Source organism: Parasphingorhabdus sp., from assembly GCF_039982395.1.
GTDB lineage: Bacteria > Pseudomonadota > Alphaproteobacteria > Sphingomonadales > Sphingomonadaceae > Parasphingorhabdus.
Map to the genome: position 1 here is coordinate 570,962 of NZ_JBDWYO010000001.1, position 54,668 is coordinate 625,629.

At 54.1% G+C, this 54,668-nt stretch carries 61 protein-coding genes (2 of these 61 running past the window's edge); 23 read left to right on the plus strand and 38 right to left on the minus strand.

Annotated features, from left to right (window positions below; all coding sequences use genetic code 11):
* From ABJV08_RS02790 to ABJV08_RS02830, 9 genes are all read right to left on the minus strand, one after another.
* Positions 1-1,063, minus strand: partial view of a carboxypeptidase-like regulatory domain-containing protein gene (locus ABJV08_RS02790; protein WP_348038761.1) — the beginning only. Its footprint begins 1,673 nt before the window's first position; 1,063 of the gene's 2,736 nt are visible here — the first part of the coding sequence; it begins with the start codon at positions 1,061-1,063; the stop codon falls past the left edge of the window.
* Between the two features lie 59 nt (positions 1,064-1,122).
* Entirely contained in the window at positions 1,123-1,959 is an 837-nt protein-coding gene (locus tag ABJV08_RS02795) for a molecular chaperone (RefSeq protein WP_348038759.1), read from the minus strand.
* Between the two features lie 237 nt (positions 1,960-2,196).
* Entirely contained in the window at positions 2,197-2,688 is a 492-nt protein-coding gene (locus ABJV08_RS02800) for a DUF4402 domain-containing protein (RefSeq protein WP_348038757.1), read from the minus strand.
* Between the two features lie 267 nt (positions 2,689-2,955).
* The gene (locus ABJV08_RS02805; protein ID WP_348039302.1) at positions 2,956-3,921 is read right to left on the minus strand and encodes a ParB/RepB/Spo0J family partition protein; all 966 of its coding nucleotides are present in this window, start codon (positions 3,919-3,921) and stop codon (positions 2,956-2,958) included.
* Positions 3,921-4,703: an AAA family ATPase gene (locus ABJV08_RS02810; protein ID WP_348038755.1), complete on the minus strand. Its 783-nt coding sequence runs from the start codon at positions 4,701-4,703 to the stop codon at positions 3,921-3,923. The genes ABJV08_RS02805 and ABJV08_RS02810 overlap by 1 nt, the downstream gene beginning before the upstream one ends.
* A 28-nt stretch (positions 4,704-4,731) precedes the next feature.
* Positions 4,732-5,349: a 16S rRNA (guanine(527)-N(7))-methyltransferase RsmG gene (gene rsmG, locus ABJV08_RS02815; protein WP_348038753.1), complete on the minus strand. Its 618-nt coding sequence runs from the start codon at positions 5,347-5,349 to the stop codon at positions 4,732-4,734.
* The gene (gene mnmG / locus ABJV08_RS02820) at positions 5,346-7,211 is read right to left on the minus strand and encodes a tRNA uridine-5-carboxymethylaminomethyl(34) synthesis enzyme MnmG (RefSeq protein ID WP_348038751.1); all 1,866 of its coding nucleotides are present in this window, start codon (positions 7,209-7,211) and stop codon (positions 5,346-5,348) included. Before mnmG ends, rsmG begins: the two co-directional genes overlap by 4 nt.
* A gap of 74 nt (positions 7,212-7,285) precedes the next feature.
* On the minus strand, positions 7,286-8,584 hold the full coding sequence (gene mnmE, locus ABJV08_RS02825; protein WP_348038749.1) for a tRNA uridine-5-carboxymethylaminomethyl(34) synthesis GTPase MnmE: 1,299 nt from the start codon (positions 8,582-8,584) through the stop codon (positions 7,286-7,288).
* A 15-nt stretch (positions 8,585-8,599) separates the two neighbouring features.
* Positions 8,600-8,872: a DUF6489 family protein gene (locus ABJV08_RS02830; protein WP_348038747.1), complete on the minus strand. Its 273-nt coding sequence runs from the start codon at positions 8,870-8,872 to the stop codon at positions 8,600-8,602.
* A gap of 130 nt (positions 8,873-9,002) precedes the next feature.
* On the opposite strand from ABJV08_RS02830, the gene ABJV08_RS02835 reads away from it, so the two are divergent.
* Together ABJV08_RS02835 and ABJV08_RS02840 are read left to right on the plus strand one after the other, a co-directional pair.
* On the plus strand, positions 9,003-9,701 hold the full coding sequence (locus ABJV08_RS02835) for a dienelactone hydrolase family protein (RefSeq protein WP_348038745.1): 699 nt from the start codon (positions 9,003-9,005) through the stop codon (positions 9,699-9,701).
* The gene (locus ABJV08_RS02840) at positions 9,698-10,099 is read left to right on the plus strand and encodes a nuclear transport factor 2 family protein (protein ID WP_348038743.1); all 402 of its coding nucleotides are present in this window, start codon (positions 9,698-9,700) and stop codon (positions 10,097-10,099) included. Before ABJV08_RS02835 ends, ABJV08_RS02840 begins: the two co-directional genes overlap by 4 nt.
* On the opposite strand, the gene ABJV08_RS02845 is transcribed toward ABJV08_RS02840, so the two are convergent.
* The 6 genes from ABJV08_RS02845 to hemE all read right to left on the minus strand — a co-directional run bounded on the left by ABJV08_RS02845 (position 10,096) and on the right by hemE (position 14,485).
* Complete coding sequence (locus tag ABJV08_RS02845; RefSeq protein ID WP_348038741.1) at positions 10,096-10,530, minus strand: hypothetical protein; 435 nt, start codon at positions 10,528-10,530, stop codon at positions 10,096-10,098. The genes ABJV08_RS02840 and ABJV08_RS02845 overlap by 4 nt on opposite strands.
* A 41-nt stretch (positions 10,531-10,571) precedes the next feature.
* On the minus strand, positions 10,572-11,297 hold the full coding sequence (locus ABJV08_RS02850) for a YjbE family putative metal transport protein (protein ID WP_348038739.1): 726 nt from the start codon (positions 11,295-11,297) through the stop codon (positions 10,572-10,574).
* On the minus strand, positions 11,290-11,589 hold the full coding sequence (locus tag ABJV08_RS02855) for an antibiotic biosynthesis monooxygenase (RefSeq protein ID WP_348038737.1): 300 nt from the start codon (positions 11,587-11,589) through the stop codon (positions 11,290-11,292). Before ABJV08_RS02855 ends, ABJV08_RS02850 begins: the two co-directional genes overlap by 8 nt.
* An 18-nt stretch (positions 11,590-11,607) precedes the next feature.
* The gene (gene rho / locus ABJV08_RS02860; RefSeq protein WP_348038735.1) at positions 11,608-12,864 is read right to left on the minus strand and encodes a transcription termination factor Rho; all 1,257 of its coding nucleotides are present in this window, start codon (positions 12,862-12,864) and stop codon (positions 11,608-11,610) included.
* Positions 12,865-13,010: 146 nt separating this feature from the next.
* On the minus strand, positions 13,011-13,454 hold the full coding sequence (locus ABJV08_RS02865; RefSeq protein ID WP_348038733.1) for a CopD family protein: 444 nt from the start codon (positions 13,452-13,454) through the stop codon (positions 13,011-13,013).
* Complete coding sequence (gene hemE, locus ABJV08_RS02870) at positions 13,451-14,485, minus strand: uroporphyrinogen decarboxylase (RefSeq protein ID WP_348038731.1); 1,035 nt, start codon at positions 14,483-14,485, stop codon at positions 13,451-13,453. The genes ABJV08_RS02865 and hemE overlap by 4 nt, the downstream gene beginning before the upstream one ends.
* A 301-nt stretch (positions 14,486-14,786) precedes the next feature.
* On the opposite strand from hemE, the gene ABJV08_RS02875 reads away from it, so the two are divergent.
* From ABJV08_RS02875 to ABJV08_RS02920, 10 genes are all read left to right on the plus strand, one after another.
* Entirely contained in the window at positions 14,787-15,632 is an 846-nt protein-coding gene (locus ABJV08_RS02875) for a pyruvate, water dikinase regulatory protein (protein ID WP_348038729.1), read from the plus strand.
* Positions 15,601-16,230: a nucleoside triphosphate pyrophosphatase gene (locus tag ABJV08_RS02880; protein WP_348038727.1), complete on the plus strand. Its 630-nt coding sequence runs from the start codon at positions 15,601-15,603 to the stop codon at positions 16,228-16,230. Before ABJV08_RS02875 ends, ABJV08_RS02880 begins: the two co-directional genes overlap by 32 nt.
* Positions 16,227-17,045 carry a shikimate dehydrogenase gene (gene aroE, locus ABJV08_RS02885; RefSeq protein WP_348038725.1) on the plus strand — a complete coding sequence of 273 codons (819 nt, stop codon included), beginning with the start codon at positions 16,227-16,229 and terminating at the stop codon, positions 17,043-17,045. The genes ABJV08_RS02880 and aroE overlap by 4 nt, the downstream gene beginning before the upstream one ends.
* Positions 17,042-17,650 (plus strand): dephospho-CoA kinase, encoded by a 609-nt coding sequence (gene coaE, locus ABJV08_RS02890; protein WP_348038723.1) that lies wholly within the window; start codon positions 17,042-17,044, stop codon positions 17,648-17,650. The genes aroE and coaE overlap by 4 nt, the downstream gene beginning before the upstream one ends.
* 27 nt (positions 17,651-17,677) lie before the next feature.
* A complete protein-coding gene (gene dnaQ, locus ABJV08_RS02895) occupies positions 17,678-18,376 on the plus strand; it encodes a DNA polymerase III subunit epsilon (RefSeq protein ID WP_348038721.1) in 699 nt (232 codons plus the stop codon).
* A 44-nt stretch (positions 18,377-18,420) separates the two neighbouring features.
* Positions 18,421-18,993: a ribosome-associated translation inhibitor RaiA gene (raiA, locus tag ABJV08_RS02900; RefSeq protein WP_348038719.1), complete on the plus strand. Its 573-nt coding sequence runs from the start codon at positions 18,421-18,423 to the stop codon at positions 18,991-18,993.
* A gap of 128 nt (positions 18,994-19,121) precedes the next feature.
* Positions 19,122-19,589 (plus strand): PTS sugar transporter subunit IIA, encoded by a 468-nt coding sequence (locus tag ABJV08_RS02905; protein ID WP_348038717.1) that lies wholly within the window; start codon positions 19,122-19,124, stop codon positions 19,587-19,589.
* Between the two features lie 9 nt (positions 19,590-19,598).
* Positions 19,599-20,078, plus strand: a complete 480-nt coding sequence (locus ABJV08_RS02910) for a PaaI family thioesterase (RefSeq protein ID WP_348038715.1) — start codon at positions 19,599-19,601, stop codon at positions 20,076-20,078.
* 532 nt (positions 20,079-20,610) lie between these two features.
* Positions 20,611-21,318 carry a cell wall hydrolase gene (locus tag ABJV08_RS02915; RefSeq protein WP_348038713.1) on the plus strand — a complete coding sequence of 236 codons (708 nt, stop codon included), beginning with the start codon at positions 20,611-20,613 and terminating at the stop codon, positions 21,316-21,318.
* Positions 21,319-21,398: 80 nt separating this feature from the next.
* On the plus strand, positions 21,399-21,914 hold the full coding sequence (locus tag ABJV08_RS02920) for an MmcB family DNA repair protein (protein WP_348038712.1): 516 nt from the start codon (positions 21,399-21,401) through the stop codon (positions 21,912-21,914).
* Here ABJV08_RS02920 and ABJV08_RS02925 read toward each other — a convergent pair.
* On the minus strand, positions 21,911-22,579 hold the full coding sequence (locus ABJV08_RS02925) for an ankyrin repeat domain-containing protein (RefSeq protein WP_348038711.1): 669 nt from the start codon (positions 22,577-22,579) through the stop codon (positions 21,911-21,913). The two genes, ABJV08_RS02920 and ABJV08_RS02925, sit on opposite strands and share 4 nt — an antisense overlap.
* 111 nt (positions 22,580-22,690) lie before the next feature.
* On the opposite strand from ABJV08_RS02925, the gene ABJV08_RS02930 reads away from it, so the two are divergent.
* Genes ABJV08_RS02930 through ABJV08_RS02940 form a run of 3 tightly spaced genes read left to right on the plus strand, consistent with a single transcriptional unit; the run spans position 22,691 to position 24,484 of the window.
* Entirely contained in the window at positions 22,691-23,308 is a 618-nt protein-coding gene (locus ABJV08_RS02930) for an SCO family protein (protein WP_348038709.1), read from the plus strand.
* Positions 23,296-23,742: a YcgN family cysteine cluster protein gene (locus ABJV08_RS02935; RefSeq protein WP_348038707.1), complete on the plus strand. Its 447-nt coding sequence runs from the start codon at positions 23,296-23,298 to the stop codon at positions 23,740-23,742. The genes ABJV08_RS02930 and ABJV08_RS02935 overlap by 13 nt, the downstream gene beginning before the upstream one ends.
* The gene (locus ABJV08_RS02940) at positions 23,729-24,484 is read left to right on the plus strand and encodes a SprT family zinc-dependent metalloprotease (RefSeq protein WP_348038705.1); all 756 of its coding nucleotides are present in this window, start codon (positions 23,729-23,731) and stop codon (positions 24,482-24,484) included. The genes ABJV08_RS02935 and ABJV08_RS02940 overlap by 14 nt, the downstream gene beginning before the upstream one ends.
* A 7-nt stretch (positions 24,485-24,491) precedes the next feature.
* On the opposite strand, the gene ABJV08_RS02945 is transcribed toward ABJV08_RS02940, so the two are convergent.
* Both ABJV08_RS02945 and msrB read right to left on the minus strand, forming a co-directional pair.
* Entirely contained in the window at positions 24,492-26,606 is a 2,115-nt protein-coding gene (locus tag ABJV08_RS02945) for a PBP1A family penicillin-binding protein (protein ID WP_348038703.1), read from the minus strand.
* 86 nt (positions 26,607-26,692) lie between these two features.
* Positions 26,693-27,091 carry a peptide-methionine (R)-S-oxide reductase MsrB gene (msrB, locus tag ABJV08_RS02950; protein ID WP_348038701.1) on the minus strand — a complete coding sequence of 133 codons (399 nt, stop codon included), beginning with the start codon at positions 27,089-27,091 and terminating at the stop codon, positions 26,693-26,695.
* A gap of 115 nt (positions 27,092-27,206) precedes the next feature.
* On the opposite strand from msrB, the gene ABJV08_RS02955 reads away from it, so the two are divergent.
* Positions 27,207-27,752, plus strand: a complete 546-nt coding sequence (locus tag ABJV08_RS02955; RefSeq protein WP_348038699.1) for a DUF4402 domain-containing protein — start codon at positions 27,207-27,209, stop codon at positions 27,750-27,752.
* A 1-nt stretch (position 27,753) separates the two neighbouring features.
* Here ABJV08_RS02955 and holA read toward each other — a convergent pair whose 3' ends face one another.
* Genes holA through ABJV08_RS02975 form a run of 4 tightly spaced genes read right to left on the minus strand, consistent with a single transcriptional unit; the run spans position 27,754 to position 32,307 of the window.
* Complete coding sequence (holA, locus tag ABJV08_RS02960; protein ID WP_348038697.1) at positions 27,754-28,782, minus strand: DNA polymerase III subunit delta; 1,029 nt, start codon at positions 28,780-28,782, stop codon at positions 27,754-27,756.
* Positions 28,779-29,300 (minus strand): LPS assembly lipoprotein LptE, encoded by a 522-nt coding sequence (gene lptE, locus ABJV08_RS02965; protein ID WP_348038695.1) that lies wholly within the window; start codon positions 29,298-29,300, stop codon positions 28,779-28,781. The genes holA and lptE overlap by 4 nt, the downstream gene beginning before the upstream one ends.
* On the minus strand, positions 29,297-31,831 hold the full coding sequence (gene leuS / locus ABJV08_RS02970; protein WP_348038693.1) for a leucine--tRNA ligase: 2,535 nt from the start codon (positions 31,829-31,831) through the stop codon (positions 29,297-29,299). Before leuS ends, lptE begins: the two co-directional genes overlap by 4 nt.
* A 26-nt stretch (positions 31,832-31,857) precedes the next feature.
* On the minus strand, positions 31,858-32,307 hold the full coding sequence (locus ABJV08_RS02975) for a DUF3576 domain-containing protein (RefSeq protein WP_348038691.1): 450 nt from the start codon (positions 32,305-32,307) through the stop codon (positions 31,858-31,860).
* Positions 32,308-32,655: 348 nt separating this feature from the next.
* Between ABJV08_RS02975 and ABJV08_RS02980 the strand changes: the two genes are divergently transcribed.
* Positions 32,656-33,399 (plus strand): hypothetical protein, encoded by a 744-nt coding sequence (locus ABJV08_RS02980; RefSeq protein ID WP_348038689.1) that lies wholly within the window; start codon positions 32,656-32,658, stop codon positions 33,397-33,399.
* On the opposite strand, the gene ABJV08_RS02985 is transcribed toward ABJV08_RS02980, so the two are convergent.
* On the minus strand, positions 33,396-33,983 hold the full coding sequence (locus ABJV08_RS02985) for a thiamine phosphate synthase (protein WP_348038687.1): 588 nt from the start codon (positions 33,981-33,983) through the stop codon (positions 33,396-33,398). The genes ABJV08_RS02980 and ABJV08_RS02985 overlap by 4 nt on opposite strands.
* A 35-nt stretch (positions 33,984-34,018) precedes the next feature.
* Between ABJV08_RS02985 and ABJV08_RS02990 the strand changes: the two genes are divergently transcribed.
* Positions 34,019-34,708 (plus strand): YggS family pyridoxal phosphate-dependent enzyme, encoded by a 690-nt coding sequence (locus ABJV08_RS02990; protein ID WP_348038685.1) that lies wholly within the window; start codon positions 34,019-34,021, stop codon positions 34,706-34,708.
* Here the strand turns inward: ABJV08_RS02990 and ABJV08_RS02995 are convergent, their stop codons facing one another.
* Together ABJV08_RS02995 and pdeM are read right to left on the minus strand one after the other, a co-directional pair.
* Positions 34,709-36,547 carry a sodium:proton antiporter gene (locus ABJV08_RS02995; RefSeq protein ID WP_348038683.1) on the minus strand — a complete coding sequence of 613 codons (1,839 nt, stop codon included), beginning with the start codon at positions 36,545-36,547 and terminating at the stop codon, positions 34,709-34,711.
* A gap of 45 nt (positions 36,548-36,592) precedes the next feature.
* Positions 36,593-37,321: a ligase-associated DNA damage response endonuclease PdeM gene (gene pdeM, locus ABJV08_RS03000; protein WP_348038681.1), complete on the minus strand. Its 729-nt coding sequence runs from the start codon at positions 37,319-37,321 to the stop codon at positions 36,593-36,595.
* Positions 37,322-37,402: 81 nt separating this feature from the next.
* On the opposite strand from pdeM, the gene ABJV08_RS03005 reads away from it, so the two are divergent.
* Both ABJV08_RS03005 and ABJV08_RS03010 read left to right on the plus strand, forming a co-directional pair.
* On the plus strand, positions 37,403-38,341 hold the full coding sequence (locus ABJV08_RS03005) for a rhodanese-related sulfurtransferase (protein ID WP_348038679.1): 939 nt from the start codon (positions 37,403-37,405) through the stop codon (positions 38,339-38,341).
* A complete protein-coding gene (locus tag ABJV08_RS03010) occupies positions 38,338-38,988 on the plus strand; it encodes a glutathione S-transferase (RefSeq protein ID WP_348038678.1) in 651 nt (216 codons plus the stop codon). Before ABJV08_RS03005 ends, ABJV08_RS03010 begins: the two co-directional genes overlap by 4 nt.
* Positions 38,989-39,000: 12 nt before the next feature.
* Here the strand turns inward: ABJV08_RS03010 and ABJV08_RS03015 are convergent, their stop codons facing one another.
* The 3 genes from ABJV08_RS03015 to ABJV08_RS03025 form a co-directional block, all read right to left on the minus strand.
* The gene (locus tag ABJV08_RS03015; protein WP_348038676.1) at positions 39,001-39,975 is read right to left on the minus strand and encodes a retroviral-like aspartic protease family protein; all 975 of its coding nucleotides are present in this window, start codon (positions 39,973-39,975) and stop codon (positions 39,001-39,003) included.
* A 104-nt stretch (positions 39,976-40,079) separates the two neighbouring features.
* Positions 40,080-40,988 carry an aspartyl protease family protein gene (locus ABJV08_RS03020; protein WP_348038674.1) on the minus strand — a complete coding sequence of 303 codons (909 nt, stop codon included), beginning with the start codon at positions 40,986-40,988 and terminating at the stop codon, positions 40,080-40,082.
* Positions 40,989-41,090: 102 nt separating this feature from the next.
* The gene (locus tag ABJV08_RS03025) at positions 41,091-43,526 is read right to left on the minus strand and encodes a ligase-associated DNA damage response DEXH box helicase (protein WP_348038672.1); all 2,436 of its coding nucleotides are present in this window, start codon (positions 43,524-43,526) and stop codon (positions 41,091-41,093) included.
* Between the two features lie 267 nt (positions 43,527-43,793).
* Here ABJV08_RS03025 and ABJV08_RS03030 point away from each other — a divergent pair, with 267 nt between their 5' ends.
* Positions 43,794-44,840 carry an AI-2E family transporter gene (locus ABJV08_RS03030; RefSeq protein WP_348038670.1) on the plus strand — a complete coding sequence of 349 codons (1,047 nt, stop codon included), beginning with the start codon at positions 43,794-43,796 and terminating at the stop codon, positions 44,838-44,840.
* 33 nt (positions 44,841-44,873) lie between these two features.
* Here the strand turns inward: ABJV08_RS03030 and ABJV08_RS03035 are convergent, their stop codons facing one another.
* The 6 genes from ABJV08_RS03035 to ABJV08_RS03060 all read right to left on the minus strand — a co-directional run bounded on the left by ABJV08_RS03035 (position 44,874) and on the right by ABJV08_RS03060 (position 50,271).
* Positions 44,874-45,287: a hypothetical protein gene (locus ABJV08_RS03035; protein ID WP_348038668.1), complete on the minus strand. Its 414-nt coding sequence runs from the start codon at positions 45,285-45,287 to the stop codon at positions 44,874-44,876.
* Positions 45,284-46,987, minus strand: a complete 1,704-nt coding sequence (locus ABJV08_RS03040) for an amidohydrolase family protein (protein ID WP_348038666.1) — start codon at positions 46,985-46,987, stop codon at positions 45,284-45,286. Before ABJV08_RS03040 ends, ABJV08_RS03035 begins: the two co-directional genes overlap by 4 nt.
* Positions 46,988-47,000: 13 nt before the next feature.
* Positions 47,001-47,399 (minus strand): MAPEG family protein, encoded by a 399-nt coding sequence (locus ABJV08_RS03045; protein WP_348038664.1) that lies wholly within the window; start codon positions 47,397-47,399, stop codon positions 47,001-47,003.
* 111 nt (positions 47,400-47,510) lie between these two features.
* On the minus strand, positions 47,511-48,920 hold the full coding sequence (locus ABJV08_RS03050) for a phosphomannomutase/phosphoglucomutase (RefSeq protein WP_348038662.1): 1,410 nt from the start codon (positions 48,918-48,920) through the stop codon (positions 47,511-47,513).
* Positions 48,921-49,008: 88 nt separating this feature from the next.
* A complete protein-coding gene (locus ABJV08_RS03055) occupies positions 49,009-49,443 on the minus strand; it encodes a J domain-containing protein (RefSeq protein ID WP_348038660.1) in 435 nt (144 codons plus the stop codon).
* 3 nt (positions 49,444-49,446) lie between these two features.
* On the minus strand, positions 49,447-50,271 hold the full coding sequence (locus tag ABJV08_RS03060; protein WP_348038658.1) for a division plane positioning ATPase MipZ: 825 nt from the start codon (positions 50,269-50,271) through the stop codon (positions 49,447-49,449).
* Between the two features lie 101 nt (positions 50,272-50,372).
* Between ABJV08_RS03060 and panC the strand changes: the two genes are divergently transcribed.
* Together panC and ABJV08_RS03070 are read left to right on the plus strand one after the other, a co-directional pair.
* Complete coding sequence (gene panC / locus ABJV08_RS03065; RefSeq protein ID WP_348038656.1) at positions 50,373-51,212, plus strand: pantoate--beta-alanine ligase; 840 nt, start codon at positions 50,373-50,375, stop codon at positions 51,210-51,212.
* A 174-nt stretch (positions 51,213-51,386) separates the two neighbouring features.
* Complete coding sequence (locus tag ABJV08_RS03070) at positions 51,387-51,683, plus strand: SEL1-like repeat protein (protein ID WP_348038654.1); 297 nt, start codon at positions 51,387-51,389, stop codon at positions 51,681-51,683.
* On the opposite strand, the gene ABJV08_RS03075 is transcribed toward ABJV08_RS03070, so the two are convergent.
* The 4 genes in view from ABJV08_RS03075 to ABJV08_RS03090 are tightly spaced (at most 14 nt apart) and all read right to left on the minus strand, a layout consistent with a single transcriptional unit that may run on beyond the window.
* Positions 51,680-52,840 carry a GNAT family N-acetyltransferase gene (locus tag ABJV08_RS03075; protein WP_348038652.1) on the minus strand — a complete coding sequence of 387 codons (1,161 nt, stop codon included), beginning with the start codon at positions 52,838-52,840 and terminating at the stop codon, positions 51,680-51,682. The genes ABJV08_RS03070 and ABJV08_RS03075 overlap by 4 nt on opposite strands.
* 14 nt (positions 52,841-52,854) lie before the next feature.
* Positions 52,855-53,613, minus strand: coding sequence for a glycerophosphodiester phosphodiesterase family protein (locus tag ABJV08_RS03080; protein ID WP_348038650.1), 759 nt, complete (start codon positions 53,611-53,613; stop codon positions 52,855-52,857).
* The gene (locus ABJV08_RS03085; protein WP_348038648.1) at positions 53,610-54,077 is read right to left on the minus strand and encodes a RidA family protein; all 468 of its coding nucleotides are present in this window, start codon (positions 54,075-54,077) and stop codon (positions 53,610-53,612) included. The genes ABJV08_RS03080 and ABJV08_RS03085 overlap by 4 nt, the downstream gene beginning before the upstream one ends.
* A 12-nt stretch (positions 54,078-54,089) precedes the next feature.
* Positions 54,090-54,668, minus strand: partial view of an HAD family hydrolase gene (locus ABJV08_RS03090; RefSeq protein ID WP_348038646.1) — the 3' portion only. 99 nt of this gene lie beyond the right edge of the window; only the last 579 of its 678 coding nucleotides appear in the window; its start codon lies off the right edge, out of view — the gene reads right to left on this strand; its stop codon occupies positions 54,090-54,092.

Sequence of the window (54,668 nt, forward strand, 5' to 3'; positions counted from 1 at the left end):
ATTCATAACGACCGTCGGTGCGGTTTTCAGCAAAGGCAAGCAACTGGCCGTTGCGATAGAGCTCTGCATCCCAACCAATGGGCAATTCACCCCTGAAGCTGGTACGATCAAAGCTATCAGGCCGTTCGACGGGACGGTTGGTCACCAAGGCGCCCCGTCCCGCAACGGATTGCGAAACCAAAGGAGTCGAGAAGGTCGATACGTCGCCCAGTGCAAAATGGGTTGCCTTTAGCGGCCCGAGAAGGCCCCCCTTCGGATCGGTCCTGTAAGCACGCAATCTGAGGCTTTCGGGTATGCCATTGTCGTCAGAGGATAGACGGGCATCAAAACTGGCTTTGCCAACCTCACCGGAAGCATAAAGCTCATAGCGAAGGTCATATTTCTGACCCGATTGTTTATCCCTTAGGCCGCCGGCTGAAACAACGGCGTCCACAGAGGGCGTGCGCCAGAATTTATAGGGTTCGGAAGATTGAGGAAGGCCAGATAGATCGAATTGCTTCTGTGGACGGATCTTGGCCGCCTGCTCTTTTCGTTCAAGTGCCCGTTCAAACGGCAGCCTGCTATCCGATTCAATGGTCAAGAGCGCGTTTGACAGATCCGGTATAAATTGAACATCAAACCAGTCAGAGAGGCTCTTAACGTTGACGCACCAGCCTTCTGGCACATCATGAATCTGGCCATATTGCAATTTCTTACGACTGTTCACCTTTTGTACCATATCACTGTCACGATCGATGGTCAGCGTCTGGTTCTCGGAGAAGATCCAACCAGTTGCGCGGCGCGACTTTTTGTCCAGCCGAAGCGGAATATCGAGAGCCATGATCATATCAGCAAGATCAACGCATACACCTGCGTCCGTTTGATAGCCGCGAACCCCGTCGCCCAGGCGATATTTTCCGGAACGCAGATCAAACAGCAGCGCATCGTCATCCGTCGCCGTCCATTTGCCCTCGGCTTGTGCGGGGGCCGCAAGAAACAGCGAAGCCGCCGAGATCGAGATGATCCCCGCGGCTTTGACCAGGGCATTAAGCCCCTGGCCGATCATATGTATTGGCTGTTTCATCGTACAAATCATGACTTATTGGTGGCGTGCAACCACATTAAGTCATTGATAAATATTCTTTATCTAAGAACCATATCGGTCTTGGCGATCAAGCCTCCGCCGGCATTGATGGGCTCGTAATATTCAACCGAGACCTTACCTTTGAGCTGCGCTGCAACCTCAGCCGGAATCGGCAATATAACTTTTCGTTGGTTGATTTCAGGGTAGACGGCAATGCCGCGTGCGACCATCACCGGCTCGCTCAGACCCGCTTTTGTCACCCGGATCTCACCATAGGTGGATCGTTCACCAGCGCGGCTGAGATCGAACGTAAAGGCCTGGCCGTTTTCATCCTGCTCCAAGCGGCCGTTTGCAATAGCGGCCGTTGCCTGCAAGTTGCCTTGCCGGATAATAACGGGAATGGTCACGCCATAAATTGGTGTCAGGGCGATAGAAAACCCTTCAGCCGGTGACTGTTGATCGGTCACCGATCGCGCCTTTGGAATCGCGCGAAAAAGCAAATGCGCGCGATATTCGCCGTCCGCAAGACCTTCAGGCGCGCGCACGCCCAAACGAATCGCCTGTGGCTGATTTGGTGGCAAGGTCACCCGCCGCGGCGCATAGCGGATCATATTTTTGGCCGCCTGCTCAATCTCATTGGCCTCTTCGACGCTGACATCTTTCAAGCGGCCTTCGCTTGTCATGCGACGCAATTCCAAGGAAATCCGGTAGGTTGCGGTCTCCGCTCCAATATTGTTCAATATAACTTCTGTTCCACGCTGGCCATCCAGAACAACCCGGGTGGGCGCCACCAAGAGATCCCCTGCAGCCTGCACAGGTGTCGCCAGTGTTGCGGATGCCAAAGCACCCAGAGCAACACAATATTTGCTCAAATTCTTAAAACCCAGGATTGTCATTTGTTTCTCCGGTCATGGCTGGTCATTCGGACAGGCTGGTTTTGTCAGCCTTTCCCCACAACATCCTTATAGAGGAAGAGGGTTACCAAAGGGCTAACCATGGGTGCTTTTTGAACGCATGTTGGACCTGGGCCCCGCTCGAACGACGGCCATAGAAAAACCCGCTCGCGACGGCGGTCGCAAGCGGGCTCTCGTTCAGTTTTGATCGATGGTGCTAGAGCACCATCGGTTCAATAATCACTGATAGTTGACGGTCACACCGAAGGTGCCAACATAGGCGCCATCGGCCTGGTTAGCGCCAACAGACAGCGTTCCACCAACAGTGAAGCCATCGGTGCCATCAAGAGTGATGGTCGACGCGCTTGGAGTCAAAGAAGCGGTCATCGTGTCGCTTGGGCCGGTCAAAGTAACCGAAGCGTCAGAAGACACGGTTACGATTTCACCGGTGGTGCCGGTAACGTCAAAGCCAGCAGCCGAGGTGGTGCCGGAGCAAACCAGACCAGTACCGCAAGTCAGAGCACCAGCAGAGCTGATAACAACAGAAGAAGCAGTCGCACCGGTTACGATGGTGCCGAAGTCAAGATCGCTGCCGTCAGAAGTCACGGTAACCTGCTGAAGGATGTTTGCACGTGCGTCTGCAGATGCGGTTGCGGCCTGAGCAGCATTTGCACCCATGACAGAGGCTGCAAGTACGGAAGAAGCCAAAGCGGCTTTGATAAATTTTGACATTAAATCTGGTCCCTATTGTTTATTACATTACTGAAAGGACACATGCGGTGTAGTCAGGCCAAACCCACTGGCCAACCATCGCCTGTATCAACATTCAGCTGCTCTTATCCACGGGAAAGGATAAGGCTTTGCTGTCAGTGATGGTTAATTTTGTTTTAATGTAATAAGCACTTGATAAATATAGATTTAATTGCTGATTTATCTAGATTGCACCTTGGGAATCAAAGCAGAAGGCCGATGGTAACAACCGTTTACGGGGGTGAATCCCTAGATATGCTCTCCGGTGAGGCGTTGGCAAATGAGGTCAAGTTGATCAAGATTGGCATATTCGATCGACATCGCGCCGCCCTGCCCGTCAGACTGGATTTTCACCTTTAGCCCGAGCAAATCTCCCAAATGGGTTTCCAGCGCCTGAATATCTGCATCGGTCTCTGATATAGAAGCCCGCTTTTCCGGTGGGGTGGGATTCTTATCTGCCAGGGATTTGCGCACTAGCCGTTCGACATCGCGAACGGACAGACCTTGTTTCGCAACTTGCGGCGCCAACTCTTCGGCATTGGGTGCATTGATCAAGGCACGGGCATGGCCCATGGACAGCTTCTCATCGACAACAAGCGTTTTCACGCTGTCAGGCAGTTCGAGCAATCGCATTAAATTGGCAACATGGCTGCGCGACTTTCCGACAATCTCCGCAAGCTTAGACTGGCTATGCCCGAAATCGATGCTCAGCTTGGCATAAGCTTCGGCTTCTTCAATGACATTCAGATCCCGACGTTGGACATTTTCGACAATCGCAATCTCCAGCGTCTCCGCGTCATTGAGATTGCGCACCACCGCTGGTATCTGATGCAAGCGCGCGCGCTGTGCGGCCCGCCAACGCCGTTCACCGGCGACAATTTGAAAATTCTTACCATGCGGGCGCACGACAATTGGCTGAATCACACCGCGTTGCCGCATACTATCAGCCAACTCGTCCAACGCGTCCGTGTTGAACGTCTGTCGCGGCTGATCAGGATTTGGCCGGATATCGGAAATGGCGATAGAACGCAGGCCATCAATGGCCGCAACAGAAGCCACTTCGCCCCCTGCACTATCCGTTTCGCCCGATGTAGCAGCTACAATGGGCTCTTCCCGCTGAATTTCACCAAACAGACTGTTTAATCCCCGGCCCAGACCGGTCGCACGTTTTTGCGGCTTCTTGTTCTTTTCATCCACAGTCTTTTCATCTGCCATCATGCGGCTACCTTTCTGTCGGGCAAGCGGCCAATCAACTCCCGGGCGAGATCGATATAGGCCACCGAACCGGTGCAGCGATGGTCGTAGATCAAGGCTGGTAACCCGTGACTTGGTGCCTCAGACAATCGAACATTGCGCGGAATGACTGTGTCAAACACAACATCACCCAAACAGGCACGAACATCGTCTGATACCTGCTCGGTTAGCTTGTTACGGCGATCATACATGGTCAGAACCACGCCCATGACCGAGAGTTGCCGGTTAAAGCGCTCGCGAATACGCTCCACGGTTTGCAGCAACTGACTCAATCCCTCGAGCGCAAAAAACTCGCACTGCAGCGGAACCAGCAGAGATTCTACCGCGACCATAGCATTGAGAGTGAGCAAGCCCAAAGACGGGGGGCAATCGATCAAACAAATATCCCAGGCGCCATTGTCAGCGGAATCGAGGGCTTTTTTGAGTCGATGTGTCCGTTCTTCAAACTCCACCAATTCCACCTCTGCGCCGGATAGATCAACGGTGGCGGGCACGATTTCTAGCCCGGGAACCCTCGTCTGGTTGATACACTCGGCCAAAGGAACATCATTGACTAAAAGATCATAGCTGCTGTTGACCCGATCGCCTTGCGACAATCCGAGGCCAGTAGAGGCATTTCCTTGCGGATCAAGATCAATAAGCAGCACTTTCCAGCCACTAGCGGCCAATGCAGTGGCCATATTGATTGCTGTGGTTGTCTTGCCCACTCCGCCTTTTTGATTGGCTATTGCGATACGAACCATGGTCAGCTCAACCTTATAAAACAGGTTTCTAGCCCTTTCCCACCAATATTCCGGCGCTCGGATCGGTCAAACTATGTTCCACGTGGAACATTTTTTGCCGTTTTGGCGAAAGGCCTTTAAGCTCCCTTACCGCATTTTTGCCCTTTGGTAAGAGCCAAACCGTATTTTCTGTGGAAAACCGGTGCGAAAGTGCGATGAGTCGATCGAGCGGAGCAAAGGCACGCGCGCTTATGACATCGGCGGGAAAGCTATCAATTTGCTCCAACCGGTCATGTAAAATGCTAGAATGGTCATCAATTTGTATCTTTTCGACCACTTTGTTGAGAAATTCACATCGGCGCTTTCTGGATTCAACCATGCGCACTTGGTAATTACTGAGGATCGCCACCACCATACCCGGGAACCCTGCACCGGTCCCAAGGTCGAGCCAAATCATCTCCCCTTCTGGCTTGGGAGCAAGAAGAAGAAGTTGAGCGCTATCAACGACATGGCGTGACCACATCAGGTCTGCGCTAGACTTGGAGATTAGATTCTGAAGCAGCATTTCTTCGCACAACAAAGTGATGAACAGTTCGAGCCGTTCCCATGTTTCACGTGAAACATCAAAATTCGCGCGGATCCAGGCCTGCGCTTCGTCTTCCGTCATGCGGCAATATTCCTGCTGTCCCGACGGCGGGCATGAACCAATATCGCCGCAAGTGCCGCTGGGGTTATGCCCCTGATCCGCGACGCCGCGGCCAGGGTCTCTGGCCGCGCTGTTGTCAGACGTTCGACCATTTCGTTCGATAATCCGGCAATAGCTGCATAGTCTAGGTCATCACCGAGACGAATTTTCTCATTCGCCCGCAGATCCCTTAGCTCAGATTCTTGTCGCTCGAGATAGGGTGCGTAACGCGCATCCTCCTCAATCTCCAACTTCAATGCCGGATCAACATCCCCCAAACATGCCTCCAATCCTTCCAGTGATTGAATTGTGATATTGGGAAAGCGGAGCCAGTCGAACAGGCTTTGCTTCGTTCCGTCGCGGCGGACGTCGATCCCGACCTTCACAAGATCCTCGCTGGAACAGACGGTGTCTAACGCCTCAAAGATCATGTTCCGATTGCGCTGGCGATTGTTGAACCATTCCGCTCTCGCCGACGATACGCAACCGGCCGCAATAGCAATGGGAGTCAAACGGGTAGACGCATTGTCCGCGCGGAGCCTAAGTCGATATTCTGCCCGAGCGGTAAGCATGCGATAAGGCTCGGTGACACCCTGCAGAACCAAGTCGTCGATCATCACAGCCATATAGCTGGTGCCACGATCGAGTTCGGGTGTTTCCTTGCCTTGGGCGACACAGGCAGCTGCTAGCCCTGCGATTAAACCTTGAGCAGCAGCCTCTTCATAGCCGGTTGTGCCATTAATCTGGCCGGCACAATAGAGCCCCTCAAGATCCCGTACTTTCAGTGAACGATCCAGCGCGCGTGGATCGATATGATCATATTCCACCGCATAGCCAGGCACCAGTATTTCGGCCTCTTCGAGACCGTCCATAGTGCGCACGAATTCCAGTTGGATATTCGCTGGCAAGGACGTGCTAATCCCGTTGGGATAGATTAGATTTGTGCCCAATCCCTCTGGTTCCAGAAAAACCTGATGCGAATCACGGTCGGCGAATCGGTGAATCTTGTCCTCGATGGAGGGGCAATAGCGCGGACCCTGCGCATCGATCGCGCCACTAAATAACGGCGAACGATCCAGTGACCCGCGCACAATCTCATGCGTTTTGGCGTTGGTGCGGGTGACCGCACAAAATGTTTGAGGAACCGTCCGCCCTTTGGACATTGGAGACATGGTCCATCCGTCATCATCCGACGGCTGTTCCGGCAAAGATGCCCAATTGATCGTCCGGCCATCAAGCCGGGGTGGCGTTCCCGTTTTCAGGCGAGCGATCGGCAGTCCGGCATCGCGGATCTGTTGTCCTAGAGAAACCGAGGACGCCTCGCCTGTTCGTCCCCCTTCAACAGTTTCTTCACCACGAAACAATTTCCCGTTCAGGAAAGTGCCGGTAGCCAGAATCACCGCCTGAGCCGTGATCCTAGAGCCGTCCGCTAGCGTGATGCCGGTGACGCGGGAGTCCGACATCACCAGACTGGAAACCTCACCCTCGACAATGGTCAAATGATCCTGTGCATCGAGCATGCGGTGAATCGCTGCCTTGTAGAGCGTACGGTCCGCCTGAATACGCGGTCCCTGCACTGCTGTGCCCTTGGACAGGTTTAGCATGCGGTAATGGATGGCAGCGGCGTCCGCAGCGCGTCCGATTAAACCGTCAAAGGCGTCAACCTCGCGGACAAGATGACCTTTGCCCAGCCCACCAATAGCTGGATTGCAGGACATTGCCCCGATGCTTTCCTTGGTAAAACTTACCAATGCGGTGGACACGCCCATGCGCGCCGCAACAGCGGCTGCCTCGCAGCCCGCATGGCCACCGCCCACAACTATGATGTCAAATGTCTGCGTCATGCCGCGGCCCATAGCCCAAGCGGGTTTGCAGGTCAAAATCTACCGGTGCCGCTACGCTGTTTCACGTGGAACAGCTATTTTCCGATACAGAATTTGCCGAACAAACCATCCAGCATATCTTCGGTGCTCGCCTTACCGGTTATCTCATCTAATGCCATGCGCGCCGTCCGCAGATGCTCTGCGACGATCAGATAGTCAGGCTCGTGGATCATCGCATCTAGGCTGCCACACGCAGCATTCATTCGATCGGCCTGCCGGGCATTCACGCTGACCTGGTCACCGTCGGGTAGAATGTCTTTGGCCCGCGTCACAAGACAATCGACGAGACCATCCATACCCTGCCCACTGACGGGAGACAGAGAGAAGGCTTCTTTGCCTTTCGCGATATGCTCAGGGTGATCGCTGCGGGAGCTGACCTCAACGAGGTTTTCGCTATCGGGCCCCTGCCCTTCATCGCCCAACCATAAGATAATATCGGCAGCTGCAAATTGTTCATGGGCGCGCTCGATACCGATTTTCTCGATGGTCTCGGCCCCACTGTCCCTGACCCCGGCCGTATCGATAAAGAGAAACGGAATCCCGCCCAAACCGATTGGGACTTCAATTACATCACGCGTGGTTCCTGCTATATCCGAAACAATCGCCGCTTCGCGCTCGACCAAAGCGTTCAACAGCGTAGATTTGCCGCTATTCGGCGGACCACCCAGCACAACCCTGATGCCATCGCGAAGCTTTTCCGCTCGCGGCCGCTTCAAGAGCTCCCGGATTTCTTCTGCCAAAGCAATGGCCAGCCGCTGGAGCGTTTCCGCTTGCGCCGGTGCCACATCATCTTCGTCCGAAAAATCAAGTTCCGCTTCCACCATCGCGGACAATTGCAATATCCGCTGTTGCCAATCGTCGATCTTGCGCGACAATCCACCCCCAGCATTGCGAACCGCTGCTTTGCGTTGCAGTTCGGTTTCGGCAAAGAGCAGATCAGACAGGCCCTCGGATTCCGCAAGATCCATTTTGCCATGGGTGAACGCCCTGCGGGTAAATTCTCCCGGCTCTGCCTTGCGCAGACCGTCCAACTGCTCCAGCGCTTGTTCAATCGCCCGGATCACCGCACGACCGCCATGGCAGTGTATCTCCGCCAGATCTTCACCTGTCGCGCTGTTCGGCCCCGGTAACCAGAGGCACAAGGCAGAATCTAGCAATTCTCCACTAACCGAATTGGTTATATTTCGAAGTACTGTAACACGCGGTTTTGGTAAATCATGCGTGACCGCCTTAAGCGCCTGGCCAGCCAGCGGCCCGCTAATCCTTATGATTCCTATGGCTGCTGGCGGTTGTCCGCTGGACAATGCGAAAATGGTATCAACAGCGGACAACATGGCAGAAAGCGGCGGCTAGTCTGACTTTTTCTTGGTGGATGACGACTTTCCACCGCTTGATCCCGCCCCCATTGCGCCGGTCACAAAGGATGAAAACATCTTCAGCCCCGCCTCACCCATCGGCGCGATGATCTTGGTGAAATTCTGCAGCTGTTCGACCGAATTGGCACCCTGCAAGAATTTGGACATTTCCTTGACGTAGCTTTCATTGAGTTTGGCAACGTCGGGCAAGCCGATCATGCGGCGCGCCTCTTCCGGTGTGCAGTCCAGTTCAACGGTGACTTTCATTATGTCTTCCTCTGTTTCGCGACTGAAGCAAGTTCCCCCTCGTCCAACCGCTTGATGTTCCACCTTGCCTGCTGCTGATATGGGGATATTGTGACCAAAGAATCAAGGGACGATGCAAAGGAGCTTCAAAATGGGTGAGATGGAACAGGTCAAATCGTTGAGCGGAGAGACAGAATTTCCCTGTTATGTTGCCAAGCCGGATGGAACCGCCAGCGCTGCCATATTGGTCATCCAAGAAATTTTTGGCGTCAATCAAGGCATCAGAGCGAAATGCGACCATTGGGCGAGCCTCGGCTATCTTGCCATTGCACCGGATCTGTTCTGGCGGATTAACGAAGGCACGGATCTCGACGCCGACGTCCAGGAAGAATTCCAGATCGCGCTGGATCTGATGGGCAAATTTGATCAAGATCAGGGTATCCGCGATATCGAAGCCGCCATTCACTTTGCCCAGACCGCGATCGGCAGCCACAAGGTTGGTAGCGTCGGCTATTGCCTCGGCGGCCGCCTTGCCTTCATGACCGCCTGCCGCACCGATATTCGGGCATCTGTCGGCTATTATGGCGTCGGTATTGATGGCCTGCTTGGTGAAAAACAGGCCATTGCTCATGAAGTGATGCTGCATATCCCCACCGCCGACGGCTTTGTTCCCGCCGATGCGCAAGCCGCCATGCACGCCGGACTGGACGATCATCCAAAGGTGGTGCTGCACGACTATGATGGCCTTGATCACGGCTTTGCCGCACAATTTGGTGCACGCCGCGACGAAGTCGCTGCAACACTGGCGGACAACCGCACCGAAGCATTTTTCAAGGAGCATCTGGCATGAGCGCCCACAATAATTTGAAAGTCTGGCACGACCATTTCGAAGACAAAGGCGGATCCGGCCTACCCGACCAAATCGCCGACGATGCGGTGTTCCACTCGCCCGTTGTCCATACGCCGCAATCCGGAAAACATATGGTAGTCGCCTATCTCAGCGCCGCTGATCTTGTCCTTGCCAATGACAGCTTTCGCTATGTTCGCGAAATTGTCGATGAGACAAAGAATATGGCTATGCTGGAATTCGAGCTCGAGCTCGACGGCATCCAGGTCAACGGCGTCGATATCATCAGCTGGAATGATGACGGCAAGATTCAAAATTTCAAAGTGATGGTCCGGCCGTTGAAAGCGATCAACAAAGTCTGGGAAGAAATGGGCAAAATGCTGGAGAAGATGAAGGGTTAGGATTCTTCATTTCTACGTAGAAAATATTCACTATAGCCTTGCGGATTAACCGGAATTCCCACAACCGACATTGGAATAATGCCAAGATTCGGAAGCAAGAATTCCGGATCGTAGAGAATTTTCGGGATGGACAGCAAGACCACGAGGCCAATCCACAATAAGAGGAATTTAACCACCGCACGGCGCAAACCATAGCTGTAATTAAACTCGCCGAATCCGGGTGTATCGACAATGATTGCACTGGCTTGGGCATGCTGAAATGCCGGAACGGTCAGTCGGAATCCACCTAGTGCGAGCGGACAAATTGACACTGAACCATGGTTATATCCGCCAATATGAACCAATATCCCGGCTGCATCCAGAAGCGACGCAACAACCATGGTTTCGCTTCGAGAATTGATAATGGCGATCGGGATCATTTGGTCTGACACCACCAAAGCCTAATTGAATTACAAGCTTCGTTCAACAATCGTCAAAACAGCGTCAGCACGCCAATCGTTTGTTCATCACCCACCAGACCCGAATAGATCATCTTGCCGGCGACATAGATGATGACGGCCAGACCCAGATAGGCAATCCATTTGTACCGCTCGATATATTTGGCGATGACATTGGCAGCCAGACCCATCAGGGCAACCGAGAGTATGAGACCGACAACCAATATGCCTGGATGTTCGCGCGCGGCTCCAGCGACGCCCAATACATTGTCTAGGCTCATCGACACGTCAGCAGCCATGACTGCCCAGGCAGCCGCCCAGAAGCTTTTCTTCGATGCGACACCGCTATGTTCATCGCCTTCAATTTCCGGAGACCCGCCAGATTCACCTTCGTGGAAAATCTCGCGGTAAAAATTCCACGCGACCCAGAGCAAAAGCAAACCGCCCGCCAGCACCAGGCCAACAATCTGCAGAAGCTGCACCACAATCAGCGCGAACAATATACGCAGCACCAGTGCCGCGCCGATACCGATCAGGATCACCTTGCGACGCTGGTCCGCCGGCAGACCGCCAGCCAGCGCGCCAACGACAATCGCATTGTCCGCGGCAAAAACCAGATCGATCAAGACGACCTGGCCGAAAGCCGCCAAGGCTTCAGGCGTGCCGATCTTCGAAAAATCGGTGAGAATCGCTTGCCATATTTCTGCAGGCGAACCGAGCCCCGAGGCCGCGGCGGAAAAGATGGAAATCAGGTCAATCATGGAAAATAGAAGGTCCGTAATAGTTCACTGTCGGCATAGGGTCATAGAAATCGTGAAGCAAGCCACGCCATTGTTGATATTCTGGTGATTGCCGAAACCCATCGCGATGCGATTCAATCCGGTCCCAACTGATCAACAATAAATAGCGATCCGGATCATCGGACGATGGGCGGATCTCTATCGACTGAAAACCGGGTTGAGCAGCAACGAGCGGCCGGGCTTTCGCCATCGCCAATTCAAAATCACCCGACTGCCCTGGCCGGACTTGCAATATCGCATGTTCGACGATCATCAGGACAATCCGCTAAGCTTATTGATTCATGCTGTCGAAGAAATCGTCGTTGGATTTGCTGTCCTTCATCTTGTCGAGCAAGAATTCCATCGCGTCGATCGTGCCCATTTGCATGAGGATACGGCGCAGCACCCACATTTTCTTGAGCTTCTCGTCCTCGACCAGCAACTCTTCCTTACGCGTGCCGGATTTCCCGACATCCAACGCAGGGAAGATACGTTTGTCAGAGACTTTGCGATCCAGGACAATTTCCGAGTTACCGGTGCCCTTGAATTCTTCAAAGATGACCTCATCCATCCGGCTACCGGTATCGATCAGCGCCGTTGCAATGATCGACAGAGACCCACCTTCTTCAATATTTCGCGCAGCACCGAAAAAGCGTTTTGGACGTTGCAGCGCGTTAGCGTCAACACCGCCAGTGAGAACCTTGCCGGAGCTTGGTACCACAGTGTTATAGGCACGGCCGAGGCGGGTGATGGAATCGAGCAAGATAACCACATCATGCTTATGTTCGACCAGACGCTTCGCTTTTTCGATCACCATCTCAGCAACCTGTACGTGGCGGGTGGCTGGCTCGTCAAAAGTCGAGCTGATCACTTCGCCCTTCACCGAACGCTGCATGTCGGTAACTTCTTCCGGCCGTTCGTCGATCAGCAACACCAGAAGATAGACTTCAGGATGATTGTCGGTGATCGCCTTGGCAATATTCTGCAACAGAACGGTTTTACCGGTCCGCGGCGGCGCCACAATCAAGGCACGTTGGCCTTTGCCCTGTGGTGATACAATATCGATCACCCGCGCAGACTTGTCTTTCTCGGTTGGATCGAGACTATCCAGCGTGAGCTTCTCATCCGGATATAGCGGGGTGAGATTGTCAAAATTGACCCGATGCCGGACAGCATCCGGTTCATCAAAATTGATCGCAGTCAGCTTGGTCAGTGCAAAATAGCGCTCGCCGTCTTTCGGGGCGCGAATTTCGCCTTCAACCGTATCACCGGTGCGCAGACCAAATTTGCGAACCTGGTTGGGAGAAACATAAATATCATCAGGACCGGCAAGATAATTGGCTTCGGGTGATCGCAAGAAACCAAAACCATCGGGCAAGACTTCAATCGTACCGAGGCCCATGATCAGTTCATCTTGATCCGCAAGCTCTTTCAAAATTGCGAACATCAGATCCTGTTTGCGAAGCGTCGATGCGCTTTCAACGCCTAGTCCTTCCGCCATAGAGACGAGACCAGCAGGCGATTTTTCTTTTAATTCTTTTAAATGCATGGAAGATTATCCAAATATGTAAGGAGGTTATTCATTCTTTTGGCATGTGCGCAGCGCGTTGCTGTTATCGTATCACATGGAAATTCGCCCGAACGGGCTTTGGCGTTCAATTACGCCTTTGTCATTTCTCTGTCAACCAGCCGCAATCAAAACGGTTTGATGATCACCAATATAACAATGACAGCAGCGGTTATCCCCGGCACTTCGTTGACCAATCGCAGGCCTTTGTCGGTCATTGTCCGCTCGCCCTTAGCGAGTTTCTTTACATAGCCGATCATCCAGCCATGATAGCCGGTTAGCAACAACACCACGAGTAGCTTGGCGTGAAACCAGCCCTGGCTGAACGCGCCAATATTATAGGCCAGTATCAATCCGAGCAGCCATACGATGATCAAGGAAGGATTGAGAATGATCTTGCGAAGCTTGCCCTCGCGCTCGATCCATTTTCCATCTTCTTCGGAACCTACCGCACATTCCTGATGATAGACAAAGAAACGCGGCATCATGAACAGCCCGGCCATCCAGAATATAACGAAGATGATATGGGCCGATTTCAGCCAGAGATAGAGCATGGCGATTATTTCATTCATTGCCGTATGAGTGTAAGCAGCTTTTCGACATGTTCAATGGGAGTATCGGGCAAAATTCCATGCCCGAGATTGAAAATATGCGGACGGTCGCCGAAAATATCAAGAATATGGCGCGCAGATTTTTCCAGTGCTTCTCCGCCCGCAATCAAGGCAAGCGGATCAAGATTTCCTTGCAACGGCAATTCAGCGGGCAGATTTTTATGAGCCCAAACAGGATCTACTGTTTCATCCAAACCAATGGCGTCAGCACCCGTTTCATTCGCATAAGCGACCAATTTTGCTCCAGCCCCCTTTGGAAAGCCAATGATCGGGAGGTCCGGATGCACTGCTTTTATCCGGGAAATAATTTCCGCATTGGGCGCAACCACCCATTTTTCAAACTGGGCCGGCGATAGCGATCCAGCCCAGCTATCGAAAAGTTGAATGGCATCCACGCCGGCCTCGATCTGACCCAGCAAATAGATCACTGTGTTTTCAACAATCGCGGCGATCAATTCGGAAAATGCTGCTTCATCCTGATAGGCAAAGCGACGGGTGGCTGCCTGATCCTTGCTGCCCTGCCCGTTGACCATATAAGTCGCGATCGTCCAGGGACTGCCTGCAAAGCCCATGAAGGTTGTTTTATCGTCAAGCTGCGAAGCGACCGTACGAACCGTTGCGTATATAGCTTCAAAATGCTCAGGAGCCGCCTCTAGAGACGCCAAAGACGCATCCAGTAGCTTCGGCGCCAACCGGGGTCCTTCCCCTGCTACAAACCACAAATCCTGGCCCATCGCATGGGGAACGATCAAAATATCGGAAAACAAGATCGCGCCATCAAAAGCAAAACGCTTGATGGGTTGTAATGTGACTTCGGCAGCCGAATCTGCATCATAGCAAAGCTCAAGAAATCCGCCTTTTTTCGCACGCAATTCCCGATATTCCGGTAAATAGCGTCCTGCTTGGCGCATTAACCAGACAGGCGTTTGATCGGTTTTATTGCCGAGCAATGTCTGGAGCAAAATTTTCTGTGAATCATTTCCGTTCGACATAGAAAGACGGTCATCCATTATATTATATAAGTATTTAATATAGATTGTTGTTGATGATAGAGCGTGGAAAAGGCAGGTAACCTGCCAGCACCGCAATTACAAACAGATTGACAGTCTGCCGTTAACGAAAATTTAACCGATTCCCAAATTTGATGCCCGCTATCCACAGTCTGTGGATGGAATCTATCAATGTTGGTTCGCTGTGGATGGATTTGCGGGAATCGGGGAAGAAAATTGCAGTATTGGTTATCCCCATTTTCATCCCTTGCTTTATCCCCCGTGAAATCACAAAGCTTAGGGTATGAACCGGCTTCATCTTCATATGCTCTCGGATTCGACCGGGGAAACCTTGGAAAACATCGCGAAGGCGGCTCTTGCCCAGTTTGACGGTGTCGAGATTATCAAGCATTTCTGGCCTATGGTCCGGTCTGAAAAGCATCTCAACCGGATTTTGGCCGAAGTAGCAGATAATCCTGGTCTGGTGATTTTTACGATCGTGAATCGCGATATCAGAGCGAAGCTGGAACGTGAATGCAGGCATTTGGGCCTACCTTCAGTGCCCGCGCTGGATACAGTGACCGATGCGTTGTCCAATATGCTGGGACAAGAAGCCAAAGCGCGTCCAGGGCGTCAGCATATATTGGATGCTGCTTATTTTGCCCGGGTTGAGGCTATTCAGTTCACCATTGCGCATGATGACGGCGTTGGTTCGGAAAATTGGGAAGAAGCGGATATTGTGCTTGCGGGTGTGTCAAGAACCTCGAAAACACCAACCTCCATCTATTTGGCCAATCGCGGGTATAAAACCGCCAATATTCCGATCGTGCCGGAATCGCCGCCACCAGATTCGCTATACCATCTGAAAAACCCGCTGGTGGTGGGTTTGATCACAGGTGCATCCCGGCTGGTGCAGGTGCGCCGAAATCGGCTTTTGTCGCTGAACCAGGCGCCGGAAACAGATTATGTCAACGAAGAGAAGGTCAAAGCGGAAACCCAATATGCTCGCCGTATGTTCGCTGATAATGGCTGGCCAATGATTGACGTAACGCGGCGTTCGATTGAAGAATCAGCTGCTGCTATCATCAACCTTTATAACGATCGCCATGTCGGCACCGATGAAGATCAAAAGGTTGTTGAAGGTGAATGATGTAAGTTTGATACTGGCCTCAAAAAGCAAGGCCCGGTTAGCTATGCTGACCGCTGCAGGTGTGACGGTTGAAGCAATGGCCCCCAATGTTGACGAAGATTCTCTCAAAGAAGGCCTGAAAAGCGAAGGCGTAACCGCCCGCAATCTTGCCGATGCGTTGGCTGAAGCAAAAGCAGTCCGGCTGTCACAGCGGATCGGAGCGGGCATGATATTGGGCGGTGATCAGGTTCTGGCGCTCGCAGATGGCTCGATGCTCGACAAACCGGTCGACCGTGCCGAAGCGATGGCGCATCTGAAATTGCTGTCTGGTAAAAAGCACAAGCTGTTCAGCGCCGCGGTGATTGCCGAACAAGGGAGATCTGTTTGGCGGCATGTGGATATTGCGACGCTTTCGGTCCGGCAGCTGAGCGATTCCTTTATCGAGCATTATGTCGATTCGGAATGGGACAGGATCCAATATTGTGTCGGTTGCTATGAGATTGAGGGCCGGGGTTCACAGCTTTTTTCTGACATTTCTGGCAGCCAATTCACGATCATGGGGCTGCCGCTATTGCATTTGCTGGACTATCTTCGCATCCGGGGTATTTTGCCGACATGACCACAAACACTTCCTATGCCGAAGTAATCGGAGATCCGATTGCCCAAAGCAAATCCCCGCTCATCCACAAATTCTGGCTCGAAAAACTGGCAATCGAAGCGGACTATCGGGCTTATCATGTCACGCCTGCCGACTTGCCGGATTATATAGCGCAGAGGCTTGCTGACCCGGACTGGCGCGGCTGCAATGTCACGCTTCCGCACAAGATAGATATTATGGATCTGGTAGCGGATCCAGGTGGTGTGCGTGAGAAGATCGGCGCCATGAACACGATCGTGCGACAAGCCGACGGCAGTTTGATGGGCACCAACACCGATGCAGCCGGTTTTCTGGCACCCATAGCCGATACAGACTGGTCGAAAAAACATGCAGTGGTGATTGGCGCCGGCGGAGCCGCACGCGCGGTATTGTTCGCGCTGAAACAGGCCGGAATAGGCGAGATAACCATTGTCGCGCGCAACGGATTGAAAGCGACCGGTCTGCTCATGCAGGCGTCAGCGAAAGGCGGGGTTCTGCCGATGGATGCCCGTTTGCCGGAAGCCGATCTGCTGATCAATGCAAGCCCGCTCGGCATGACCGGCAAAGCACCGCTGGAAATAGACCTCGCGCCTTTGCCTGCAGATGCCCTGGTATATGATCTCGTCTATGCTCCTTTGAAGACGGACCTCTTGCGGGCTGCCAAACAACGGGATTTGGCGGTGGTCGATGGTCTAGACATGTTGATTGGGCAGGCGGCACTGGCCTTTGAACTGTTTTTTGGTGCAACTCCGCCCATGGAACATGATGATCAACTCAGAAAATTGTTGATCGCGTGACACAGCGGGGCAGGCCTTTCATTATCGGTTTGACGGGTTCGATCGGCATGGGGAAATCCACGGTTGCCCAGATGTTCGTCGATGAAGACGTTCCGATGTTTGATGCTGACGCCGCGGTTCACGAGCTACAGGGACCCGGTGGCGCTCTGGTCGATGCGATTGAAGCCCTGTTTCCGGGAAGCACGAACAGCGATGGTGTCGACCGGCAGAAGCTTGGCGCAGCAGTTCTCGGTGATCCGGATGCTTTGCAGCAGCTTGAAAGGCTGATTCATCCCGCTGTCGGGGATATGCGTTTGGCATTTTTGGAACAGAATCATGACCAGCCTTTGATCTTGTTTGATATTCCGCTGCTTTTTGAGAAGGGCGGAGCCGAGAGCGTTGACCATATTGTGGTGGTCTCGGCTGGCGAGCAAGACCAACGGACTCGGGTTCTCGCAAGACCCGGCATGACAGAGACGCGGTTTGAACAGATAAAAGCACTGCAAATGCCGGATGCGGAAAAACGGCAACGGGCCGATTCTGTGATTGATACATCCCTGTCCTTGTCGGAAACACGCCAACAGGTGCAAAAACTTGTCCAAAAACTGAAAGCTTCCCTTGCGTAACCTAATGTTCGGTCCGATATTGGGCTTATGCGAGAGATAATTTTCGACACCGAAACCACCGGCTTTGATCCTCAAAAGGGTGACCGGATGGTAGAAATCGGCTGTATTGAAATGATTGACCGGGTGGAAACCGGACAGACGTTCCATTGCTATTATAACCCAGAGCGGGCGATGCCTAAGGCGGCAGAGAATGTGCACGGCCTTTCCGACGTATTTTTGTCCGACAAAAAACTGTTCGCGGCTGGCGCGGAAGAGCTTTTGGCATTTTTGGACGACTCAAATCTCGTTGCGCACAATGCTCAGTTCGATTTCAATTTTCTCAATGCCGAATTGGTCTTGTGCGGTTATCAGCCGATTTCCCGGTTTCGCATGATCGATACTTTGGCAATCGCCAAATCCAAACACCCCGGCGCTAAACTGTCGCTTGATGCATTATGTTCACGCTATGGCATCGATCGTAGCCACCGGGTCAAACATGGTGCGCTGCTTGATGCCGAATTGCTGACTCAACTGTATATCGAGTTGACCGGCGGTCGCCAGATCGGCCTTGGCCTCGCCGAAAAATCAAAGGGACAAGATTCCCAAGACAGCGCGCGATCGACATCACAGCAAACAGAACGCAAACAGTTTATGGCGCCGCGCGAGCATCATCCCAGTGCCGAAGAACTGGTGCGGCACAAGGCTTTTATGGAGGGAATTGAAAACCCTCTTTGGACTGAAATTTAAGCGCACCACCATTTGCGTCAAGGTGCAGAAAAAGGAGAATATTCATGGAAATTCGTGTTTCGGGACATCAGGTTGATACTGGCGATGCATTGCAAACCCATGCCGAGGATCGGATGAACGCGATCGCCAGCAAATATTTTGCCAAGGCCATTTCAAGCAATGTCACCTTCAGCAAAGCACCTCATGCGCATTTCAAATGCGATATCGCGACTCACGTGATGCAAGGCCTGATGCTGAAAGCGGACGCGGAAGCGGGCGATGCCCACCAGGCTTTTGAACAAGCCGCTGGCAAGATCGAAAAGCAATTGCGCCGCTATATGCGGCGTCTGAATGACCACCATGTTCAGGCGCAATATGCAGCGAAACAAGAAGAAGCAGCCTATCGGGTTTTTGAATCGGTAGAAGAGGAAGAAGAGAGTGAAATGCACGGCGAAGCACCGCCGATCATTGCTGAGACCAGCACCGATATTCCAGAAGCCAGCGTTTCAAATGCCGTTATGATGATGGATTTGCGCAATACCAGTGCATTATTGTTCAAAAACTCTGGCACTGGCGCCCATAATATGGTTTATCGCCGCTCCGACGGCACAATCGGTTGGGTTGAGCCGCATAATTGATAGAGACGCTTCGCTGAAAATAGGCGAATGACCAGCGTGTCTAATGGCTGGTGCAACGCGCATCGATGTCCGAATTCTGGGAAATTTGCCAAAGCGGCTGAGTGTTGCCCGGACAAAGGGAATGAATCATGACGATATTGTCTGTTCGATTGGAACTTGCTGCTGTCCGGGATTATCCCGTTGACGGCGGCAAAGACGATATTTTGCGAATGATCGGCCGCATTGGTCAGGAATGCTATGGCCTGGATGCGGATGAGGTTCAGGCGGGGCTTGTCTCTCGTGAGGCACTCGGATCGACCGGATTTGGACGCGCGATTGCAATTCCACATACAAAACTGGCCAATCTCGATCATTGTGTCGGCATTTTTCTGCGACTCTCCCATCCATTGGATTTCAATGCGCACGACGGCAAGCCAGTGGATCTGGTTTTTGCACTATTATCCCCTGAAAAAGGAGGAGTCGAACATCTCAAGGCTCTGGCTTCTATTTCGCGCTTCTTGCGGGACGACCATATGGTGGCCAAACTCCGTGGAGCAGCGGGTCATGATTCGCTCTATGCTCTGTTGAGCAAGCAGCGTGAGCAGCGGGCTGCCTGAATTTTGGATATGACAGAAAAACCATCACGAGACGCGACAACAGATGGTGCGCAGGAGCATTTCCGTGCTTTGGAACGACTCTATGTTGAGGCTCCGATCAATCAGCTTTTCAATTCTCGTCTGGAAATTGCAGAAGCCGGCATAGCGCGCATATTTTTCGATGTTGATGAGCGATATTATCACGCTGCCGGGGCGGTACATGGCACCGCTTATTTCAAGATGCTGGACGATGCGGCTTTCTACGCGGCCAATAGCCTGGTTTCCGACCGTTTCATCCTCACGACCGCCTTCAACCTGCTGTTTACAAAGCCTGTAAAATCCGGCCCGGTGATTGCAGAAGGTCGATGGGTCAGCGGCAAACGGCGGGTTTTTGTCGCGGATTCGCGACTGATTGATAGCGATGGTGAAGAAATTGCACGGGGAACCGGCACATTCATGCGTTCGCATATCCCGCTGGCTTCGCTGCCTGGGTATAAAAAGGATGATTGAACCGCGACTTTCTGCGGAAATGAAGGTTCAGTCCCTTTTGCGGTTGGTTAGCCAAAATGGCGGATTTGGAGCCGTTCTAAAAAAAGGCGACCGGATATCCGGAGCAATCCTTATCCAATGTATAGAAAAGGGCGCAAACCCTAAGCTCTTAGAGAATATGCCGTCCTTTGACGGACTGCCAAATTGGCAACAAATATGGCCTCAAGACACTGAAAACAATAAAGAATTATCCGAATATATCGCTCAAAGATTCCGCTTTGATCCCGATATGTGGCTAATTGAACTGGACATCCCGGATGCGGAACGGCTCATCGTCCAAATGGGTCAGTAAACTTGACTTTATGGCCAATATCCATATTTGGCGCTCAACTTTGATGCGCAGGTTGCCGCTAGAGATGTCAGGGATGACAATCGGTAAACACGCAGACGGGGAGAACAGAAATAGACCGTTGGCTGGTTTTGGCTCTATTTTTGGTGGTTTTGATGAAGACGTCACAATCGCTCTGGTCTCACCGCATAAAAATATAGGTATATGAGCAAAACTTTTCGAGCTGCTAGCGCCTTGTCGCTAGCCCTTACTACGGCTGCGGCATTGGCCGTCACCGATGTGTCCTTCGCGTTGGAAGCAACCGATGAGACACCAGAGTCGGAGATTATTATCGATCCGGCGCTTTTGGCAGATGAAGAACCGAATGAATCTGTTGTTTTTGCTGATCAACAAGAAGTTGTCGCTGAAATCCCTGAAGATGTGGTGAAATCAGACAAGATTGCCAATGATCAGGCCAAACAAAGTTCAGCAAAAAATGTCGGCTTTGTGAATGACGGGGCCAGTTCTCTGAAGCAACTCGTGCGCCAGCAAGCTGTAAACGGCTCTTTAAATGCTGAAATGCAATGTCTTGCCGGAACCGTCTATTTTGAATCCAAAAGCGAATCGTTGAGAGGCCAGTTGGCTGTTGCTCGCGTGGTGCTGGCGCGGGTTGCATCTTCCCGCTTTCCAAATTCTATTTGCGGCGTGGTTTATCAGCGTCGGCAATTCTCATTCATCCGTGGCGGCAAAATGCCGCGTATCGACACCGGGCATCGGCAGTGGCGCAACGCGGTCGCGATTGCCAAAATTGCTATGAATGATGGCTGGAAAAGCCCTGTTGAAGGTGCCTTGTTCTTTCATGCACGCTATGTTTCTCCAGGCTGGCGCCTCAAACGCATGGCCACGATAGATAATCATATTTTCTATCGATAGAGCCTCGTGCAAGCTTGATTTAGTGAAGGCTCCCACATGGGGGCCTTTATTTTGTTCTTTTTATGTTCTAGCCATCAATCATGACAAAGATTGATGATTCTCTTGGCTTGCTGACGACTCCCGGTGAGTTGACCGGCGCTCAGGCTGTCGCTCGTGGTGTGGCCCGTATGTTTCTGCGACACGATATCATGGTGTTGCCCGAGGTTAGTTTGCGCAACCGGCGTCGCGCAGACCTGATGGGCATTGATGCCAAAGGGCAAATTGTCATTGTCGAGATTAAGGTCGCGCGGAGCGATTTGCTGGGCGATGCCAAATGGACTGAATATCTCGACTATTGTGACCGCTTTTACTGGGCCTTGCCGATGGGCTTTGATGCCTCGCCGGTAGACGGGGCAGATTTCCTGCCAGAACGCACCGGTTTGATCATAGCAGACGCCTATGATGCGGAAATGGTCCGGCCGGCTGCGACCCATGCGCTTGCCCCGGCAAGGCGCAAGACAGAAACCATGCGGCTGGCCCGACGCGCCATGAAGCGTGCAGCCATCTCGGACGGGTGGATCAGCCCGTCTTCAGGGCTACAAGACTTTGAGAATTAGCCTTCGGGGCCAAAGAAACGACCTTCTGTTTTTGGCTCTTTATTGGCGTCTGATTTTTCAATTTCCGCCAATATGGAAGCGGCGCGACGATCCCGTGCGGCATAATCTCTTGCCGATAATCCCGCGAGTGTGTCGGTCCGATCAGGGTTAGCGCCGGCCTTGAGAAACAGACGCACCAGTTCCGCGTCGCGAAGCTGGACCGCGCGAATAAGAGCCGTTTCGCCTTGCTTGTTCTGGTAATCCACCTTTGTCTGTTCGCGCCCTTTTCCCGGGGCTAGCAGGGTTTTGATTCCCTCCACAAAGCGAAGCTGTGTGGCGAGCATAAGCGGCGTTAGTCCTTCTTTGTCGGCAATATTGGGATTGGCGCCTTTTTGGAGCAGAAACGCCAGCCAGGTCTTGTCTCGCCGCGCAACAACGATGTGCAATCCAGTCTGGCCGGACGAAATGTCGCGCGTGTTGACGATTACCGTTCCTGGTCTGCTGAGAAATTTGGTCGCTTCATCGCCATCGCGGTCTTTCACCGCTTTCAAAAAGTTATAACTATCCGAAAATTGGGCCGCCGCTGGAGAGGATATCGATACGGCTGCGGTCGCAATCAAAGCAAAATGAAGCAAAATGAAGAGCTTGCCAGACCAGGGCGCGCTTGAAGAATTTTTACTAAACATGTTTTGGCCCCATTTCTTTCACCGGTAGATCTTCGTACAGATCCGCTGCAATTGCTGTCTATCAATTATCTGTTGAAATTGATCAAGTAGCAGACCATGTCTGGCCCGGTAATGAACAATATAGCAAATTTCACAAAAATGATCCTGGGGGCAGGACTACTTGCCCTCATGGCTGCTTGCAACCCGGCACCGGATGGAGGTCTTTCGGCCAATGCGGAACCACCGCTTGCCGGGGCGAAAATCGGTGGGACGTTTACCCTCACCAATCAGGATGGGGGAAAAACTTCGGACGAGGAGTTTAAAGGGCAATATCGCATCGTCTATTTTGGTTACAGCTATTGTCCCGATGTATGTCCGATTGACCTCGCCAATCTAATGTTGGGGTTGAAACAGGCTGAAAAAGTCGATCCGGCGCTGACCAAGAAAGTCCAACCGATTTTCATATCGGTCGACCCGGAACGCGATACGCCAGCTGTCTTGAAGCAATATGTTTCTGCTTTCCACCCTCGGTTGATCGGTCTGACTGGCAGCGCCGAAGAGATCGCGTCCGTCGCCAAAAAATATCTGATCATTTATGATATCCGGAACGATGAAGGATCAACCGAATATCTCGTGGATCATAGCCGTCAGGCCTATCTATTCGGTCCAGATGGAGAGCCATTGGCGCTGCTGCCGTTCGACGGCACACCGCAGGATGTTGCCAACGAAATTGCCCGATGGGTAAATTAGTTTCCGAAACGCCCTTCTGGGAATTGCCGCTCGAATCGCTGGACCGGGCCCAGTGGGAAGCTCTCTGCGACGGGTGCGGCAAATGCTGTTTGCTGAAAGCAGAAGATGAGGATGACGGTCAGATCTATATGACCAACATTGCCTGTAAATTGCTCGATCTCAAGGACGCGCAATGTAGCGATTATCGCCACCGGAAATTTCACGTCCCGGATTGTGTGCGGTTGACGCGGAGCAAGCTGGAAGAATTTGAATGGCTGCCCGACAGTTGCGCCTATAAAATGCGCGCCCGCGATCTGCCGTTGCCGGAGTGGCACTATCTGGTCTCTGGTGACCGGGAATCCATCCATGCCGCCGGCCAGTCCATTCGCGGGAAGGTCATTCCCGAATCAAAAGCCGGGCCGCTCGAAAATCACATTATCGATGCGCCCCTTTAGGTCGACAAGATCCACACGGCCAGAGCCATTGGCGATTAGCCTTGATGGCATAAGCTATCCGCTTGAATTGCGACGATCGAAACAAGCCCGGTCTATCATTGTATCACCGGACACGGTGAAAGGTGTGGTTCGCCTGACGTTGCCCACTTATGCTTCCGAACAGCAGGCCCTGCGGTTTGCCCGGTCAAAGTCCGATTGGCTCAACGCTCGCTTTGCCGAAGCCCTCCCGCCAGTACCGATTATCGATGGCGGCCAGATTGCCTTTCTGGGTGAACCGCAGCGCATTCGCTGGTCTCCGGAATTCTCCCGAACCCCTGAACTTGCCGAAGGAGAAATCCGATTGGGTGGCCCCCAAGAATTGGTGGAATCCCGGATCCTGCGCTGGCTGAAAGCCCAAGCGCGGACGATTTTTGCAGAAGATTTGCAATTTTACTGCGACCGGGCCGGTTCTGATCTGCCCCGGCTGGCGGTTGGCGACGCACGACGACGCTGGGGAAGCTGTTCCGGACACCAGTCTATTCGATTGAGTTGGCGTCTGGTCATGGCACCCTCCCATGTGCGCCGGTCGGTGGTGGCGCATGAAGTGGCGCATCTTACCCATATGGATCATAGTCACAGATTCTACGCTCTGCTCGATCAGATTTATGAATCAGATCGCCGGACAGCCGATCGTTGGCTCAAGGACCATGGTCGGGGTCTGCATATGGTTGGAGCGGAACGACAATCTCAAGCGGCCGGGTGATGCGCCGCTATTGCGATTCCGCCCGAACGGCTTCGGGAAGCAGCGATTCGGGCTGACCTTCGGGCGCTTGTGGACTGGGCCTTGGTGCCGGAGCCGCTTCGGGCCTTTGCGGCGACGGGTCGGCACCACGGCCGAGCACGGAATCGATCCAATCTTGATCAAGCTGCGGGCCATCGGCAGCCTCGCCATCCTCTAGATCATATTCGATCCCGCCGCCGGTTTCGATCGGCATGCCATTTTCGTCCACATAGATACCGTCTTCCGGTGCACCGTAAAGTTCTTCTTCGTCAGGCTCCAACTGCCATTCCGGCAAGATCAGTTCGGTATCGAATTTCTCAACCTTGCGTTTGGCCACAGCAATTTTCATGAATTGCGCGAAAGCGGCAGCCGGTGCCCGGCCTCCCTGCAGGCCACGCACGGGTTTTGCATCGTCGCGGCCCATCCAGACCCCTGTGGTCAGGCCACTGGAGAAACCTAGGAACCAGCCATCTTTGTTGCTGCTCGTGGTGCCGGTCTTGCCGGCAACGGGACGACCGATCTGTGCCGCCCGTCCGGTGCCGGTATTGACCGCCGTCTGCATAAGGTCGGCTATGCCAGCGGCCACCCATGGATCGACGAGCACGCGGCTGCCGTCAAACTTGCTCTGATAGAGGATATCGCCCTTCATGGTTTGCACTTTGGTGATGCCAAATGGTGTTATGGCGACACCCTTTGCGCTGATGGATGCGAACGCGCGGGTCATGTCGAGCACCCGCACGTCCGAGGTGCCGAGTACCATCGAAGGGTTGGTGTTGATTGACGTAGTGATGCCAAAACGTCGCGCCATATTTGCGATGGTTGAGGTACCAATATCATTGCCAATGGCCGCTGCCACCGTATTTTTGGAAAATGCGAAAGCCGTGCGGACATTAATATCTCCGGCATAGCGATCGCCGCTGTTGCGGGGGGTCCAATTGCCGATGGTGATCGGTTCGTCGGTCACTGTGTCATTGGGCGTATAGCCAGCCTCTAGCGCGGCCATATAGACAAAGACTTTCCAGGCGGAACCGGGTTGCCGAACGGCCTGCGTTGCCCTGTTATAATTGGATGTCACATAATCCGTGCCACCGACCATAGCGCGAACGGCGCCATCGCGATCGATCGCGACAAGCGCGCCCTGGGCGCCGGCGGGCACGCGGGACTGGATGGCGGTTGTGGCAGCGCGCTGCATATCCAGATCGAGCGTCGTCCAAACCTCTATCGGTTCAACCGCTTCATCGATCAGCAGATCCAATTGTGGCAAAGCCCAGTCGGTAAAATAGCGCACGCTATTCTGTCGTGGTTCGGGTGCAAGCTTGACCGATGCCGGGCTGGTTTCCGCCGCCTCTGCTGCGCTGATCGCTCCGGCGTCTTGCATCACTTCCAGAACCACGCCGGCGCGGCCGATGGCCGCCTTGGCGTCCGCAGTGGGTGAATAGCGGGACGGCGCCTTGACCAGTCCAGCGATAATCGCGGCTTCGGCCAGGCCGAGCTCGCGCGCGCTATGGGCGAAGAACCGCCGGGAAGCAGCATCAATGCCATAAGCGCCGCCGCCATAATAAACCTTGTTTAGATAAAGCTCGAGAATCTGTTCTTTGGAGAATTTCCGCTCCATCGCCAGGGCGAGCAGAATCTCGCGACCTTTTCTGCCAAAGGTGCGGTTGTTGTTGAGAAACACATTCCGCGCCAACTGCTGGGTGATTGTTGAGCCGCCCTGTGCCCAATAGCCTCGCTGCATCCTGACTTGAACCGATCGTGCGATGCCAATGGGGTCGACTCCCGGATGGTTTTCATAGCGCCGGTCCTCTACAGCGATCATCGCCGCTTTCATGACCTCCGGTATATCGTCAAATTGCAGCCATTCACCGTAGCTTGGCCCCATCGAAAACAGCTCTTTGCCATTTACGTCCAGCACCCGGATCATTTGCCCGTTGGGAGAGGATTTGAGATCCTCGAAGCCGGGAAGAGAGGAGCGGATCACCAACACGGCAACGACCAAAGCTATTGTGGCCAGAAGACCCGCCACAAATCCCGTTTTGACGAGACGCCAAAGCCATTTGCGCACCGGCCCCTGTTTCTTTTTACGTTTTTTGCCCCGCGCCATACCAATTCACTCATGTTCCGCTATATTTTAGATTTTCTAGCGTGTTTGTGCCTTACTGCAGGCTGAACAGGGAAGCACCAGACAAATCAATCTGCCTTGGGTTCGAAGGCCATAGCGGCGCTGTTCATGCAATAGCGAAGGCCGGTCTCTGTTGGTCCATCGGGAAAAACATGTCCGAGGTGGCCGTCGCAAGTCGAGCAACGGATTTCGACTCTGCGCATCCCGAGGCTGTTGTCGACCAGCTCGGTGACCGCTTCCGGATTGGCTGGAGTGGAAAAGCTTGGCCAACCACAGCCGCTGTCGAATTTGCTGTCGGATTCAAACAATTTGCTATCGCAACCGGCGCAGAAAAATTCGCCGTCCCGATATTCGGTATTCAGCGCTCCGGTGAACGGGCGCTCGGTGCCCGCTTCGCGCAGCACGTGATATTGTTCCGGCGAAAGCTGTTGCCGCCACTCTTCATCGCTCAATGTTGTTTTGTCCATTTCTCATAAATGGCCGTTCAATGGCAGTCGGTCAAGGGAAGTGGTGAAGACTGTCACTCTGGATTTGCTGCACTCTTAACCAGATATTTAGCCTATTCGGGCAGATTTGACGATTATGAAGTTGGTCGTGAAATCCATGCTGATCGGGGCAAGTATGATTGCATTTCTGGCATTTTTGCCAGAAGAATCGCGCGCGCAATGCCGTTTGTGCGCGGCCAGTTCTGATTCCGAAACGGTCGCCAAAGCAGCGTCCGGAAAACCGGAGATTCCGCTGCAGATCGAAATCACCGCCAACCTGGATTTCTCCCGCATGGCGCTGCATGGCAATGGCGGCGGTGTGATCAGCATAGATCCGGTGTCCGGTGCTAAGCAAATCCGCGGCAACATTACCAATCTTGGCGGCATGGCGCTGCATGGTGAAGGCCGGTTGCGGGGCGAGCCGGGCCGCAATGTGCGGGTGTCTCTACCCGAACGCATTTTGCTCAGCGCACCCAATGGGTCGATCGCCGAACTCGAAAAATTGGAAACCGATCTTCCCGCCCTGGCGACACTGGATAGCACGGGACGGCTGACCTTCGCCTTTGGCGGTCAATTGCGGGTAAAGGGCGATACCAGTGGACAGTTTCGCGGCCGGATTGCAATCACCGCGGACTATGAGTGATCTAACGGCCGCTGGCCGCTTTCCGCGCAATAAGAAGCAGCTCGTCCTCGAGCAGCACATGATCTGGTTTGCCGCTGCTCTTCATCCTAATCTCCAGCTGTAATATCCGTTCGATCAGCCTAGCGAGATGCGTAGACCGCCAGATCCGTAACTGCCGCTTATAATGTTTCTGATCCTTGAAAAAAATACTGGGATGTCCGGCAACGGAGTCAATGTTGCCACCCTTGTCTACCTTAGCGCGCAATTCCGCGAGCTTTGTCAGTTGGCGCAGCATGATCCGGATAAGACCAATCTCGTTCAAGCCTTGCGCACGGGAAGCCGCTAGTTCCTGTGCCAATCGGGCCGCATCACCGTTGAGAGCGGCATTGATGAGCAGGCTGATGTCTTCTTCGTCATTCTCGGCGCCGAGCAAGAGCAGAATATCATCTTCCGGCGCTTGCGGATTTTCTTGGGTTGCATCGAGATAAAGCGCGATCTTCTCGACTTCCATGCGCGCCAGCACCAGATCATTGCTTGTCAACGCGGCGATTTCTTGGGCCATCTCCCGGCTCAGCCGAAGGCCCTCTGTCTTGGCCATTGAAAGAATCATTGCCGCTGCTTGCTCGGGCGTGGTTTCGTAACAGGTGGCGATCAATGCATCCGGCGCGCTTGTGATGGTTTTTGCCAAAGCGGTTTTATCGCCCATGCCGGGCGCGATGACGAACACAGGATCGCCGCCAGTTTCGCTCGCCAGCAAATTCTCGATGGCTGCTGCCGCTCTGACGGCTTCGCCGCTGTTCAGACGCAAAACGATGAACCTTTTGTCCCCGAACAGAGAGGCCGAATTGGCTTCATCGTTCAGCCGGGCGGCACTGTCGCTTATATCGGAGATGGTCATATCGACCCGCTCGGCAGATTGGGACAGTGGCTTAACCATCTCTTCGACCAAGGCCTGACAACGGGTGACATTGGGACCGCATAGCAGGACTAATTTACAGGTATCGGCAGCGGCCTGAAAGCGTTTGACAATGTCTTCCGGCTTCGCCTTCATGATTCCGGTGACGCGTTGGCCTCGGTCCGGGCGAACAAAGACAGCCGGGTCACAATTTGATTGGCAACACGGACTGACAGATTTTCGAGCGCCGTATCTTCTGCTGCAATCGTCGCATATTCTGAAGAGACCACGTCGATACCGGCGTCTGACCCAGCCGTGGCGTCGAGCATGACGACTGAATCGGATAAACGCACCAACTGATATCGGGCGCGTAATGTTCTGCGCTCTCGCGTGATCCGGTCATCGCCCCGGACACCAAATCCCGCAATCTTGTCTTCCAACGCAACAATCAGGCGGTATTTTGCTTGTTGTCCCTCAAAGGCCTCAAGCTGATCTTTAAGCGCGTTGCGCGTGAGCCATCCCGCTTTGCCCGCGATCGGTTCAATCTCGATATTGCCGAGTTGCTGGGCGACAACGCCGTTGGTTCCACCCGCATAAAGCGGTCGCAAACTGCAACCAGCCAGCAAGGCCGACAATGCCACCAATATGGTGATCCGGGCAATCATATCTCTCATATTACGATATTGACCAGTCGATCGGGCACGACAATCACCTTCTTTATATCCGCTCCATCCAGACTACGCTGCACTTTCTCGGATGCGAGAGCAAGCTCTTCGAGATGTTCTTTGCTGCTACCCTTTGCAGCGGTCAATGTATCACGAAGCTTACCGCGGACCTGAACCGCGATGGTCACTTCATCCTCGACCAGGAGACTCTCGTCTACTTCTGGCCACGGCGCGTTGGCGATCAAATCGCTTTCGCCAAACAACGCCCATGCTTCTTCGGCAATATGGGGAACCATCGGCGCAACGATCCGGGCAAGGGCCTTGATTGCCAGCGTCCGGTCTGCAGAGGGTTGGGATTTCTCGATCAGATTGACCAGTTCGAATATCTTCGCCACCGCTTTGTTGAACGACAGGGCTTCCACATCTTCGGCGACGCCAGCGACAGTTTGATGAAGCTTGCGGCGGAGCGCTATGTCCTCGCCAGAAGGTGTATCACCATTATCCGTCACGCTGATGAACATGCGCCAAAGTCGATTCATGAAGCGCCAGCTGCCTTCGATGCCGGCCTCCGACCAAGGCAGGTCGCGTTCGGGCGGACTGTCGGAAAGCATGAAGAAGCGCACCGCATCGGCACCATATTGTTCGATGATCGGATCGGGGTCGACGACATTTTTCTTCGACTTCGACATTTTTTCAATGCGGCCGGTGGTGACCGGCGACCCGTCGGAAATCACGGCCCAGTCTGCGCCGTTTTTCTCGACCTCCTCGGGCGAAAGCCAGCTGCCGTCGCCATGTTTATAGGTCTCGTGTGTCACCATGCCCTGGGTGAACAGACTCTCGAACGGTTCTGCAAAATCCAGCTTGCCGATGCTTGCCAAAGCGCGCGTCCAAAAACGGGCATAGAGCAGATGCAGGATTGCATGTTCGACGCCGCCGATATATTGCGTGACCGGCAGCCATTGTTTGACCACGTCCGGATCAAAGGGCCGGTCGTCCGGCTGGCTGGCAAAGCGCAGGAAATACCAGCTGCTGTCGACAAATGTATCGAGCGTGTCGGTCTCGCGCCGCGCCGCCTTGCCGCATTTGGGGCAGTCGACATGTTTCCAGGTCGCGTGCCGTTCCAGTGGATTGCCGGGCGTTTCAAAATCAATATCTTCGGGCAACACGACCGGCAATTGGTCTTTGGGTACGGGCACCGGACCGCAGTCATCGCAATGGATGATCGGAATCGGTGTGCCCCAATAGCGCTGGCGCGAAACGCCCCAGTCGCGCAGCCGCCAGGTGGTCTGGGCCTTGCCCCAGCCTTCGGCCTGCGCGCGGTCGATTACATTTTGTTGCGCCGCTTCGACCGTCATGCCGTCGAGAAACGCGCTGTTCACGATTTTTCCGGGACCGGTATAGGCTTCCTTGCCTGCGAAATCTGCGTTTGTTTCCTCACCATCGGAAACCACGCGTTTGACCGGCAGGTCATATTTGCGGGCGAAGTCGAGATCGCGCTGGTCATGGGCGGGTACGCCAAAGACCGCGCCGGTGCCATAATCCATCAACACGAAATTGGCGACATAGACGGGCAATTGCCAATCTGGATCAAGCGGATGGGTGACGGTCAGGCCGGTATCAAAGCCCTTTTTCTCCATGGTCTCAAGTTCGGCGGCAGTGGTGCCGCCCGCTTTGCATTCTTCGGCAAAGGCCGCGAGCGTAGCGTTTTGGCTAGCCAGTGCCTGAGTCAGCGGATGGTCGGCCGACAATGCGACAAAGCTCGCGCCGAAAATCGTATCCGGGCGGGTCGAGAAAACCTCGACGCTCGCAATATCGCCTTGCGCTTCCGCGAGGTCGAAATGAAATTGCAGACCCTGCGATTTTCCGATCCAGTTTTCCTGCATCAGACGCACTTTTTCCGGCCAGCCTTTAAGCTCACCGAGACCCGCGAGCAAATCCTCGGCAAAATCTGTGATTTTCAAAAACCATTGGCTGAGCTTGCGTTTTTCTACCGGAGCGCCGGAACGCCAGCCTTTGCCATCGATCACTTGTTCATTGGCGAGCACGGTCATGTCGACCGGATCCCAGTTGACTGCCGATTCCTTGCGATAGACTAAGTCACCTTCGAACAGGTCGATGAACAGCGCTTGTTCCTGACCATAATAATCCGGTTCGCAGGTTGCCAGTTCCCGGCTCCAGTCAAAGGCAAAGCCGAGCGTTTTCAACTGGCTGCGCATCGATGCGATATTGGCTCTTGTCCACTCTCCGGGATGGACCTTCTTTTCCATCGCGGCATTTTCCGCTGGCATGCCGAAGGCATCCCAGCCCATGGGGTGCAGCACTTCGTAGCCTTGCATGCGTCTAAACCGGGCCAAGACGTCGCCCATGGTATAGTTGCGGACATGGCCCATGTGGATGCGGCCCGAGGGATAAGGAAACATCTCGAGCACGTAGCTGCGCGGCTTGCTGCTCGCATCATCTGCCTCGAAAGTGCCGGCTGATGCCCAGCGCTCTTGCCAGCGTTTGTCAGCCGCCAGTGGATTGAATCGCTGATCGGTCATTGCGGCCCTATGCTATGGAAGAAATATTAGTTGGTGATCGCACCGCGCCGCAAGTCGCGGGCCTTGGTGAGGATGATCTGCTCCAGCTTCTGCGTGGTTGCGGCCTTGACCGGTGCGTCCACCCAATTGCCATTGCGGGCAACCTGGCGTGACGCAGCAACGCGCAAAGCGTCAGCGCGCAAATCCTGATCGAGGATCGAGACATTGATTTTCATCCGCTCGCTTGGATTTTGGGGGTTCACATACCAGTCGGTCAGAATAACGCCGCCATTGCTGTCGGTCTGGGTCAACGGCATGAAGGCCAGCGCATCAAGCGAAGCACGCCACAAATAGCTGTTCACACCGATGGTCGTGACCTGTGACGCAGCCATGTCGGCCTGGGGCCGTTCCTTGCCACCGCAGGCAGAAAGCAAGGACAAGGCCAGCAGGCTAGCGGTTGCAGGTCGCAAGAAGAGAGAAGTTTTGAGGCGGGACATGAAGCGCTCCTGGTTGCATTTTGTGCCGATACGAAATCTTTTTTGCAGGATTTGTTCCGGACATGAATATATTTCAGCGCTCTCTATAAATGCTTTGCCGCAGGGGGCAAGCACAAGAGCATGTTTCGCTCTTGTCCCGTGCGGACTGAACGCCAGTTGAATGACCAAAAATCATGTTTCGTTCATCTTTCTGCTGCTAGGCAGTGACAAATGTCCGGACAAAAGCGTAACCGAACTGCAACAGAAAGCGGTTAGTTTGGGAAAATCGGACAAAAACAATATGTTGACTCGTGCTGATGAACATATTTTGTTATATCGATTGCACATCAAGGGGATTCTAGGTTCGTCATGAGGAAAAAGGGCAGTCATATCGGTTGGTTAGCGACGGGATTCGCTATATCCGGTCTTGCTATGACTCCGGCTCTGGCGCGCGTACTTTCCAGCGATGACGGGATGGTATCTCTGAAAACGCTCGGATCTGTCGGTTCTTTTACCGTGGCCGGTGCCGATCCTGACCTTGCGGCCAAATTCAAACTAAAGACTTTACGCGGCAACGCGAGTTTCAAGTTTACGCCTTCCGGCAGCACGCGCGGCGGAGACCGTTCGGTCACTGTTGTGGTACGACAGAAGTCCGAAGCTGGCGCCGTTTCTATTCGTGAAAACATCCTCGCGGCATCGCCCGGTTCGGGCGTGACAACCGCAGCGAAAATCGCACCGGTTTCCTATAGCCTCGGTTCTGCCAAAGGCTTGAAGAGCTTTGCTATTCCGGTCAAGAAATTGGGCAGCAACCTGCCAGACCTTTCGGAAATCGGCGCAGCAAGACTGTCCACCGAGTCAAACACTGGCAAGAAGAGCCGTTTCAACACCCGCATGTCGATCGATGCAACGGCCCCGATCGACGCTTCGCCGCGCGCATTGGACGCCAGCCAGAAAGATTATACGCTTGATGTTGGCGGCAGCTACTCGCTGACGCGCAACTTGGATGTGACCGCCGGTGTGCGGATCAACAACGAGCGCGACCGGATGGCGCCATTGACCGACAATCGCCAGGATAGCCAAGCGGTCTATGTCGGAACCCAGTTCCGCTTCTAAACATTTCCATTCGAAAAAGCATCAATCGCGGCCCAGCCGTGGGACCGCTGGTTTCTGCGCGCGCGATAGCGGCGAGGGTTCATTCCCCCGAGATATATAACTGCCCCATTACATAAGGTCGCCAAGCGCTGGACCTGCACGGCGTTCATCGGCCGCTGGCCAGGATGGGATTGGGTGGCAAATATCGGCGATAGAAAGAAAATATGCGCGCCATTGCGGTTGGCCTGGTGGATTTCCCGAGCATTGTGAACCGGTGCGCTGTTTAAAAGGCCTGCCGCTTTGGCCCGAGCCGTATCGCGACCATGGACCCCATCGGCACGCCAGCGTCTCGCAAGCGCCAGCGATCCGGCCAATAGCAATCTATGCCCCTGACGGCGCGCCAGGCTTCGTACAAATTCAAATCGTGCGCGCCGAGCGTCCTCGGGCAAGTGATAATGCCGAAAGATGATTCCGCTGCCCCGCGGAAGACGCAGGATGGCTTGCCGTAGAAAAGCATCATTCCGTTCGTCGGTGAACAACCATATCCGGGGCAGCGTTGAATCTGTCGGGCACGGAAGGTCGGCGCAGGGCTGGTCTCGCAACATAAGCAGGCCTATAGACCGAAGCTCGGCGAAAGAGAATGATTGAGAAAGATACGAACTTGGAAGATCAGGCATTGAACGATGTAATTGGCAAGATCGAAAAGGGCGCGCGGATAGCGACCCGCAAAGCGTCCGATGTTGCGCTTATCGCCGTATCGAAAACCCGCGGCGCTGATGAGATTCGACCGCTTCTTGATGCCGGACATCGTATCTTCGGGGAAAACCGCGTCCAAGAGGCGATGGAGAAATGGCCTGGGTTGAAGGCGGACTATCCGGACGTTGAACTGCATATGATCGGACAGCTGCAATCCAACAAGGCCGCCGAAGCGGTTGCTCTGTTCGACTATATCCATGCGCTGGACCGGCTCTCGCTGGTCAAGGCGCTGGCCAAGGAAATGCAACGACAGGACCGCCAGATCCCTTGTTTTCTTCAGGTCAATGTCGGGGAAGAATCCCAAAAAGGCGGTTGCGATATAGAGGCCCTACCCCAACTTCTCGAACAAGCGCGGGAAGCCGGAATAATGGTGGCGGGTTTGATGGCGATACCTCCAGGGGATACCAATCCGGCGCCCTATTTTGCGTTGCTCGCCAAATTGGCTCGGGACAACGGGCTTGATGGACTCAGCATGGGCATGTCGGGAGATTTTGAAGCCGCCATCAAGCTGGGCGCCAGCCATATTCGCGTTGGCACGGCCTTGTTCGGACCGCGTTCCCCGCTACCGGCCTAATCAGCTGTCGCCGTTTTTCTCGCTGTCTTTGGCTGCACGGACCGCTTTGCGCTCTTCCGGAGTGTCCGGAGCAACATAGCTGACAACAATATCACCATCCTCAATGACTGGCCGGGCGTCGGTGGCAAAGAACAGCAGCCGCCGATCTGGTTTAAAGACCGCAAGCGGTTCTTCACCCTCGTCCAGATTTTTGCGATAATCGTCAGCCGTGAATTTCTCGGTGATATTGGTTTTGCTGAATCGCCAGCCAGCGAGATCACGATCTAGCAATGTACCGAACTCCGCTCCGGATTCGAACAATAATCTGCCGTGCCCAACCCTGCTTTTGCTCTGCCCGTCATTGGCTAGGCGGCTGATTTGCTCATAGCCCATTTCAGGGCCTAGATCGGCTGTGATCAACTGATTCTGGCTATCATTGTCAGTCGCAGCAATCAGATGCTGAAACTCACCCATGTCGATATTGTCATTATGGGCCTCGTCGAGCACGTCACCATGACGGATGGTGAGGCCTTCATTGCGGGCTCTGCGTAACGCAAATTTGCTATTGTCGGTGATCAACACGTCAATATCGAGAGACTTCAGCATTGTGCCCAGAGCGATCGACCAGCGATTGGCCCCGGCGATCAAGACACCTTCGCCTTTGCCTTCTGCAATACCCAGCCGCTCGGCAACCCAGGAGGCAGAAAATCCGTGCGCGAAAATGGTCGCAATAACCACGGCAAAGCTGAGCGGAACAAGTGCTTCTGCCCCTGGGAATCCTTGATCCACCAGGCGAATGGCAAACAAGCCGGTAATGGCGACCGCGACTATACCGCGCGGTGCGATCCACGCGATAAACAAGCGTTCGCGCCACGGCAGAGAACTGAACAGCAGAGCGATCAGTACCGAAATAGGCCTGACGACAAACAGCAACAAGATCAGGAAAATCACAAATTGCGGCCGGAATTGCTGGACGGTTTCCCAGTCGAGCGTTGCCGACAATATGATGAACACGCCGGAAATCAGGAGAACCGCTAAATCCTCCTTGAAACGATGGAGCGCCTGACTCGAATAGATTTGCCGATTGGCCATCACGATGCCCATCACCGTGACCGTGATCAGGCCGGTCTCATGCTTGATCAGATCGGCGATGACAAAGCCCGCGATGACCGTCACCAACAGAAAGGGTGCTTTGAGATATTCCGGTACCATCCCTCTGGGGAATAGCCAGGTGATGGCAAAGCCCAGTCCAGCGCCGATCAGTCCGGCAATGAAGCTTGCGGCCAGGACATCCATGCTGATCACAGCGATATTGGCATTGGGGCCTTCGTAGGTAATATAGGCATAGATGCCGACAGCGAGCAGTGCGCCGATCGGATCGTTCACAATGCCTTCCCATTTCAGCACGTTGCGAACGCGCGGCGGTACACGCAGTGTCCGGAGCATTGGACCGATGACAGTCGGCCCGGTGACGATCATGATTCCGCCCAGCAACGCCGAGATTTCCCAAGACAGGCCGGCGCCATAATACGCTGCTCCTGTGCCCAGCACCCAGGCAATGGGGCCGGCAACCAGCACCATTGCTGATACAGCGCCACCGGCTTGCCGCAATTCCCGGAAGTTCAGACTGAGTCCGCCCTCAAACAGGATAACGGCCACCGCCAGTTTGATAATCGGTTCCTGCAGTGCGCCGAAGTCGCGTTCAGGGTCGATGATTCCCAGCACGGGTCCAGCAATAATGCCGACAATTAGCATGAGAGCGATGGCCGGCCGACCAGTGCGCCAGGCTATCCATTGTGCGCCGATACCAAGCAGGCCGATCAGCGCGATTTTGACCATGAGAGAATCAATTATTTCCATGATTCGGTCTTGGCCGTTTTTCTGGACTTATGCAAAAAACTTCCCTCAGTTTCCTGAACCGGCGAGCGGTAACGCAAGCTGTTTTTGATCGATCGATTCTGTCTCCCTGTCTTGAAACGACAGCGGGAAACTCACTGGCTTCTCTTTGAGACCAATGATCGCCTCTGCCGGTCCACCGACGCAAGCCTCGATCGCAGGATGATCTGCCGCCATGCCGCCAGTCAAAGCGCCAAAGGCTGGCATGATCAGGTGCTGGCGGCCTTTGACGAAACAGCGGCGCGATACGTGGCGCCCGCGGACCGGGACGCGGATTTTGGGATGATAATGTCCGGAAATCTCGGGTAACTGGCTGTCCGCGTTGGCCTCATGGCGCAGCGCTAACCCTTCTCCGGTCCATTCGTCCAGCACCGCTCCGCCCCATAGGCCCGCGACGTCACGATCATGATTGCCGGTGATCCATATCCATTTCAGCGCCGTGGTCATTGCGATCAGTTGCTTTGCCGCTTCCTTTTCCAGCCGCGCTTCGCCGTCGCCGTCATGATAATTATCACCGAGGCAGAATATTGTGGTCGCACCGGTTTCGCGAACCAGTCCGGCCAGTTCTGCCAAGGTTGCTTGGCTATCATAAGGCGGCAGCATCTGACCCTGACGCGCGTAGAAGCTTGCTTTTTCAAGATGGAGGTCGGCCACGAGCAGCGCTTCTTTCGCTGGCCAATATAGCGCGGCCGGAGCCACAATATCGAAACGATGATTGGCGAACAGAAGGGGAACCATGTGGCTGCTATGCGATGAACGATTGCGCTATGCAAGTCGCCGGGTTGGAAATTCTTGTGCAGCCGCCCTATATGCGCTGGCATGACCGAAACTCTATCTCCCGTAAAAGTCGCTGCGCTCTATCATTTTGCTGTGGTTGATGATCCTGCGGCCCTGCGTCTGCAAGTGCTCGCCCTGTGCGAGGAACATCATCTCAAAGGCACGATTCTCTTAGCCAATGAAGGCATCAATGGTACCATTGCCGGTGCGTCGGATGACATTGATGCGGTGATTAATGGATTGCGACTGTTGCCGCGCTTTGCCGATCTTGAGGTTAAATATTCCGAAGCGAGCGAGATACCCTTTCTCCGGATGAAGGTCCGGCTGAAGAAAGAAATTGTATCGATGGGCGTCGAAGGGGTCGATGCGGCCACGGAAAAGGGCGCCTATGTCGATCCGGCGGATTGGAACAATCTGATCGCCGATCCCGACACCATCGTGATCGACACGCGCAATGCCTATGAAGTGGCGATCGGCAGCTTTGACGGTGCGATCAATCCGCAAACCGAAACCTTTCGTGACTTTCCCGCTTGGTTCGATGCATTTTCGGAAAAATTGCAGCAGGACTCGGAGAAAACGCCGAAGATCGCGATGTTCTGCACCGGCGGCATCCGTTGCGAAAAGGCGACGGCCTATGTGAAGGCGCAAGGCTTTGATGATGTCCAGCATCTCAAGGGTGGCATATTGAAATATCTTGAACATGTGCCCGAAACGGACAGCCTCTGGCAGGGCGATTGTTTTCTGTTTGATCAGCGCGTCGCGGTGGGTCACGGCTTGAAGGAAGCCGACTATGGCCAATGCTATGCTTGCCGGATGCCTTTGAATGCCGCCGACCGTGCTTCGCCCGATTATGTGCCGGGGGAAGCCTGCCCCCATTGTATTGACCAGCGCACGGACGAGCAGCGCGCGCGCTATCGCGAACGCCAACGCCAAGTCGACAAAGCCGCGGAGCAGGGCCGGCAGCATCTGGGTTCCGTATGACCGAAATGCCGGTCCTCTATAGTTTCCGGCGCTGCCCCTATGCGATGCGCGCCCGGATGGCGCTGCTGGTCAGCGAGACGCCGGTCCGTCTGCGCGAGGTCGTGCTGCGCGACAAACCGGCGGAAATGATCGCAGTCTCTCCCAAAGCCACGGTCCCTGTGCTTATATTGCCGGATGGAGATGTTATCGATGAAAGCCTGGCAATCATGTATTGGGCATTGGAAAGACATGATCCGCAATTCTGGTTGCAACGCGATGACGCCGAAGCAAGGTTGATCGCGGAAGCAGACGGCCCGTTCAAAGACCATCTGGACCGCTATAAATATCCTAGCCGATACGAAAATGTCGATGCGGTTGAACATCGATCTGGGGGTTTGGTTTTTCTCGAGAAGCTTGATGATCTAATCCAGACATCGGGACAGTTGATGGGCGCGAAGCCCAGTCTGGCCGACTATGCAATTTTCCCCTTCGTTCGCCAGTTCGCCAATAATGATCGCGACTGGTTCGACCAATTGCCGCTGCCAGCTTTGCAACAATGGCTAGATGAGCATCTTGCTTCCCCGCTGTTCCTCACAACGCTGCAAAAATATCCACAATGGAAAAGCGGTGATCAAGAGCCGGTGTTTGGTTTGGAAGCTGCTGCATAAACGAATGGAGCGTCAGGTTCCGATCCGGCTGTTTCTTGGCTCGTCGACGTGCAGTCGCGCATTTCGGGGAGTCAGAAAGTGGATCTTCCGTTTGGGAAAATCAATCGCGACCCGATCAAATTTCCGCAACACGTCCATACCCATCAACAAGGTTGGTTTGTCGGCAAGACCGAAGCGTTCAAATGGTGGAGCGTCGGCAAAGGCAACGGAAAGACTCGCGAAGCGGGCCCGGCCAATGCGAAAATCGCGTGCTCTTCCAAATTCGACGCCCAAAGTCTCACCGGTGACGGCGATCAACAGTTTGTCATCGCCCAGTTCGCGGGCGCGTTTCATAAGCCGTTTCTGCAAGACCTTATTGGCTATGGAAATCTGAGCCCCGGTATCCACGATAACATTGATCTTGATTCCGGAAATAGTCGCATCGGTGAAAATCAGTTGGCCGGATCGCCGTTTGGCGGTCACCACGATTTCTCGGGAGCGGGGCAGGTTGCGCGCTTTTTCAGCATCTTCGATGATAATCTGACTGGCCGCAAAATCGAAGAGAATGCGCTGGTCCTGCAAACCGTCAAGACCCAATATCCCATCGGCCCCGATATGGCGGGCAGCCAGGACGGGTGAAATCAAACCTTCATAGCTTTTTTGGCCCAGAGTCAGGCTGGGCACATAGACCATGTCGACCATGCTTGTGCCAGCGATGCTCATCAATTCAGCCGGCTCTTCGCCCTCTAGTTTCAAATTATCTGCAATTTTCCGGGAGATCACGCTGCGTTCGGCGCCAGTGTCGATGACGAAGGAAAAGGGCCCCTTTCCTTCAATGCTGACCGGGACGGTCATGCGTTCCGCGCGGTCTTCATCAAGATCGACAATCTCGCCTTCGGGATTGGTGAGGCCACCGGGTGTCACCGGCTGGCCCAGTGGAACGGGATAGGCTATCGCTAATGCGGATGCGAGAAAAGCGGGAGTGATGGTCGTCAAAAGGGCCGACATATTATCTCCAGTCTGGTTGTTCCGGACAGCGGAAGCTTAGTTTCGAGGTTCCTGTTTACAACAGCTATGTCACAAACGGCCGTTCGCTTTCGACAAACCGCTTTCTAGCTATCTTTGGGAAGCAGAAAATAGATTTTCCGATTGGCAAAATCGATTGCCACCCTGTCAAATTTCCGTAACGCATCCATGCCGAGAAACAGGGCTGGTTTCTTGTCCAGTTTCAATGCCTTGAACGGTGCAATATCAGAAAAGGCAATGGGAATGACGCCAAAACGTGCTCGACCGATATGCAGTTCTTCCGCAATACCATAATCGGCTTCCGTCGCCTGGCCGGTTATGTCCACAAGATTGATCTGCGTCATGGCGGATGATTTCAGTCGCAACCGTCTTTGCAAAATCTTGTTGCCGATGGACAGTTCACCGCCGGTATCAATAATCACATTGGTTTTGATTCCGGCGATGGTTGCATTGGTGAAGATCAGCTGCCCCGATCGCCGCCTTGCCGTGACGACGATTTCCCGGCGCGACCGGCTGCGTTTCTTTTCACTGGTATCTTCGACCGCAATATTCTTGCCAACAAAATCAAAAAGGATGCGTTGGCCTTGCAGGCTATCCAGCCCTAGAACACCGTCTGCGCCGATATTTTTGGAACGGAATGTGGGTGCAATCAGGCTCTCATAGCTGCGTTTACCGAGCGTCAGGCTGGGGACGTAGACGGTTTGTACGATGGTGGTGCCTGCCAGTGCGACAATATTGACTTCATCTTCGATATCGAGCGCCAGCGCGCCGGCAATTTCCTTGGACAGGATCGTGCGTTGGGCAGCGGTATCGATGATGAAGTCATAAGGGCCTTCATTCTCGATCGTGATCGAAACCGTCATCCGTTCGAGCCGGTCCTGATCTATGGCAATCTGCTCGGCGTCGGGCTGAAGAAATTGATCCGGCAGGGCATCGGCAATGATGGCCTCGGTCTCGGGCTCTACCGGAATGCTCGCTGTAACTTGTGTTGCCAAGAGGGAAGCGCACATCGGCAAAAAGAGTGTTGAGCAAGACATGCGATCACCCTAGGCCAAAAGCCCGTTCCCACCAAATGCCAAGTGACGAACCGCCGGCCCTTAGTCGATTTTCATCGCTTCGTTGATCAGGGATTCCGCTTCGATCAGCAGCGCATCATCGGTCGCACCCTGCGCGACATGTTCCCGTCCGATCATCACCAGCAGCGGCACCGCAAGCGGGCTGACCCGATCCAGATCAACATGGACGAGCGAATGTACCGCCCGGTCGAGAAGATCGCCGAGACGCCCGACATCGGTCATCCGCGCCCGGGCATCGGCCCAGGCTGCCTGCATCAGCAGATGGTCTGGCTCATATTTGCGCAGCACATCAAAGATCAGATCGGTCGAAAAGGTGACTTGCTTGCCGGTCTTGCGTTTGCCGGGATGGTGCCGCTCCACCAGACCGCTGATCACCGCAACCTCTCGGAAGGCTCTTTTCAGCAGATGAGACCCTTCGACCCAGTCGAAAAATTCATCCTCCAAGATATCGGCACTGAACAAGGGCGCGGGATCCGTGACCGGCTCGACACTAAAGCAGGCCAGGGCATAGTCATTGGCGACAAAGCCAACCGGCTTGAGGCCGCGATCCTCCATTCGCCGGGTGAGCAGCATGCCCAGCGACTGATGCGCGTTCCAGCCTTCAAAACTATAGCTCACCATATAATGCAGCTTGTCGTGGGGGAACGTCTCGACCAGCAATTGTCCGGACTCCGGCATCACCGAACGATAATCCTGTATTTCCAGCCATTCGCGGACATCATCGGGGAAGCGCGCCCAGCCTGCTCGATCGGTCAGGAAGCCGCGCACCCGGTCCGACAAATGGGTGGTTAGCGGCAGTCTGGCACCGCCATAGCTGGGGATCATGGCGGCTTTCTTGGATGCGCGCACGATGACGTCGCTGCTGTCCATCTTGATCAGTTCGAGGCTCAGACCGGCAAAGAAAAATGTGTCGCCCACCGACAGCATGGCGGCAAAGCTATCCTCGACCTTGCCCAGATTCCGACCGTTTTTGAACCGCACGGACATCATTGCGGCATCGACAATGATTCCGGCGTTGAGTCTGTGCTGGGCTGCAAATTTCGGATGAGTCAGAGTCCATAGGCCCGTCGTATCCCGGCGGAGTCTTTTGAACTTGTCATAGGCTTTGAGCGCATAGCCACCATCGCGCGTGAAATTGAGAACCTGCTCAAATTGCTCTCGGGTCAAGGCGCTATAGGGCAGGGCGGATTGCAGTTCGTCGAGCAGATCATCTTCTTGAAAGGGCGCTGCACAGGCGCAGCTCATGATATGCTGGGCAAGGACATCAAGGCCACCGGGGCGAAAGGGTTCCCCGTCACGCTTGCCTTCATTCACCGCATCCATGGCCGCCTGGGCCTCTAGATATTCAAAACGGTTGCCGGGGACGAGCAGGGCTTTTGATGATATGTCCAGCCGGTGGTTGGCGCGGCCAATGCGCTGGAGCAGCCGCGAGGAGCCTTTTGGCGCGCCCATTTGGATGACGCAATCAATGTCGCCCCAGTCTACTCCGAGATCGAGCGAGGCGGTGCAGACGAGCGCGCGCATCCTGCCCGACGCCATGGCGCCCTCGACCTTGCGGCGCGCTTCCTTGGACAGGCTGCCATGGTGGATACCGATGGCGAGAGTCTCGTCATTGATATCCCATAGCTTCTGAAACGTGAATTCGGCGAGAAAGCGGGTGTTGCAGAATATCAGCGTCATCCGGTTGCTGCGAATCTGTTCCATCACTTGCGGCATGGCATAGGTGCCGGCATGGCCGGACCAGGGCACCCGCACCGGATCGCTTTCGGGTGTTTCGGGCAGCATGATCGACAGATCGGCAGCCGCGCCTTCTGCGCCTTGCACATGGGTCACGCTGTCAATATCACCATAAGGGGCAAGCCACGCGCGAAAATCATCAGGATCTGCCACCGTTGCGGACAAGGCAACCCGCTGCATCTTCGGAGCAAGCCTTTGCAATCTTGCCAAAGACAGAGCGAGCAGATCGCCGCGCTTGCCTGTGGCGAAAGCGTGGACCTCATCGATCACCACCCGCCGGAGACCTGCAAACAGGGTCAAGCTTTCTGGCTGGCTGAGCAGCAGATTGAGTGATTCCGGCGTGGTCAGCAGAATCTGGGGCGGCTTGACCCGTTGGCGTGCTTTGCGATTCGCCGGCGTATCGCCGCTGCGGGTCTCGACCGAGATGGGCAATCCCATTTCTTCAATGGGGGTCAGCAAGTTGCGCTGGACGTCCACAGCAAGGGCCTTGAGTGGCGAGATATAGAGCGTGTGGAGGCCATCAAAGTCTGTTTGTTCCACAAGATCCACCAGCGTGGGCAAAAAACCCGCCAATGTTTTGCCCGCTCCGGTTGGTGCTGTCAGCAAGGCATGGCGCCCCGCCTGGGCCGCTTGTAACATGTCCAGTTGATGCTGTCGCATAGCCCAGCCACGGGCGGCAAACCAATCGGTTAGGATAGACGGAATGGTTTCAACGGTCATTGCGCTGGAATGGTGCTCTCTTGTTTCAACACCGCTCCCGGTTTCTGTGACGCTAATATATCATTGTCGCAGCTTTCAAAAGATTTGAACAGAGGGCCATGTGGTAGAATCAATATTTTGCAGATCGCGGCTGATCCTTGCCCGTCCCGGATTATTCCCGTATCTGCAGCGCAGAGCAACGATCCCGCGGCCGCGAATGCGGACCCAATAAGAGCAACGCAAATGGACAATCAGGCAATATCGAGAAAACGCGTTGAATGGGGTTTTATGATCGCTCTTCTGGTGATCGTGTCGCTGGCGTTTGCGGTGCTGGTTGAACCGTTTTTCGGCGCCGTAGTCTGGGGCGTCGTTGTCGCGGTTCTTTTTCGTCCGGTTTATGAACGTCTGCTCGGATATTTGCCCGGACGGACCAATCTGGTCGCCGGCATCACGTTGGTCCTGATATTGCTGCTGGTCGTGGTTCCCGCAATATTGCTCGGCATGGCGCTGGCGCAAGAAGCCGCGAGTTTGTACGTGCGGATTCAAGACGGAGAGATTGATTTCGGGGCGGCGTTCGAAGCGTTTGAAAATTCCTTGCCCAATTGGATGCAAGCCCAATTGGCGGCTTATGGCTATAATGATTTTGCCAGCATAAGGGCGGAAATCGAACAATCTATTTCCGCCATATTGGAATTCATGGTCAGCCAGTTGCTCAACGTCGGGCAGGGCGCATTCCAATTTCTATTGGGTCTTGGCGTCATGCTCTATTTGACGTTCTTCCTGCTGCGCGATGGCCGTGCGCTGGCCGAGCGTATCGAACAGATGATCCCGCTCGGAGAAGAAAGACGCGGGATTTTGATGGACAAATTTCTGGTGGTGATTCGTGCGACGATCAAAGGCAGCCTGATTATCGCGATCATTCAAGGCAGTCTCGGTGGTTTGGCCTTTTGGTTGCTAGATATTCGCGGCGCATTGCTCTGGGCAGTGCTGATGGGAGTATTTTCACTCATTCCGGCCATCGGTACCGGCTTTATCTGGGCTCCGGTTGCCCTGTTCTTGCTGGTCACCGGTGACGTCTGGCAAGGTGTCGTGCTGATACTTTGTGGTGTGTTCATCATCAGTATGGTCGACAATCTAGTGCGGCCGGTTTTGGTCGGCCGGGATACGCGGATGCCGGATTATGTTGTGCTTATTTCCACCCTTGGCGGATTGCAGTTGTTCGGGATTAACGGCATCGTGATTGGCCCGTTGGTAGCGGCTCTGTTCATCGCGATCTGGGGCATTTTTTCGGATATGCATATGGAGTCTAAGATGGTCGCCAAGGCCGGTGATTAGCTCTTCGACGGTGCGCGCCTAGGGTTGGAAAAGCTAGCGGGGATCCCGCAAATGATAGGTCAGAGCCATTGCGATGCAATGTTTGACGATATCAATGGGTAGAGCGCATTTTGCGTCAAACACCACGGCGCGACTGCCTTCAAAGGCCAGACTGTTACTATATAATTGTTTGTAACGATCGATCAGATCGGTTTGGCAGTGCACATAGAAGGCATATTCGTCGTCGGATTTCTTGTGACGATTGATCCGTATCGTTGTGCCTGACTTTGTATGCGATGTCAGGAACGCAGGCTCGCTCCATTTCAGCGTCTCTTCAAGCGGGCCAATGGCCGGGTTCTCGTTGGCAACCTCCAGAACCAGTGAACGAAGTTCTATTAGCTTTGCCGTCAGTGATTCTGGCAAACCGGCCCAGGCTGAGCGCGTCTGTTCCGGGATGCTTTTTTTCACGCTCCGCGCACCAACCTGCCCGGTCGTGCGCCGGTTGATTGGTCAAAGCGCCGGATGATTTCTCCGGACACGATTGTGGCGTCATAGCCGGAAGCCCGCTGATGCAGCCTTTGTCCGCCAGCCGGCAGGTCGCGAACAACTTCAGGAAGGTGCAATTGCAGCTTCTCGAGATCAATCACATTGATATCAGCCTTGGCGCCAAGCTTCAGCAAGCCGCGCTGATCCAGCCCGACCGCTTTGGCGGCCTTGTGTGAAAGCATGTGCACGGCTTCCGCCAATTCAAAGCTTTCGGCCTTGGGATTGCGAACAAATTGGGTCAGCAAAAAGGTTGAATAGCTGGCGTCGCATATCGCCCCATAATGGGCACCGCCATCACCGAGGCCGGGAACGCAATGGGGGTGGCTTAGCATCTCGTGGGCGCTGGCCAGCGTCCCATTTTCGTAGTTGCCCAATGCTGCAAGGAAGAGACCCTTGCCTTTGGTTTCCAGTAACCGGTCATAGGCGATCTCCTGCGGGGTACAGCCTTTGGCTGCTGCCTGCCCTGCCATGCTCATCTCTTTTGGCGGTGCATAATCCGGTGGATTGTCGAGCGGGAACAGCCAGTTCCAGTCGCGGGCCAGCGCGTTGAACGGGTGGCCCTCTTCAAAGTCTTCGCTCAGCAGTGCAGCGCGCAAGTCAGGGTCGCGCATCGCTGCAACTTGCTCATCAATTGGCAAGTCCGCAATTTTCGACCAGCTGGGGCAGAGAATGAAGGGGTGAACGGTCAGTTCCAGTCCGGCGATCAGCCCGATCGGGCGCGGCATGATCTGGGCAGTTGCCTTGCCGCCCTTGGTGTTGGTGTTTTCGATCATATCGAGCACCTTGCGCCAGCGCGGCGGGCCGTCATTGCCGGAGGCCAGCGTGAAGGTTGCGGGCCGGCCGGAACTTTCCACGACCCGTTCAATCACTTTATATTCTTTATCCCAGCCGACAAAGGCATCGAGTACGACCTGAAAGGTTCCTGTGCCAGCGTCCGTCATGCCGCCACAAATGGCTTCCAGTTCTGCGACGTCGGCCTCAAATGTCGGGATGGATCCGCCATCTGCCGTCTTGTGAATGGATAGCCGTGAAGTGGCGAAGCCGATTGCTCCGGCTTCCATCGCTTCCCGCGACAATTGTCGCATCTTCGCCAGATCGTCATCATTTGCGGGTTCCCGGGACGCCCCGCGCGCGCCCATGGCATAGACGCGTAGCGGCGAGTGCGGCAAATAGGCGGCGACGTCTATGTCGCGCTTGCCCTTTTCCACGACATCAAGATACTCCGGAAAAGTCTCCCAGTTCCATGGCAGGCCATCGGCCATCACCACGCCGGGAATATCCTCTACGCCTTCCATCACATTGATCAGCATGTCGTGATCTTCTGTACGGCAAGGCGCGAAGCCGACACCGCAATTGCCCATGATTGCCGTTGTCACGCCGTGAGACGACGAGGGGCTGAGTTCTTCTGCCCAGATGCACTGACCATCATAATGGGTGTGCACATCGACAAAGCCGGGTGTTACGATTTTGCCCGCAGCATCAATTTCTTCGCGACCTGAGCCAGGGACCTGTCCGATGGCCGTAATTTTGCCGTCATCCACCGCGATATCGCCGGTGATCAGATCACCGCCGCTGCCGTCGGCAATGGTCCCGCTGCGGATGACAAGATCATGTTCGCTCATAGTCTATCGCCTCTCATGCTTTGATCCAACGTACGATGCTGCCGATCAGCGATCCCAGCACAAAAATATAGATGGGCGGCATGCTGATATAGAGCCAGCGGAGCCGCTTTTCCGGTGCTTTGTGATATCCCAGAGCATAGCCAACCCGCATGAACGGCCAGATCAGGCCTATAGCGGCAGCCCAATAGGGGCTGATAACATAAGCGAACAGCCACATGCCGGGCAGGAACAATATCAGATGCTCCAGCGTGTTTTGATGCGCCCGGACATAGCGTTCATATTCGGGCGGGCCGCTGTGCGATGGCACGGCGACATTAAACCGTCCACGCGCCAGACCGGCCATCAGCAGCGTGAAATAATAAGCCAGCAAAGCCAATGCGCTTACGAATGCGACGTAAATATAAGGGTCCATGATCAGCAGGCTTCCTGTCGTTTGATCTTCCGATCATAGGGAGCTCAATCAGGATATCTATACTGCAAATGGATAAGGGCAGTTGGGCAAGGCTTTGATCCGGCTTGTGGATCAGTGTCCCGCCTGTTCTCCACGCTCCAGACCGGACAGCGCCAATTGCTCGTCAATCTGTGCCATCAAACGGTCGAGGCCTTCTTGTGATTTTGCTTCGGCCCGGGCCACCAGTACATCTTGTGTGTTGCTCGCTCGGAGCAGCCACCAGCCATCGTCGGTATTCACGCGCGCGCCGTCAGTGTTGTTGACGTTCGCTCCACTGGCAGAAAGTCGTTCCAGCACTTCATCGATCACTGCAAATTTACGGCTTTCGTCGACTTGAAAGCGCATTTCCGGCGTGTTGATCATATCGACCATATCGCTGCGCAACTGGGTCACGCTCTTGCCAATGTTAGAGGCAGCCTGAATCAAGCGGATCGCGGCATAAGGCGCGTCATCAAAGCCATAATAGTCATGTTTGAAAAAGACATGGCCGCTCATTTCACCGGCGAGCGGTGAGCCCGTTTCCTTCATCTTGGATTTAATGAGGCTGTGACCGGTCTTCCACATGAGCGGTTCTCCGCCAAGTTCGGCTATCCGGTCGTATAATGCCTGTGACGCCTTGACGTCTGCGATGATCGTGGCGCCCGGTTCGCTTTTCAATACGTCTTCGGCATAGATTTGCAGCAATTGGTCGCCCCAGATTACCCGGCCTTCGCCATCAATGGCACCAATGCGGTCACCGTCGCCGTCAAAAGCAACGCCGAAATCGAGATTTTTATCGGCGACCAGAGCTTTTAGGTCCACGAGGTTCTTTTCCTCGGTCGGGTCTGGATGATGATTGGGAAAAGATCCATCGACATCGGTGTAGAGCAGGTGATGTTCCCCGGCGCCGCGATCCGAGAGCAGTGCAGTCAGTTTCTCGACCACCGGGCCGGCAGCTCCGTTGCCGCAATCCCAACCAACTTTAAACGCGCTGCCGGTGAAGTTTTTCAACAAGCGCTCGACATATTCATCTTCGATTTCGATCCGTTCCAGAGAGCCGGTTCCCTGATCCCAGTCGCCGGCTGCTGCCATGGTTCCAAGCTTCAATATGTCGGCGCCGAAAAAGGGGCGTCCCTGAAACACCATTTTGAAACCGTTGTAATTTGCCGGATTGTGACTGCCGGTGATCATGATGCCGCCTTGCACCTGATTCAGTACAGATTCGGCATAATATAGCATAGGAGTGGGGCCCATTCCGACAGAAATGGCATTGACTCCGGCATCATTGAGTCCACGGACAAGAGCGTCCTCGAGCATCGGTGAACTCGTGCGGCCATCAAATCCGGTGGCGACTGCTGTGCCGTTATCACGGGCTATTAAAGTCCCGAATCCCCGGCCAATAGCATAAGCATCATCGGCACCCAGCGTTTCACCGATGATACCGCGAATGTCATATTCGCGCAGCGAAGTGGCGTGAAATTCATGGGTATCGGGTGCGGTCATGGCGGAGTCCTATATTGTTGGATTTTGCAGTATCATTAGGATGCAAATATCAGAAAATCCAGCAATACTGCTCTGATGCGGGGACATGTTACCGGCGGCCAGATGCTTCCAATTCTTCCAATAAGATGTCCCGCGCCCGGTTTATCATCTTCGCCAACTGCTCATCTCCGCCATTGTCAGGATGATGCTCTGACAGCCTTTCTTTCCAGGCCGCGTTAATCTCTATAAAACCCGCATCAGCGCTGATGCCCAATAAGGATCGTGCGCGGTCCAGTTCAAAATTGCGTGGTTTGCGTTTCGGTTCTTCCTTGTCGCGCGCTGGAATCAATATCCGCCAACCGCTCAGAAAGGCTGCGCCCGCTAGCATTGCGCCACCCATGATCCAGCCACCGCTGCGCAGGAAATTGGCGCCCAACAAGGCTACTACGAGGGCCAGCCATTGATTGGCCGTCATCGTTTTGGCTTTGCCGGATAAGACCAGCCAGGCCAAAATTGCGCCGCCGAATATGAGTAGTGGCATCATCGGTCAGGCCACCAGCTTGGGCTTTGGAAAGCTTGGTTCGTCGTCTCCGGGCGAACGCTGGGCTGTTTGCGGCAGTGCGAGATGTTTGATCAATTCACGCAATTCCTGCCGCGCTGCCAAATGACTGGTGGCGAGTCGTCCCAGATGCTGCTTGTCCAGCATCGTTAGGCCCGCAGGGAAAAGTTCACGATATATAACCCGCTCGCTAAGACCCGGGATGATCCGGAATCCGACTCGCTGGGACAATTCTGTCAGGGCGGCCACGATCCGCTTCATATTGTGGGCTTCTACATATTGGGTCCGGTTTCTTAACACCACCCAGTCGATTGTTGTGCCATCAGCTTTGGCTCTCGCTTTGCGCGCTTCCCAGATCAATTCCGCATAAAAGCTCAGTTTGCGAACCTTGAAGGTTTCCGGGTCTACTTGGCCGATTAGATCGAAATCGACAAAGCTGTCATTGATCGGCGTGACCAAGGTGTTGGCCCGAGTTGCTACGAAGCGTGCATATTTGTCATCGCGGCCTGGCGTGTCGAAAAGCAGAAAGTCGGTGCCGTGGGACATCCGTTCGATGAGCTGTTCGAGCCGGGCAAGATTGGCATGTTCGAATACTTCATAACTGGGTTGCGGAATCTCTATGTTTTTCCGCTTCATCGTCGCGTCGCGGTTTTCCAGATAGCGATAGGATGTACGCTGACGCGGATCCAAATCGATGATGCCGACCTTGTGTCCCTGATAGGCAAGCGCAACCGCAACATGAACAGCAGTGGTCGACTTGCCTGTACCGCCTTTTTCATTGGCAAAGACAATATGATGCGCATTGTTGGTCACGTTTTGAGCGATACCCCTGTTCTTGGCCCTTGCGAAGGACGTCTCACCATCGCATAGCTTATCTGAGCCTTACCGCAAAATCTAAACGCAAAGAGAAACGCATGCAAATTGTTCGACAGCTTGACCCGCTGCGGGACGCTTTGACAGAGATTCGTAAAGATGGATCGAAAATCGGACTGGTGCCGACCATGGGCGCGCTGCATCGGGGACATATGCGGCTGGTGGAAGTGGCAATGGAGCAATGTGATAAGGTCGTGGCGTCTATCTTCGTCAATCCAGCCCAATTCGGCGAGGGTGAGGACTTGGATGCCTATCCACGTCCGGAGGCTGAAGATGCTGCCTTGTTGGAGGCGGCGGGTGTGGAATTGTTGTGGGCGCCAACAGCGGAACAAATCTATCCAGAAGGCTATGCTACCAATGTAACCGTGGGCGGAATCAGTGATGGTCTGTGCGGCGCTGCCCGGCCCGGCCATTTTGACGGCGTTGCCACAGTGGTTGCAAAACTGTTCAACCAAATTCGTCCTGATGCTGCCTATTTTGGCGAAAAAGATTATCAGCAGCTTGCGATCATCCGGCAAATGGCTCGCGACCTTGATTTTACGCATGACGTTGTTGGTGTTCAAACGGTTCGTGACCCTGATGGTCTCGCCTTATCGTCCCGCAACACCTATTTGACTGAAGAACAGAGAGCGAAAGCTGCGGTGCTCCCAAAAGTGATGAAGGATGCGGCAAAAGCAATCGCAGCGGGTGAGAATTTGTCAGTGGTTTTGGACAATGCGAAAACACGATTACTGGCTTCGGGCTTTCATAAGATCGACTATCTGGAGCTTCGCAACGCCATTGATTTGTCAGTTTTGGATGTTTTTACAAATCCGGCCCGTCTTTTCGTCGCTGCCCGCATCGGTCAAACCCGCTTGATCGACAATATCCCCATTTCCTAAGGCTGCAGCAGCCTATGGTTAATGATCCAAAATTGCAAAATGGCCTGATTTCAAGGGTTTTTGACTGAGTCAGACTAATTTTCTGCGATTCACGTTAACCATTCCTTTAGGAAATTGGGTTGAAAGTCTCCCTGTCGCCAGAAAACGCGGCAATTGAAACAGGGACGAAACAATATGGGCAACAGCATGAAAAGCGCCGCCTTTCTAATCGAAAGTCGCCTCGCCGAGGCATCGCAGGGCAGCAGCAATGCATATTTTGATCTTGGTGTGATCTATTCTACCGGCTCGGAAGGCGTAGAGGTTGATTTGATCGAAGCGCATAAATGGTTCAATCTGGCTGCTTTGTCTGGGCATGATGAAAGCAAGGTTTGCCGTGCAGAAATATCGCTTGATATGACGGCTCGGGAAATTGCGGAAGCTCAACGAGAAGCCCGCAGCTGGCTTCAGGCAAACACACGCCGCGCGGCTTAAGTCGAGTTTGATTTCTTAAATGGGCCCATGTCGGCCAGAAATTCAATGTCCGCACTAATAGCTTGCCGCTCTCGTTCGAGATAGTCGGCAATGGCTGAGCGAAACCCTGGATCGACAATATAATGTGCCGACCAGGTAGGCACGGGCTGATAGCCACGCGCCAATTTGTGGCTTCCTTGGGCTCCGGCTTCGACTGTCTTCAATCCCCTGGCGATGGCTGCGTCAATCGCCTGATAATAGCAAACCTCGAAATGCAGAAACGGGATATTGCGCGTACACCCCCAATAGCGACCGTAAAGAGTCTCCGAACCAATGACATTGAGCGCGCCCGCTACCGGCACTCCCTCTTGCATCGCGAATATCAACAACAATTTGTCCGCCATTTTCTGATTCAGCAGATCAAAGGCACTTTGGGTCAAATAGGGTTGGCCCCATTTGCGCAGGCCGGTATCCTGATAAAATTCCCAGAAATAATCCCAATGATGCGGTTGGATTTCATCGCCAGAGAGATGAATGATATCTACTTGTTCGACGGCCTTGGCTCGTTCCCGGCGAATCGCTTTGCGCTTCCGGGAGGACAGGGCCGAGAGAAAACCGTCAAAATTCTCATAGTCGTCATTGCGCCAATGAAACTGGCTGTCGGTGCGGATCAGCCAGCCAGCCTGGCGAAAATATTCGAGTTGATCTTCTTTGATAAATGTTGCGTGTACCGATGAAATGCCATTGTTCTCAGCCAATTGTTCGGCCGCCCGCAACAAGGGAATAGCGAAGGATTCGTCGCGCATTAATAGACGAGGTCCCGGAACGGGCGAAAAGGGTGAGGCGACTTGGATCTTGGGATAATATTGTCCGCCAGCACTTTCAAACGCGTGGGCCCACTGCTGATCAAAAGTATATTCGCCCTGACTATGTGATTTGAGATAGCTGGGCAGGCAGGCAGCTATGTTTCCCCCCTCATCTTCAATCACGATGGGTAGGGATTTCCAGCCGGTGCCCGGCCCGACACTATTTGATTCTTCCATTGCGGACAAAAAGGCGTGCGAGACAAACGGGTTGGCTGGCCCCGCACATAAATTCCATTGGTCCGCCGGAAGGCTCGCTATGTCATCGGCAACGCGCGCGAGAATTTCAGTGGGAGTGACAGAGGAATCAGACATCAATATCAATGCTATCAGTTCTGGATCATCTCATAAACCGGTTCGTCAGCATGTATTGACGCGACTGCTTCTTGTTCAGCAGAGCGTACCGTCCAAGTCACTATCGGTAGGCCCCGGGCACGCTGGGAAGTTGCAAAGCGCGACGGCAAGTCACGGATATCATAAGCTAAAAAATCCGGTTGCGCAGTCCAAAGATTGCGGTGTCGAGCGATGCGTCCTCGCCAATTTTTGCCGTTCTCTTCCGTAACAACCAATCCACGAACGATATGATTGGCATTTTTTCGAAACCAGGCGCCAACCAGCGGATTGAAGGACATTATCGCAGCTTTGCCGCCATAGCCTTCCAAGGCGCGCCTAACCGAAAGGCAAAGGGGCCCAACCTGCAGATTGCGCGACTTGATTTCAATTAGGACCGGCACCCGCGCAGCAACCTGCGCCAGGGTTTCGCGAAGTCTCGGAATTTTGCCATGCCCGCCGTTTAACTGGATCTGATCAATATCCTCGGCCCGCAGTTTCCCTATGGCACCACTTTGGTCAGTCAATCGATCCAATTCATAGTCGTGAAAGACAAAGGCCCGACCATCTTCTGCGGCTTGCACATCACACTCAATGCCATGTCCGAGCTTGATTGCGGCTTCAAAGGCCGACGGACTGTTTTCCAGGACATCATTGCCATGCAATCCGCGATGCGCATAAGGCTGGCCTTTCAGGAACGCCACACGGTCTGGCGCAGGAGCGGGCGCAAATGCCTTATCGAGCAGCGATCCTATCACTCGGTTTTAAGTGCGATGATGGCATCAACCTCGACCGCGACGCCAAGCGGGAGGGCTGCTACGCCTACGGCGCTACGGGCATGGATTCCTGCGGCACCGAAAATCACTTCCATCATGTCAGAGCAGCCATTGGCAACCTTCGGTTGGTCGGTATAATCCGCTGTGCTGTTGACGTAGACACCCAGTTTAACAACACGATCAACCCGGTCGAGAGATCCGACCGCTTTCTTGATTTGTGCGGCAATCATCAACGCACAGGCCTTGGCGGCCTGTTGGCCTTCCTCCAGCGACATATTGTCACCGAGACGTCCGGTGATCAGTTCACCATCGTGCATGGACACCTGCCCGCTGATATGGAGCAATCCATTGGCTTCCACCGCAGGAACATAAGATGCAACGGGGGCCGCGGGCTTTGGCAAATCAATGCCTTTGGCTATCAAAGCTTTTTCAATATTGTCAATCATGGCGCAAAACTCTCATGCATGGTTGGTGGGGTCAAGTTCTTGTGATGGCAAGTCCATCGCAGGAGCCGGTTCGCCCTTTTCAAATTTGTCGGCGATCCAGTTCACAGCTTCGCTCCATCGATCGATTCTACTATGGGCGGCAGGATTCGTCTTGATATGTTTCGCCAAAATCGGTTCGCCAACCATCTGCAGTCGCCAGACATCGGGCGCATGTTTGGCGACGCTGGCGTGCTGATGACCCAGATCATCAACAAAGACGGTTGCAGAGGGTTTAAATTCAGCGATAATATTGTTTAGCAATTCGCCCTTGCCGCCTTGATTGGTATAAACCGGAAAATCTATGCCCGCAGCCTTCAGCTGCTCTGCACGCGCCGTACGGCGATCATCCAATAGATTGGTTAAAATCACTACATCGGCCGTCTCGCTTAGCTTGTTGATAGACTCTACCGCATCCTCAATCGGCCCCTGCCGGTGCATTTCGGAGTCAAAAAATTCTTTGAGCATCGGCCAGATTTTTTCCGGTAGAACCTGAGTGCCATCATGTTTGTGGCGTAGTGCGTTCGCAAAATCACTGCCATTTTCAAGATCGAA

Coding starts and splice junctions, on each gene's coding strand:
- ABJV08_RS02795 (WP_348038759.1), bottom strand. CDS start 1,959: ATGACAATCCTGGGTTTTAAGAATTTGAGCAAATATTGTGTTGCTCTG.
- ABJV08_RS02800 (WP_348038757.1), bottom strand. CDS start 2,688: ATGTCAAAATTTATCAAAGCCGCTTTGGCTTCTTCCGTACTTGCAGCC.
- ABJV08_RS02805 (WP_348039302.1), bottom strand. CDS start 3,921: ATGGCAGATGAAAAGACTGTGGATGAAAAGAACAAGAAGCCGCAAAAA.
- ABJV08_RS02810 (WP_348038755.1), bottom strand. CDS start 4,703: ATGGTTCGTATCGCAATAGCCAATCAAAAAGGCGGAGTGGGCAAGACA.
- rsmG (WP_348038753.1), bottom strand. CDS start 5,349: ATGACGGAAGACGAAGCGCAGGCCTGGATCCGCGCGAATTTTGATGTT.
- mnmG (WP_348038751.1), bottom strand. CDS start 7,211: ATGACGCAGACATTTGACATCATAGTTGTGGGCGGTGGCCATGCGGGC.
- mnmE (WP_348038749.1), bottom strand. CDS start 8,584: ATGTTGTCCGCTGTTGATACCATTTTCGCATTGTCCAGCGGACAACCG.
- ABJV08_RS02830 (WP_348038747.1), bottom strand. CDS start 8,872: ATGAAAGTCACCGTTGAACTGGACTGCACACCGGAAGAGGCGCGCCGC.
- ABJV08_RS02835 (WP_348038745.1), top strand. CDS start 9,003: ATGGGTGAGATGGAACAGGTCAAATCGTTGAGCGGAGAGACAGAATTT.
- ABJV08_RS02840 (WP_348038743.1), top strand. CDS start 9,698: ATGAGCGCCCACAATAATTTGAAAGTCTGGCACGACCATTTCGAAGAC.
- ABJV08_RS02850 (WP_348038739.1), bottom strand. CDS start 11,297: ATGATTGACCTGATTTCCATCTTTTCCGCCGCGGCCTCGGGGCTCGGT.
- ABJV08_RS02855 (WP_348038737.1), bottom strand. CDS start 11,589: ATGATCGTCGAACATGCGATATTGCAAGTCCGGCCAGGGCAGTCGGGT.
- rho (WP_348038735.1), bottom strand. CDS start 12,864: ATGCATTTAAAAGAATTAAAAGAAAAATCGCCTGCTGGTCTCGTCTCT.
- ABJV08_RS02865 (WP_348038733.1), bottom strand. CDS start 13,454: ATGAATGAAATAATCGCCATGCTCTATCTCTGGCTGAAATCGGCCCAT.
- hemE (WP_348038731.1), bottom strand. CDS start 14,485: ATGTCGAACGGAAATGATTCACAGAAAATTTTGCTCCAGACATTGCTC.
- ABJV08_RS02875 (WP_348038729.1), top strand. CDS start 14,787: ATGAACCGGCTTCATCTTCATATGCTCTCGGATTCGACCGGGGAAACC.
- ABJV08_RS02880 (WP_348038727.1), top strand. CDS start 15,601: ATGAAGATCAAAAGGTTGTTGAAGGTGAATGATGTAAGTTTGATACTG.
- aroE (WP_348038725.1), top strand. CDS start 16,227: ATGACCACAAACACTTCCTATGCCGAAGTAATCGGAGATCCGATTGCC.
- dnaQ (WP_348038721.1), top strand. CDS start 17,678: ATGCGAGAGATAATTTTCGACACCGAAACCACCGGCTTTGATCCTCAA.
- raiA (WP_348038719.1), top strand. CDS start 18,421: ATGGAAATTCGTGTTTCGGGACATCAGGTTGATACTGGCGATGCATTG.
- ABJV08_RS02905 (WP_348038717.1), top strand. CDS start 19,122: ATGACGATATTGTCTGTTCGATTGGAACTTGCTGCTGTCCGGGATTAT.
- ABJV08_RS02910 (WP_348038715.1), top strand. CDS start 19,599: ATGACAGAAAAACCATCACGAGACGCGACAACAGATGGTGCGCAGGAG.
- ABJV08_RS02915 (WP_348038713.1), top strand. CDS start 20,611: ATGAGCAAAACTTTTCGAGCTGCTAGCGCCTTGTCGCTAGCCCTTACT.
- ABJV08_RS02920 (WP_348038712.1), top strand. CDS start 21,399: ATGACAAAGATTGATGATTCTCTTGGCTTGCTGACGACTCCCGGTGAG.
- ABJV08_RS02925 (WP_348038711.1), bottom strand. CDS start 22,579: ATGTTTAGTAAAAATTCTTCAAGCGCGCCCTGGTCTGGCAAGCTCTTC.
- ABJV08_RS02930 (WP_348038709.1), top strand. CDS start 22,691: ATGAACAATATAGCAAATTTCACAAAAATGATCCTGGGGGCAGGACTA.
- ABJV08_RS02935 (WP_348038707.1), top strand. CDS start 23,296: ATGGGTAAATTAGTTTCCGAAACGCCCTTCTGGGAATTGCCGCTCGAA.
- ABJV08_RS02940 (WP_348038705.1), top strand. CDS start 23,729: ATGCGCCCCTTTAGGTCGACAAGATCCACACGGCCAGAGCCATTGGCG.
- ABJV08_RS02945 (WP_348038703.1), bottom strand. CDS start 26,606: ATGGCGCGGGGCAAAAAACGTAAAAAGAAACAGGGGCCGGTGCGCAAA.
- msrB (WP_348038701.1), bottom strand. CDS start 27,091: ATGGACAAAACAACATTGAGCGATGAAGAGTGGCGGCAACAGCTTTCG.
- ABJV08_RS02955 (WP_348038699.1), top strand. CDS start 27,207: ATGAAGTTGGTCGTGAAATCCATGCTGATCGGGGCAAGTATGATTGCA.
- holA (WP_348038697.1), bottom strand. CDS start 28,782: ATGAAGGCGAAGCCGGAAGACATTGTCAAACGCTTTCAGGCCGCTGCC.
- lptE (WP_348038695.1), bottom strand. CDS start 29,300: ATGAGAGATATGATTGCCCGGATCACCATATTGGTGGCATTGTCGGCC.
- leuS (WP_348038693.1), bottom strand. CDS start 31,831: ATGACCGATCAGCGATTCAATCCACTGGCGGCTGACAAACGCTGGCAA.
- ABJV08_RS02975 (WP_348038691.1), bottom strand. CDS start 32,307: ATGTCCCGCCTCAAAACTTCTCTCTTCTTGCGACCTGCAACCGCTAGC.
- ABJV08_RS02980 (WP_348038689.1), top strand. CDS start 32,656: ATGAGGAAAAAGGGCAGTCATATCGGTTGGTTAGCGACGGGATTCGCT.
- ABJV08_RS02985 (WP_348038687.1), bottom strand. CDS start 33,983: ATGTTGCGAGACCAGCCCTGCGCCGACCTTCCGTGCCCGACAGATTCA.
- ABJV08_RS02990 (WP_348038685.1), top strand. CDS start 34,019: ATGATTGAGAAAGATACGAACTTGGAAGATCAGGCATTGAACGATGTA.
- ABJV08_RS02995 (WP_348038683.1), bottom strand. CDS start 36,547: ATGGAAATAATTGATTCTCTCATGGTCAAAATCGCGCTGATCGGCCTG.
- pdeM (WP_348038681.1), bottom strand. CDS start 37,321: ATGGTTCCCCTTCTGTTCGCCAATCATCGTTTCGATATTGTGGCTCCG.
- ABJV08_RS03005 (WP_348038679.1), top strand. CDS start 37,403: ATGACCGAAACTCTATCTCCCGTAAAAGTCGCTGCGCTCTATCATTTT.
- ABJV08_RS03010 (WP_348038678.1), top strand. CDS start 38,338: ATGACCGAAATGCCGGTCCTCTATAGTTTCCGGCGCTGCCCCTATGCG.
- ABJV08_RS03015 (WP_348038676.1), bottom strand. CDS start 39,975: ATGTCGGCCCTTTTGACGACCATCACTCCCGCTTTTCTCGCATCCGCA.
- ABJV08_RS03025 (WP_348038672.1), bottom strand. CDS start 43,526: ATGACCGTTGAAACCATTCCGTCTATCCTAACCGATTGGTTTGCCGCC.
- ABJV08_RS03030 (WP_348038670.1), top strand. CDS start 43,794: ATGATCGCTCTTCTGGTGATCGTGTCGCTGGCGTTTGCGGTGCTGGTT.
- ABJV08_RS03040 (WP_348038666.1), bottom strand. CDS start 46,987: ATGAGCGAACATGATCTTGTCATCCGCAGCGGGACCATTGCCGACGGC.
- ABJV08_RS03045 (WP_348038664.1), bottom strand. CDS start 47,399: ATGGACCCTTATATTTACGTCGCATTCGTAAGCGCATTGGCTTTGCTG.
- ABJV08_RS03050 (WP_348038662.1), bottom strand. CDS start 48,920: ATGACCGCACCCGATACCCATGAATTTCACGCCACTTCGCTGCGCGAA.
- ABJV08_RS03055 (WP_348038660.1), bottom strand. CDS start 49,443: ATGATGCCACTACTCATATTCGGCGGCGCAATTTTGGCCTGGCTGGTC.
- panC (WP_348038656.1), top strand. CDS start 50,373: ATGCAAATTGTTCGACAGCTTGACCCGCTGCGGGACGCTTTGACAGAG.
- ABJV08_RS03070 (WP_348038654.1), top strand. CDS start 51,387: ATGGGCAACAGCATGAAAAGCGCCGCCTTTCTAATCGAAAGTCGCCTC.
- ABJV08_RS03075 (WP_348038652.1), bottom strand. CDS start 52,840: ATGTCTGATTCCTCTGTCACTCCCACTGAAATTCTCGCGCGCGTTGCC.
- ABJV08_RS03085 (WP_348038648.1), bottom strand. CDS start 54,077: ATGATTGACAATATTGAAAAAGCTTTGATAGCCAAAGGCATTGATTTG.